The sequence below is a fragment of the Pseudoxanthomonas suwonensis 11-1 genome (genome assembly GCF_000185965.1).
GTDB lineage: Bacteria > Pseudomonadota > Gammaproteobacteria > Xanthomonadales > Xanthomonadaceae > Pseudoxanthomonas > Pseudoxanthomonas suwonensis_A.
Genome location: NC_014924.1, coordinates 2461337 through 2516245 on the forward strand (window position 1 = coordinate 2461337; position 54909 = coordinate 2516245).

Here is a 54909-nt window from a genome sequence, read left to right on the forward strand (position 1 = left end):
TCGTCCTCGCGGTACTTCTTCTGGTAGGAAGCGAAGAACCACAGCTTTTCCTTCACGATCGGGCCGCCCAGGGTGAAGGCGGTGTCGTAGGTGGAGAAGCCGGCGGACTCGCCATGCTTGTCCTTGTTCACCAGGTTGTCGTTCTGCAGGTAGTAGTTGAGCGAGCCGTGCCACTCGTCGCTACCGGACTTGGTGATGACCTTGGAGATCAGGCCCGAACCGCCCGCGTACTCGGCAGGCACGCCGCCGGTGATGACCTGCTGCTCCTGGATGATCTCGGAGTTGAAGTTGGCACCGAAGGTACCGGTGTTGCTGTCGGTGACGTCGACGCCGTCGATCAGGTAGACGTTGTCGCTGGAGGTACCCGCGGCGCCGCCGATGTCGCTGTAGTTGACGCCGGACTTGGAGGACGGGTTGCCGCCCGGGCTCGGCTTCACGCCGGGGACCAGCTGCAGGTAGCTCTGGTAGTTACGGCCGGTGGGCAGCGATTCCACCATCTGCAGGGTCAGGGTCGAACCAACCGTGGCGGAGGTGGTGTCGATGGCGGCCAGCGAAGCGCCGGTGACGACCACGGCATCCAGGGTGGTGGCGCTGCTGGAGCTGCTCCCACCGCCGAGGCTGTAGCCCAGGCTCAGGTTGCGGCCCGAAACGACCGCCACGTTGGATGCGCTGTAGTCGTTGTAGCCGGCCGCGGAGATCTCGACCGTGTAGTTGGTGGCAGGGTCCAGGCCCTGCAGGCGGACCGTACCGTCCTCGCCGGTCACGCCGGTCTTGCTGACCAGGCTGTCCGGCGAGCTGACCTTTACCGTGGCGCCCGCGACGGGCCTGCCATCGGCGCCGTTGATGCTGATACGCAGGCCGCCGGGATCGGCCGCCCAGGCCGCGCCGGCGATGCACATGCCCAGCGCCACGGTAAGGACGCTGCGCTTGATGCCTTTCATGCCAAGGGAATTCTTCTTGTCCGTCACAGCACCAACCTCTCTCGTTTCGTGGAAGGGGTGGATCTGGATTGCTTGCCCCGGCGCGCAGACAAACGTGGACAGAACATGAATGAAACGCCGGGTTAACCCGAATATAACGAGGCTTTCTTTTCAGCAGAATCGGTTGCTGATCAGATTCAATTGAAACAATTAATGCATTGAGAGAGGTGCAAGTGCCCGGTTTTATTGAATTCCGGTCGGATGCGTACGGTAGAGCTATAACGTGAATAGCAGTACTGCGATGCGACATGGAGAAAATTGAATATTTCCTCGCTAAATGACCCCCGGTTTCCTGCAGGTTTTGCACACAAAAGGTGCGCGGATATGAACAGGCTCGCCTATTCATTAGTTTCAGATGAGGTATTTCAGCTCTGGATTGCTTGCTGAGCGCTACTTGCGCGCGGGTTTGTCAGGCCGCGACGGTATAGGCAGCCGCTGGAACCCGGTCACAGGTACTGCTGCCGGGGATGCCCGGAGACCTGCCAAGCCTCGTCGCGGTGCCCGAGCGAATCGGGTAGGCGCAGCGTCGGTGATGCCCAGGTCCACGCCCCCGCTCCACGTGTGACGACAGCGCGAAGTGCCAGCCCCACCTCTCCGCCTTCTACCTTGGTCGCAGTGCGGCGCTCTTGTCCGCGTACTCCATGCGGCGCAGTCTGGAACCGGCCATCGCAGCCCTAACCCCGGTTGCCCTGTCCGTGCGTTTTCAGCTCCGTCACCCGACAACAAGGAGGTGGACCATGGTTCGTACGTTGCCGTCCGACGCCAGCCAGCGCGTGGATTTCCAGCGGGTACTGGCGACCAGTTTCGCCATCGGCCTGCATTTCCTCGCCCTGCTGGTGCTGCTGCTGCCATTGACCGCTTCGCTGCCGGAGGAGCACCGCGAAAAGCCCGTCGAACGCTGGCAGGTGCGGCAGCTGCCGCCGCAGCCCCCGCTGCCGCCACAGGTGGTGCAACCGCAGCCCCGGGTCCAGCCCGCAGCTCCGCGCCCGGCGACGCCGGCGCCCGTACTGCCAGTGCAGCAACCGTCGATGATCGACCAGGGCAGCCTGCCCGCGGAGCCCGTCGTCGACGCGGGCCCGGCGGTGCCGGATATCGCGCCGGCCTACAGCGGTCCGGTCGCCGGCGCCGACCTGCGGCTGGCCGTGGCCCCGCCGCCGCCCTACCCGCGCGACGCGCTGGCTGCTGGCGCCGAGGGCACGGTGATGCTGCGGGTGCTGGTGGACGTGGACGGACGCCCGCTTGAAGTGAGCGTGGAGCGCAGCAGCGGCAACCGCTCGCTGGACCGCCAGGCCCTGCGCCAGGTGCAGCAGCGCTGGCGCTTCCAGCCGGCCATGCGTGACGGCCAGCCGGTCCAGGCCTGGGGCCTGGTGCCGATCGACTTCAACCTGCAGTAGCCGCAGCGGACGGCCGGCGCCCGCCGGCCGTCCCGCCCTCGCCCGCCCTCGCCCTCGCTCGCCCTCGCTCGCCCCCGCTCTCGTCCATCGCGCGGCGCGCCGCGCCGCTCAGGCGCGGTGGTAGGGATGGTTGGCCAGCATCGCCGCGGCGCGGTACAGCTGCTCGGCCACCACCAGCCGCACCAGCATGTGCGGCAGGGTCAGCGGGCCCAGCGACCAGGATTCATTGGCGATCGCCTTGACCTCCGGCGCGTGGCCCTCGGGCCCGCCGATCAGGAAGGCCAGGTCGCGGCCCTGCTGGCGCCAGTGCTCCATGCGCGTGGCCAGCTGCTCGGACGACCATGGCTTGCCGGGCACGTCCAGGGCGATCACATGCGCGTTCTTCGGCAAGGCCGCCAGCACCCGGCGGCCCTCGTCCTCGGCCGCGCGCTGCGGATCCCGGCCCTTGCCACGCAGGCCTGGCTCCACTTCCACCAGTTCCAGCGGCATCCAGTGCGAGAGCCGCTTGCGGTATTCGGCGAAACCCTCGGCCACCCACGAGGGTGCGCGTTCGCCGGTCGCGATCAGTCGTGCCTTCATCCGCACATGATACGCACCGCATGCGCCGGCCCTGCCTGGCGCCAGTGACCCGCGATTCCCGGATGCCGGAAACGAAGAAGGCCGCGCACCTGGCGCGGCCTCCTGCGATCGGTCATCGACACGCCAATGGAAGGCGCGACGGACGCGGCTTACTCGGCCTCGTCGCCTTCGTCGGCATCGACGCCCGGCTTCTGGTCGCCGACGCTCCACAGCCGCTCCAGCGCGTAGAACTCGCGCACGCGCGGCAGCATCACGTGGACGATGACGTCGCCAAGGTCGACCAGTACCCACTCGGCCTCGCGCTCGCCTTCCACGCCCAGCGGCATGGCGCCGAGGTTCTTGGCGAACTTCACCACTTCGTCGGCGATCGACTTCACGTGGCGGGTGGAGGTACCCGAGGCGATCACCAGGTGGTCGGCGACGCTGGTCTTGCCGCGCACGTCGATCTCCACGACGTCCTTGGCCTTGATTTCCTCGACCGCGGCGCGCACGGCGGCGAGCAGCTGGTCGACGGAGGGGGGCGGCTCGGGAAGCCGGGGCTTGATGACGTGTGCCTGGTTGCTCAAGGAAGACTCTGGGGTAGCCGGGGGAAAGGCCGGCACGGGCCGGCTGCGTGGCGGATTATACCGGCGCCAGGTGGCCGGCCCGTCATGGCGTCCCGCTGGCGCCCGCGCCGTCGGCCTGGGCGGCGCCATACAGGCCATGGTGGAGGATGTAGCCGGCCACCGCCGGCGGCACCATCGACTGCCATTGCGGATCGCCGGCCGCGATCGCCGCGCGCACCGCGGTGGCGGAGGCCGGATTGAGCGGTTGCCGCAGCGCGAGGATGCGGCCATTGGCGGTGCTCGCGAGCGCCGCCGGCGAATCGGTCCAGCGCCCCTGCCCCTCGGCGGCCAGTTCCGGCGGGAGGTCGCGGTCGACCGCTTCGTCGCCGCGGCTGGCCACCACCAGGTGCGCCAGCGTCGGCAGTTCGCGCCACTGGTGCCAGGTCGGCAGCGAACGGAAGCTGTCGGCGCCCAGCAGCAGGGCCAGCGGCGCATCCGCGCCGTGCAGCGCGCGCAGTTCGCGCAGGGTGTCGACGGTCCACGACGGGCCGCTGCGCTGCAGTTCGCGGCGGTCGACCCGGAGGCGGCGGTCGCCGGCCACCGCCACGTCGAGCATGCGCGCGCGGTGGTGGGCATTGGCGCCCGGTGCGGCCCGGTGCGGCGGATCGGCCGCGGGAGCCAGGGTCACGGGCACGCCGAAGGCATCGGCCGCGGCGCGGGCGATGGCCAGGTGGCCCTCATGGACCGGATCGAAGGTGCCGCCGTACCAGAGCCTGAGCATCGCGGCGGGAGGATTCAGCCGGTGGAGGCCAGCAGCCGGGTTGCCGGCGCGTCGGCGATCGCCAGCAACAGCCGTTCCAGCAGCACCCACGGATCGCCCGCGGCCCGGCCCTTGGCGGCGCGGTCCACGCGCGAGGCGTAGGCGGCCAGGCGGTTCCAGCGCAGCGGCGTGGCATGGCGCTGCAGCGCGCGCTTGAACGGCGCCTGGCGCGCTACCCACAGGCCCTGCGACGTCATTTCCGCGGCGAGATTGGCGCCACGGGCCTGGGCCCGCGCCAGCGCCGCCGCGCGCAGCAGTTCGCGGATGACCACCGGCATCAGTCCGGCGACCTGCTCGCCCTCGGCACGCAGGCCAGCGAGCATGCGCCGCACCTGGGCGGAGTGCCCGGACAGCGCGGTCTCGACCAGCCGGAACACGTCGTAGCGGGCGGCATCGGCCACCAGCGACTCCATCGTCGCCAGGTCCAGGGTGGCGCCCGGTGCCAGCAGCGCGAGCTTGTCGATCTCCTGGGCGGCGGCCAGCAGGTTGCCCTCCACCCGTTCGGCCAGGCCCTGCACCGCCTCGGGGCTGGCGCGCAGGCCGCGGTCGCGCAGGCGGCGCTCGATCCAGCCGGGAAGTTCGTGCGGCTTGAGCGCCCAGGCGATGGACACCACGCCCTGCTTGCCCACCGCCTCGTACCACTTGGTCTGGTGCGCCTTGCTCCATTCGTTGGCGACGATGAGCAGGGTCACGTCCGGCGCCGGGTTGGCGCAGAAGGACATGATCACTTCAGAACCGGTCTTGCCCGGCTTGCCGCTGGGCAGGCGCAGTTCCAGCAGGCGGCGCGAGGCGAACAGGCCCGGGGCGTCGAAGCTGGCCGACAGTGCATCCCAGTCCGGCTCGCGGCCTTCGGCCTCGAACACCTCGCGCTCGGCGCCCTCGGCACGGGCGCGGGCGCGGATCGCATCCGCCGCTTCGAGCACGTGCAGGGTTTCAGGGCCGGCGACCAGGTACACCGGGCGCAGCGGCTGGCTGGCGGCCTGGGCGACCAGCTGGTCGGGCTTCAGTTCCATCGCGCCGCGCCTGCCAGGATCGGGCTCACGGGCTGGTGCTCTCCGCGCCGTTTGCGGCGGGCGCGTCGACCGGCTGGCCTGCCGGGAGGTCAGCCGGCTGCGTGCCCTGCGACGGGACCGCGCGCGAGGGATCGGCGCGGACCACGCTGTCGAGGCGGCGCAGGATCGACACCGCCATCTCGCGGCGCAGCTCGTCGGCCAGGATCTCGCGCTCGCTGCTGGTACCGGTGGCGTTTTCCGGCGGCGAGACGTAGTCGCGCGACAGTTCCACCGACTGCTGTGGCACCAGCACCGTGCCATCGCCCAGCACCGCGGTGAACACGGTGGCGTAGCGCAGCGAGAACTCCTGGGCGCGACCACGTTCGTCGATCGCGATCGGCAGGTCGCCCCAGCGCTCGGACAGCACCTCCAGGCGCATCACGTCGCTGGTTGCGGCGTCCTCGCCGGCCACCGTGGCGCCGGCGTTGCGCAGGTTGCGCTCCAGCAGGTTCACCAGCGGGCTGTACGGGGTGCTCGAGATCACCCGCACCGGCGGCGCATCGCTTGGCAGGGCGAGCCGGTCGCGCAGGTGGAAACCGCATCCGGCCAGGGCCAGGGTGGCGAGGAAGAGCAGCGCCCGGGCGGGCGAAGATGCGGTCAGGATCATGTGCGGAAGTCTGGACGAGGCAGCCGCAAGCGGCAACAGGCGCGCAGCCTGACCCATCCCCCGTGAACGCCGGTTGAGAGCGCTTTCCCGCGTCCGCCTGGCGCAACCGGGAGGCCGCGAGGGTTAAAGCCACCACCACCGACAAGGCGGCAGGCAGGCTGCTTTCGCCATGTATCCGGAGGAATAGCCCCCCCAAGTTGGGGGGCTGTCCGCGCGCAGCGCGGGCGGGGGGATGGAGGCAAGCAAAGGCGCGCCCTAGGTTCCGCGAGGAACCTCGGGCTGCGGGCGGCGACGCCGCCCGCGCGCCGTCAACATCGGCGCCGCTACGCGGCGACGATGTTGACGATCTTGCCCGGCACCACGATCACCTTGCGGATGGTCAGGCCTTCCAGGTACTTGGCCGCGTTCGGCTCGGCCCTGGCCAGCGCTTCGACCTGGTCGCGCGGCAGGTCGGCGGCGACCTCGATGGTGCCGCGCAGCTTGCCGTTGACCTGCACCGCCAGGGTCACCGCGTCGCGCACCAGCGCCGACGGATCGGCCTTCGGGAACGGCACGTCCTCCAGCAGGGTCTCCGGGTGGCCCAGCACCTGCCACAGCGCATGGCTGGCGTGCGGGGTGATCGGGTTGAGCAGCAGCACCGCCGCTTCCAGCGCCTCCTGGCGCACGGCCCGGCCCTGGTCGCTGGCATCGTCGAACTTCGAGACCGCGTTGAGCAGCTCCATCACCGCGGCGATGGCGGTATTGAAGGCGCGACGCACCTCGTAGTCGTGGCAGACCTTCTCGATGCTCTCGTGGGTCTTGCGGCGCAGCGCCTTCTGCCCGGCATCCAGCGCGGCCACGTCCAGCGCCGGCGCGGCGCCCTCGGCGGCGTGCTTCTGCACCTGCGCCCACAGCCGGCGCAGGAAGCGCGCCATGCCGTCCACGCCGGCCTCGTTCCACTCGAGCGACTGCTCCGGCGGCGCGGCGAACATCGAGAACAGGCGCACGGTGTCGGCACCGTACTTGTCGACCATCGCCTGCGGGTCCACGCCGTTGTTCTTCGACTTGGACATCTTCTCGGTGCCACCGACCAGCACCGGCTGGCCGTCGGCACGCAGCACCGCGCCGGTGACGCGGCCCTTGTCGTCGCGCTGCACGTCGACGTCGGCCGGGTTGATCCAGTCCTTGGAGCCGTCGTCGTTCTGGCGGTAGTAGGTGTCGGCGATGACCATGCCCTGGGTGAGCAGGTTCAGCGCCGGCTCGTCGCTGTCCACCAGCCGCGCGTCGCGCAGGAGCTTGTGGTAGAAGCGGAAATACATCAGGTGCAGGATCGCGTGCTCGATGCCGCCGATGTACTGGTCCACCGGCAGCCAGTAGTTGCCGCGCTTGTCGACCATCTCCCGCGCCTTGGGCGAGGTGTAGCGCGCGTAGTACCAGCTCGACTCCATGAAGGTGTCGAAGGTGTCGGTCTCGCGCTCGGCCGGTGCACCACACTCCGGGCAGGTGCACTTGCGCCACTCGGGATCGGTCTTGATCGGCGAACCGGTGCCGCTGAACTCCACGTTCTCCGGCAGCAGCACCGGCAGCTGGTCCTCGGGCACCGGGACCGCGCCGCACTTGTCGCAGTAGATCACCGGGATCGGGCAGCCCCAGTAGCGCTGGCGGCTCACGCCCCAGTCGCGCAGGCGGTAGTTCACCCGGCGCTGGCCCTGGCCCTTGCGCTCGAAGCGCTCGGCGAAGGCTTCGAAGGCGCCGCGGTAGTCCAGCCCGTCGAACTCGCCGGAGTTGACCAGTTCCAGGTCCTCGCGGGACTTGTCGCCGTACCAGTCGCGCCAGGTGCCGGCGTCCCAGCTCTTCTCGTCCTCGCTGCGCGGGGACGTCAGGCGGATCACCTGCACCTTGGGCAGGGCGTACTTGCCGGCGAACTCGAAGTCGCGCTGGTCATGGCCGGGCACCGCCATCACCGCGCCGGTGCCGTAGCCCATCAGCACGAAGTTGGCGACCCAGATCGGGACCTGCTCGCCGGTGATCGGATGCACGGCCTTCAGGCCGGTATCCATGCCGCGCTTCTCCTGGGTTTCCAGCTCGGCCTCGGAAACGCCGCCGCGCTTGAGCTCTTCCAGGAACGCGGCCAGCTCCGGCTTCGAAGCGGCGGCCTTGAGCGCCAGCGGATGCTCGCCGGCGATGGAGACGAAAGTCACGCCCATCAGCGTGTCCGGGCGCGTGGTGAACACGCGGATCGGCTCCAGCGCCGTGCCGGCGCCGTCGACCACCTCGAACTGGATCTCCAGGCCCTCGGAACGGCCGATCCAGTTGCGCTGCATGGTCTTGACCGAATCCGGCCAGCCCGGCAGCTCGTCCAGGCCGTCCAGCAGCTCCTGGGCGTAGTCGGTGATGCGCAGGAACCACTGCGGGATCTCGCGCTTCTCGACCAGGGCGCCGGAGCGCCAGCCGCGGCCGTCGATCACCTGCTCGTTGGCCAGCACGGTCTGGTCGACCGGGTCCCAGTTCACCACCGCGTTCTTGCGGTAGGCCAGGCCCTTGCGCATCAGGCGCACGAACATGCGCTGCTCGTGCACGTAGTACTCGGGCGTGCAGGTGGCGAACTCGCGCGACCAGTCGATCGCATAGCCCAGCAGCTTCAGCTGCGAGCGCATGTGCTCGATGTTCTTGTAAGTCCACTTGGCCGGCGCGACCTTGTTCTTGATCGCCGCGTTCTCGGCCGGCAGGCCGAACGCATCCCAGCCCATCGGCTGCAGCACGTTGTGGCCGGTCATGCGCTTGTAGCGGCTGATCACGTCGCCGATGGTGTAGTTGCGCACGTGGCCCATGTGCAGCGCACCGGACGGATACGGCAGCATCGACAGGCAGTAGTACTTTGGCTTGTCGGAGGACTCGTCCACCTCGAAGGCGCGGGTCGACTCCCAGTAGGCCTGGGCGGAGGTTTCGACCGGCTTGGGATCGTAGGCGGAGACGTTTTCGGGGACGGCGGACATTTGCGGTTCGCGGCGGCTGCGGCAAAGTCCACAAGGGTATCGCAGTGCAGCATCCGGCTCCACCGGCGGGGCCCTGTGGTTGCGGGCCACCAGCCGCCCCGCCGACCCTTCCGGCCAAGATCCAGCCCACCCGCGCGAAGGAACCGCCATGAGCCCCAGGCCCCTGCCATGCGTATTCATGAAGTTGCCTCGCGCAGGCACTCCGGAGCGGCGGCGATGAGCGTGCACTGGCTGGGCTTCATCGCCGCGACCCTGACCACCGCGGCCTTCGTGCCGCAGGCGCTCAAGACCCTGCGCAGCCGCGACACCCGCGGCATCTCGCTGGGGATGTACGTGATCTTTACCGTCGGCCTGTGCTTCTGGCTGGCCTACGGCATCGTGCTGCAGTCCTGGCCGATGATCCTGTCCAACATCGTGACCCTGGTGCTGGCCGCGCTGATCCTGGCGCTGAAGATCCGCCACGGCTGAGGCGGCCGCGCCCGGCGGCTCAGTTGCGCCTGGGTGCCAGCGCCACGTAGCCGCACCAGGCCAGCCAGGCCGTGATGGCCAGTCGCTGGGACAGGGCCGGACCGATCCAGCCACCGCCAAGGAAGCTGCCCACCAGCACCAGGACCGCGGCCACGCCCGACACCAGGGGCAGCGCTCTCATCCCCACCACCCTGGACAGGCCTAGTGCCAGTCCGAGACCGGCCAGCGGGAAGGCCAGCGCCCAGGACAGCCAGGCCAGCGCATGCCAGCGGCTGGCGCCGGCATCCTGGTTCTCCAGGTCCAGCGGCAGCAGCCCCTGCGCGGCGAAGGCCAGCGCGGCGAGCAGCGCCAGCTGGGCACCGATGCGCGCCGACCAGCCGGCGACCGGCGGCAGCTGCGAACGCAGGCCCAGCGCGACCCAGGCGGCTGCGACCCCGGGCACGACGAAGCCGAACACACCGAACAGGGTCCCGCCCGGACCCCACTGCCGGGCACCGAGCCAGGCCAGTGGATGCAGCAGGTGGGAGTAGCCCTGCACCGCCATCCCGGCCAGCAGGCTGGCGATCACCAGGCTGGCGACGGCAATGGCCATGCCCAGCACGGCAGACGGTCTGCGGCTCATGGCTCCCTCCAGTGGAAGACGTCCTCGACTCCCACCCCGAAGGCGCGGGCAATGCGGAAGGCCAGTTCCAGCGACGGCGCATAGCGCCCGGCCTCCAGCGCGATGATGGTCTGCCGGGTCACGCCGCAGGCGTCGGCCAGGGCCTGCTGGGTCATCTCCCCGCGTTCGAAGCGCAGGCGCCGGATCTCGTTGGCGACGGGCGTGGTACCGGTCGTCATCGGCGGTCGCGCCAGTGCAGTACCGCGTGTGCGCACGCGCCAACGGCGATCGAGGACAACATCACGAACAGCACCCCGATCTTGATCCACTCCGGGGAGCGCGAGACCACGTACCCGCGCAGCGAATCCATGTCGCACGCCAGCGCCATCACCAGCAGGCAGAACCCAAGCCACCTGGCGGCCGCATTGCCGGAGCGACTCATGAGATGACGGTCATGCTCGTCGAGCGCCTCGGCGTCCGGCCGGACGGCCCATGCAACCACCAGGGCCAGCACGACTGCGAACCAGCGCACGGCTTCGGCAAGGCCGCCCACTTCGCCGGCCCGCCCCGCCGGCGCCCCGAACAGGGTCCAGCCGACGCAAGCGGAAACCAGGCCGAAGGCCACGGCCGCGATCCAGGCCGCACGCTCGTCCTTGCCCATCGAATCGGCAAAGGCCCGGATATCCATTCCTGTCCTCCCTGGTGATTGGCCGCGTCGGCGGCAGGTAACGTCTGCCTTACACGATGTAAGCCAAACTTTACTTTTGCCCGCGGCAATGTCAACTGGACCTTACATCCGCTTGTAAGCTGCCTCCCCCGGCTCCATCTGCCGCCTACATACCCGCAACCGGAACCCTCCATGTCCAACCTTCCCCACGTCGTCGACGTCACCACCGAGAACTTCGAGACCGAGGTCCTGCAGAAATCGCTGCAGACGCCGGTGCTGGTCGACTTCTGGGCGACCTGGTGCGGCCCGTGCAAGTCGCTGGGTCCGATCCTGGAGAAGCTGGCCGGCGAGTACGGCGGCGCCTTCGTGCTGGCCAAGGTCGATGTGGACCAGCAGCAGCAGGTCGCCGCGGCGTTCCAGATCCGCTCGGTGCCGACCGTGTTCCTGCTGGTCGGCGGCCAGCCGGTGGATGCCTTCCAGGGCGCGCTGCCGGAAGGCCAGCTGCGCCAGTTCCTGCAGCAGCACGGGATCGAGCCGCAGGTCGCCGCCGAGATGGTGGAGGCCGAGGCCGCGCCACTGGATCCGCACGAGGAAGTGCTGCGCCTGCGCCAGGCCGTGCAGGCCGAGCCGGAGAAGGACGAGCTGAAGCTGGACCTGGCCCTGGCCCTGCTGCGCACCGGCGCCGCCGCCGAATCCGAGCAGCTGCTCGATGCCCTGCCGGCCAACCTCGCCACCGACGATCGTGCCGTGCGCGCCCGTGCCCGCCTGGGCTTCGCCACCCTGCTCAAGGACGCACCGCCGCCGGCGGCCCTGGAACAGGCCCTGGCCGCCAACCCGGACGACCACCGCGCGCGCCACCTGCTGGCCGTGCACCAGCTGGTCGCCGGCGACTCGGCTTCGGGCCTGGAAAACCTGCTGGAGCTGCTGCGCCGCGACCGCGCCTACGAGGATGGCCTGGCGAAGAAGGCGCTGATCGACGCCTTCCGCGTGGTCGAGGACGAGGACCTGGTCGGCCAGTACCGCCGCAGGATGGCGTCGCTGCTGTTCTGATCCAGGCATTCCTGGACCACCTCCACGGCGCGGCAGGCCTCGCCGCCGCGCCGCTGTCCCGGCCTACATCCCGCGGAAGCGGTGCAGGAACGCACCGCTGACCGGCAGCACTTCCGGATGGCCCTTGAGCCGCAGGCTGTGGCGGCCGAGTTCGTTGCGCACCAGCCGGTCGATCGCCGAGACCCGCACCACCGCCCCGCGGTGCACCTGCCAGAAGGTGTCCGGATCCAGCCCCATCAGCAGTTCCTTCAGCGGCGTGCGGATCACCGCGTCGCCGTCGGCCGTGGCCACCCGCACGTACTTGTCCTGTGCCTGGAAGAACAGCACCTCGTCGATGCCGATCATGCGCACGCTCTCGCCCACGCTGGCGGTGATCCAGCGGATCAGCTGCTCGCCGCGTGGGCGCAGGCGCGCCTCCAGCCCTTCCAGCAAGGACTGCAGGTCTGCCGCGGGACTGCCATTGCGTTCGGCCAGCCGCTGCCTGAGGCGTTCGACCGCCTGCCCAAGCCGCTCCGGCTGCACTGGCTTGAGCAGGTAGTCGGCGGCGCCAGCCTCGAACGCGCGCACGGCGTAGTCGTCGTAGGCGGTGGTGAACACCACCATGCCGCCATGGGCGGCCACCGCGCGGGCCACGTCCATGCCGCTGGCGCCAGGCATGCGGATGTCGAGGAAGGCCACCGCCGGGCGATGCTCCTCCACCGCGTCCAGCGCGGCCTCGCCGTCCTCGCACACCGCCACAAGCTCCAGCTCCGGCCAGGCCGCGCGCAGTTGCTCCACCAGCGCGCGCCGCTGCGGCGCCTCGTCCTCGGCCACCAGCGCGGTCAACCTGCCCGTGCTCATCGCGATGCCTCCTTCCGTGCCGCCTCCTGCAACGCGGCGCAGGCCACGTCGATCCGCGCCACCACGCCGCCGCCAGCTGCAGCCTGCAGGCGCAGCGAGGCCCGGCCGCCGAAACGCTGGGCCAGCTGTTCGCGCACGTTGGCCAGGCCCATGCCGCCACCCACGCCCGGCTGCAGGCCGGCGCCGTCGTCGACCACCCGCACCACCAGCTGTTCGCCTTCGCGACCGGCGGTGATCTCGACCCGGCCCGGACCGGGCCTGGGCTCGATGCCGTGCTTGATCGCGTTCTCGACCAGGGTGATCAGCAGGGCGGGCGGGAACGGCAGCTCGCGCAGGGCCGGATCGACCTGCACCGCCCACGACAGGCGCCCGCCCATGCGTACCTCCATCAGCGCCAGGTAGCTGGCGCAGATGTCCAGCTGCTGGCCGAGGGTGGAAACCATGCCCTGTCCGTCGCGCATGCGCGGGATGGTCGCGCGCAGGAAGGCGACCAGCGCATCGAGCGTGGCCTCGGCCTGCGCCGGATCCTGGCGCACCAGGGCGCGCACCGAAGCCAGGGTGTTGAACAGGAAGTGCGGCTCGACCTGGGCCTGGAGCACGCCCAGGCGCATGTCGGCCTCGCGCGCACGGGTGGCCATCTCGGCCAGCTCGCCGGCGTGCCGGTGGGCCTCCCAGCGACGCCGCTCGCTGAAGTACGCGCGCAGCGCCAGGCCGCCACCGAACAGGCCGTAGATCACCGCCAGCACCGCCAGGTTCACCGCGAGCAGCAGGGCCTTGGCCACCGCGCCCAGCTCCAGCTTCGGCGGCGGCGCGCCGAGCAGGGCCAGGCGCGGTTTCATCAGCTCGTTGACGTATCCGGAGGCGACGTGGTCCACGCCATAGCTCAGGACCATGCCCAGCAGCACCGCGATCACCACGCCCCAGCGCTCGCGCGGCTCCGGCCAGCCTCGGTGGCGCACCCAGGTGGCCAGCGCGGGGCCGAGCATGGCCATCATCGAGAAGGCGGTGAACTGCGCGCCCCATACCTGGGCACCGATGCGCGCGCTCTGCATCGCCAGCGCCACGGCGCCGCCGATCAGGATCGTCGCCACCAGGATCACGCCGCAGAACAGCAGGCTGCGACCGGCCAGCCAGCGCCAGCTGAAGACCGGGTACTGGTGGTAACGGCTCCAGATCGCGTTGCCACCCACCAGCACCTGCGGCGGCAGTACCTGCTGCAGCGAATATCCCGTCCGCGGACCCATCAGCGCTTCCCCCCACCGCGCCCCGGCTGCAGCAGCAGGAGCATCGCCAGCAACGGTGCCAGCAGTTCGAAACCCATGTCCATGGCGACGGCTCCCGTCACTGCGCCTGGCGCTGGCCGCGCAGCACGCGGCCGGCCTGGTGCAGTTCCACCGCCTCGACCTCGCCGTTGGCGCCGCGCAGGAACAGGAACTCGGCTCCGAACGCCGCCGCCTCGAACCGGTCCTTCGCCACCGCCTCCAGCGCGACCGGGCCCTGGCCCGTCGCCTGCGCGACCATCTTGCCACCCTCCTCGCGCACGGACAGGTCGAAGCCCGGCATCAGCGGATAGGTCCCGGCATAGGCGGCCAGCTCGGCCGGCGACGGCTGCGGGAATGCCGCACGCGGCTCGATCCTCACCGCATGCAGCACGGCACCTGCCTGCATCCAGGTGAATCCATACGTGCCGTCGGCGCGCTTCGCGGGGCGCAGCACGGCGTCGAAATCCCGCGGGTAGAAGTCGCCGGCATCGTCGTAGGCCATCTCGTACTCCGGCTGGCCCGCCGGCTGCAGGAACAGCGTTCCATCACGGCTGCGCAGGCTCATCTTCATCGCGCCCTGCACCTGGTACTCGCCGGCCAGTGCCTGCAGCAGCGCCGGTTCCGGCGTGGCCGCGCGGCGCGGCTTGCCCAGCGGCAGCGAGGGTTCGGCCAGGTGGTTGCCGAGGCTTGCCAGGCCACCTATCGAGATCCAGTTGGTGTCCGACAGGATCACCACGCCGCGCTCCTGCTCCGGGTCCAGCATCACCAGCGACGAGAAGCCGCCGGTGGCACCTTCATGGACAAGCAGCTTGCGGTCGCCGGCCGGCGCGATCATCCAGTTCATGCCCATCGGCGGCGTCTGCGAGACCGGCACATGGGTCATGGCCATCGCCCGCGCAACCGGCGTATCGCCCGGGGCCAGTCCGCCCTGCACGTAGCGGACCATGTCATCGAGGGTGGCACGCACGCCACCCACGCCGGCAAGGTCGGTGGCGAAGCGCCACGCGGGCACCTCCTTGCCGCTGGAGCCATGTGCCTTCGCCTCGCGCACGCCGTCGGGGCGGCGGTTGATGAAGGCCCGGTCCATTCCCAGCGGCGCGAACAGGCGCTGCTGCAGCAGGGTTTCCAGGTCGGTACCGGCGCGGCGCGCGACCGCATACGAGAGCAGCATCGAAGCATAGTTGGAGTAGGCGAAGCGGCCGCCCGGGGCGCGGTCGAGCTGCACGTCGGCCAGCGAGGCCAGCAGGCTTTCCGCATCAAGCCCGGCGTAGGGATCGTCCATGCGGGTCAGGTCCATGCCCCGCGACGGCAGCGCCGGCAGCCCCGACGTGTGGGTCACCACGTGGCGCAGCAGGATCGGCTGGCCCTGGAATTCCGGCACCTTCGTGCCTTCAGGCAGCCACGAGGCCAGGGTGTCGTCCAGCGACCCCTTGCCCTGCTGGACCAGGTCGGCCAGCAGGGAGGCGGTCATGGTCTTGCTGACCGAGCCGATCTCGAAGGCCACGTCGGGACCGATGCGGCCGGCCTCGGCGGGATCGGCGCACTGGAAGGTGCGCGAGACGTGGGTCTTCTCGACCACCGCCACGGCCATGCAGGCGCCGGTGCGGTCGCCATCCAGGCGCTGGCGGACGAGCTGGGCGAGGCTGGCATCGTCCATCGCATGCGCCGGGGCGGCGGCGAGGACCAGGGCAACCAGGGCGGCAGGCTTCATGTCGGGCTCTCCATTGCGTCTCGGGATGGCGCCATCATTGGCACCGGCAACGCCAGCGTGCGGACATGCGACGAACGCGGCCCCGCGGGCGACGAACGCCCCCGGATGCGTCGCCGATGCTCAGCCGGCCAGCAGCCCGGCCATCGCCTTGCGGTAGCGGGCGGCGATGGCCTCACCGTCGAGGTGGCGGCCGCCACGCACCCGCACCTGTCCCGCCACCCGGGTTTCGGACACCAGCGGCCGGTTGCCGGCGAACAGCCAGCGGTCGGCCAGGTCATCGGCGGTCGCGCCGGCCAGCTGCGGCGCCGTGGCATCCAGCAGCACCACGTCGCCGGCGGTGTCGGCGAAGCCGGTGGCATCGGCCGCGCTGGCGGCGACACCGGCCAGCAGGGTGGCGCCGACGTGGGGGTTGTCCGCGTCGGCGGCGATGTTGCGGCGGCGGGCAATCAGGCGCTGCCCGTACTCAAGCCAGCGCAGCTCCTCCACCGGCGACACCGAGACGTGCGAGTCCGAGCCGATGCCCCAGCGCCCGCCGGCATCCAGGTAGTCGCGCAGCGGGAACAGGCCGTCGCCGAGGTTGGCCTCGGTGGTCGTGCAGATCGCCACCGTCGCGCCGCTGGCGGCGATGCCCTGCACTTCCTCCGCGTCCAGGTGGGTGGCGTGGACCAGGGTCCAGCGGCGGTCGACCGGGAACCGTCGCAGCAGCCACTGCACCGGGCGCTCGCCACGCACCGCCAGGCTGGCCTCGACCTCGGGCACCTGCTCGGCGATATGCACATGGATACGCGCGTCGCCCGGCAGCGCGTCGAGCACCGCGCGCATCGCGTCCTCGGGCACCGCGCGCAGGCTGTGGAAGGCGCAGCCGATGCGCAACATGTCGTCCTGCAGCGGGCGCAGGCCGTCGAGCAGGCGCAGGAAGCCGTCCACGTCGTGGGCGAAGCGCCGTTGCCGCGGCGACAGCGGCTCGCCGGCGAACCCGCCGCTCATGTACAGCACCGGCAGCAGGGCCAAGCGGATGCCGGTATCCCGCGCGGCGGCGATGAGCGCGCGCGACATCGCCGCCGGATCGGCATAAGGCGTACCGTCGGGCTGGTGGTGCACGTAGTGGAACTCGCACACCGTGGTGTAGCCGGCTTCCAGCATCTCCGCGTACAGCTGCGATGCGACCGCATAGGTGCTGTCCGGGTCCATGCGCGCGGCGAAGCGGTACATCAGCTCGCGCCAGGTCCAGAAACTGTCCTGCGGATGGGTACGGTGTTCGGCCAGTCCGGCCATCGCCCTCTGGAAGGCATGCGAGTGCAGGTTGGCGATGCCGGCCAGGGCGTATTGGTGGTCGTTGTGCATGGACCGCATTGTGCCCGGCCTGCACGCCGCCGGGTGCGTGCGAGAATCCGTGGCATGACCGACACGATCCCGACCATCCCATGACCCGCGCGCCCCTTTGGGATGGCCTGCTGCTCGACGCGCGCCTGGCCACGCTGGATGGCGCCGGCTACGGACTGGTCGAGGACGCCGCGCTGGGCTGGAAGGACGGCCGCATCGTCCATGCCGGTCCGCGCGACGCGCTGCCGCCATCCGACGGCCCGCTGGCCACGCAGGTGCTGCAGGGCGGAGGGCGCCTGGTCACGCCAGGACTGGTCGACTGCCATACCCACCTGGTGTTCGGTGGCGACCGCGCCGGTGAACTCGAGCAGCGCCTGCTCGGCGCCAGCTACGAGGAGATCGCCCGTGCCGGCGGCGGCATCGTGTCCACGGTGCGCGCCACCCGGCAGGCGGATGCGGCCTCGCTGCTGGCACAGTCGCTGCCGCGCGCACGGGCCCTGGTCGCCGACGGCGTGACCACGCTCGAGATCAAGTCGGGCTACGGCCTGGATTTCGATGGCGAGCGGCGCATGCTGCAGGTCGCGCGCCAGGTCGGCGCCAGCCTTGCCATCGAGGTGCGCACCACCTTCCTTGGCGCCCATGCCCTGCCGCCGGAGTACGCGGGCCGCGCCGACGACTACATCGATGCGGTCTGCCAGTGGCTGCCGCGGCTGCATGCCGAAGGCCTGGTCGATGCGGTGGACGCGTTCTGCGAGCGCATCGGCTTCGACGCGGCGCAGACCCGGCGCGTGTTCGAGGCCGCGGGCGCGCTCGGGCTGCCGGTGAAACTGCACGCCGACCAGCTCAGCGACGGCGCCGGCGCGGCCCTGGTCGCGGAATTCGGCGGACTGTCGGCCGACCATGTCGAACACACCTCGCCGGCGGGCGTGGCGGCGATGGCACGCGCCGGCACCGTGGCCGTGCTGCTGCCCGGCGCCTTCCATGTGTTGCGCGAGACGAAGCTGCCGCCGCTGGAGGCCTTCCGCGCCCACGGCGTGCCGATGGCAGTGGCCACCGACTGCAATCCCGGCACCTCGCCGCTGCAGTCGCTGCGCCTGGCCATGGCCCTGGCCTGCACCCACTTCCGGCTCACCCCGGAGGAGGCGCTGCGCGGCGCCACCGTGCACGCGGCGCGGGCACTGGGGCTGGAGGACCGCGGCCGCCTGGCCGAGGGCCTGCGCGCGGACTTCGTGCTGTGGAATGCGAAAAGCCCGGCCGAGCTCTGCTACTGGCTGGGCGGCAACCTGGCGGCCTCGGCCTGGAGCGGCGGGCGCCAGCTGTACTGAGGGCCGCAGCTGGAAACACGTACCCCTGAAACGCGGAACGCGGCGCCTGGCGCCGCGTTCCGGATGGTGCTGCCGATGGAACCGGGATCAGCCGGCCTTGGCCACCGACTTCTTGGCCACCGCCTTCTTCACGACGGTCTTCTTGGCCGCCGGAGCAGCCGAACCGGCGGCGGCACGGGTGCCCCCGTGGCGGCGCGCATTGCCGTAGCTGGCGTTGTAGCGCTTGCCCTTGGCGGTCTTGCGGTCACCCTTGCCCATCTTCAACTCCTTGATTCAAATGACGTATACGGCGCGCGGCGCGCGACAGGCCGGAAAGCCTAGCATGCCGCGCTCAGTGGGCGCAGCTGGCGTCATGAACGTGGCCATGGTTGAGCCGCAGGTTCAGCAGGTGGGCGACACCGACCATGGTGCCGCCGAAGGTCATCGCCACCGCGTGCGGAACCACCGATTCGTGCAGCGGCGCGTACAGCAGGGCAGCCCACAGCGCGACCAGGCCCGGGACTAGCAGGCCCAGGGCACGCAGCGCGCGGTGGCGGCGGTAGCTCAGGCCCAGGCTGAACAGCCCCAGCAGGGTCACGAACGACACCAGCGCCCACTCCACCCCGTCGTCGAACCACAGCGACACGCCCAGCGCGGGGATCACCGCCAGCAGAAGGGGCGCCGCAGCGCAGTGGATCGCGCACAGCAGCGAACCCGTGGCGCCGAAACGGTCCAGGAGGTTGTGGTGCCGGTGGTGGTGGTCGTGCGGCATCGGTGGCCCGGGGGTGGCGACAGAAGTGATAGATACATTATAACATTCGCTATCCCACGTCACCCCCTGGATCCCACGTGCTTCAAGAGATGTATCCCGCGCGCGCCCCGCTGGCGGCCGCCCTGGCCCTGGCCTGCCTTGCGCTGAGCGCCCCCGCCCTTGCCCACGACGATCCCACCGACCTGCCCGCCCTGCAGGTCACCGCCTCGCCGCTGCCTGGCGATGCCGAGAGCCTCACCCGCCCGGTCGAGGTCCTCCAGGGCGAGACCCTCGACGACGCCCGCGGCGCCACCCTTGGCGAGACGGTCGCCCGGCTTCCCGGCGTGCAGACCAGCTATTTCGGCCCGGGTGTGGGCCGGCCGATCCTGCGTGGCCTCGATGGCCCGCGGGTGCAGGTGCTCGCCAGCGGCCTCGGCAGCCAGGACGCCTCCACCGTCAGCGCCGACCACGCCGCCAGCGTCGAGCCGTTCCTGGCCGACCAGATCGAGGTACTCAAGGGCCCGGCCACCCTGCTGTTTGGTTCCGGAGCGATCGGTGGCGCGGTCAACGTGGTCGACGGGCGCATCGCCCGCGAGGTGCCGGAGGCGCCGCTGTCCGGCCGCGCCGAACTGCGCGGCAACACGGTCAACCACGAACGCAGCGGCATGTTCCGGCTGGACGGCGTCAGCGGCGGCAACCTGGTGCTGCACGCCGATGGCCTGGTGCGCGACACCGACGACTACCGCATCCCCGGCCAGGCCCATGCCACGCATGCCGAAGGCGAAGACGAGGCCGGCCACGACACGCCGGCCGGCCACCTCGCCAACAGCGCAATGCAGACCCGTGCCGCAGGCCTCGGCCTCACCTGGTTCGGCGAAGCCGGCTACCTGGGTGTCGCCGCGAGCACGTACCGCAGCGAATACGGCATTCCCCCGGGCGCGCACGTCCACGCCCACCCGCACGATGATGACCACGACCACGATCACGATCACGGCGGGGACGGGGAGGAAGAACACGGACACGAGGCGCACGAGGCCGACGTACGCGTCGACCTGCGCCAGGACCGGCTGGAGCTCAAGGGCGGCATCTACAACCCGGCGTCCTTCCTGGAGCGGATAGATTTCCATGGCGCCTGGAGCGATTACGAGCACGTGGAGCTGGAAGGCCACGAGGTCGGCACCCGCTTCACCAGCCGCGGCCACGACGCGCGCCTGCAGGCGGTGCAGCAGGAGCTGGCCGGCTGGCGCGGTGCGTTCGGCCTGCAGTCGACCCGGGTCGATTTCGGCGCGGTGGGTGCCGAGGCTTTCGTGCCCGGCACGGTTACCCGCAGCACCGGCGTGTTCGTGCTGCAGGAGAAGAGCGCAGGCCCGCTGAAGATGGAGTTCGGTGCGCGCCACGACCGGGTCGAGCTGGATCCGCAGGGGGCGAACCCGCAGCGCAGCTTCGGTGCCACCAGCCTCTCCGCCTCGGCCATCTGGAAGCTCACCCCGGCGCTGGACCTGCGCTTCGGTGCGGACCGCTCCGAGCGCGCGCCCACCCAGGAGGAGCTGTACGCCAGCGGCCTGCACGTGGCCACCGCCTCGCTGGAGATCGGCGATGCGCGGCTGGAGACCGAGAGCGCCCTGCGCGGAGAGATCGGCCTGCATGCGCACCACAGCCGCTTCGACCTGGAACTGTCGGTCTACCGCAGCCGTTTCGACGACTTCATCCACCTGGCGGACACCGGCGTGAGCGAGGACGGCGTCCCGGTGCGGCTGTGGACCCAGGCCGGCGCGGTGTTCACTGGCGCCGAGGCCGAGGCCATCGTGCACCTGGCCGACAACGCCAGCGGCCGCTGGGACCTGCGCCTGTTCGCCGACCACGTCCGTGGCAGCCTGGATGGCAGCGGCAGCCGTACCGCCGCCTTCGGCGTGCCGCACGCCGACCATCTGCACGCCTACACCGTGGAACTCGACAACGGCGGCCCGCTGCCGCGCATCGCCCCTGGCCGTTTCGGCGCAAGCCTGGGCTGGGACCACGAAGGCTGGCGTGCCTCGCTGGGCGCGGTGCGCTACCGCGCCCAGGACCGGGTCGCGCGCAACGAGGAACCCAGCCCCGGCTACACCCTGGTCGACGCGCACCTGTCCTACGGCTGGGACCAGGCCGAGGGCGGCCGCTGGGAGGTGTTCCTGGACGGCAGCAACCTCACCGATGCCGAGGCGCGGCCGCACACCTCGCTGCTGCGCGAGTACGCGCCGCTGCCAGGGCGGGCGGTGGCCTTCGGCATCCGCGCCTGGTTCTGACCGTCGGAATGCAGCGTGCCGTCGCGAACCACGGCGGCACGCTTCCATGAATACGTGCATATGCACCTATAGTGGCGGCCTGCCCAACGCCGGCCCCCCGCCATGCCTGCAACCGCTTCGCCCTGCACCTGCTTCCGGCTGCGTCGCGCGGCGCGCCAGGTCTCGCAGGTCTACGACCACGCCCTTGCCGGCGCGGGACTCAACGTCAACCAGTATTCGCTGCTGCGCCACCTGCGCACGCCCGGCACCCTGGGCGCGCTGGCCGCCCACCTGGGCATGGACCGCACCACCCTCAGCCGCAACCTGCGCCCGCTGCTGCGCGACGGTCTGGTTGCCGATGCGCGTGGTGACGATCCGCGCCAGCGCGTACTGATGCTCACCGCCGCCGGGCGCGAGCGCGTCGCCAGCGCGCGTCCGCTGTGGCGGCGTGCGCAGCAGCGGATCGATGCCCTGCTTGGCGCCGACGCCGGCAACCAGCTGCTGGCTGGGCTGGATGCGCTGGAGAGCGCGCTGGCACGGGAGCGCCAGGCATGAACGCGGCACGCAACTCCAGCACCACCGGCCTGGTCATCGCCGCCGCGCTGATCCTGATGCTGACCATGGGCGCGCGCCAGACCACCGGCCTGTTCGTCGCACCGATCCATCTGGATACCGGCGTCGGCATCGCCACCATCAGCCTGGCGCTGGCGATCGGCCAGTTCACCTGGGGCGCGGTGCAGCCGGTGTTCGGTGCGCTGGCCGATCGCTACGGCCCCGAGCCGGTGCTGGTCGGCGGTGGCCTGCTGCTGGCCGCGGGCCTGGCCCTGGTGCCGTTCCTGCCTTCCGGGCCCGGGCTGATGCTGAGCCTCGGCCTGATGACCGCCGCCGGCGCCGGTGCCGGCAGCTTCTCGATCCTGATCGGCGCCACCGCCGGGCGGCTGCCACCGGAGCGGCGCTCGTCCGCCGCCGGCCTGATCAACGCCGGCGGCTCGCTGGGGCAGTTCGTGTTCGCGCCGGTGCTGCAGCTGGTGATCGGCGCGGCCGGCTGGACCGTGGCGATGCTTGGCATGGCCGCGACCTCGCTGCTGACCCTGCCGCTGGCGCGCCTCTTCCGCCGCCGCGAGGGCGAGGCGCCGCCGGCGCACGAGGGCTTCGAGGACCGCGGCCTGCGCCACCAGCTGGGCGTGGCCGCGCGCGACCGCAGCTACTGGCTGCTGCACCTGGGCTTCTTCACCTGTGGCGTGCACGTGGCCTTCCTGGTCACCCACCTGCCCGGCGAGGTGGCGCTGTGCGGATTGCCGGCCAGCGTCTCGGCGGTGTCCATCGCCCTGATCGGCCTGTTCAACATCGCCGGTAGCCTGGCCGCCGGCAAGCTCGGCGAGCGCTTCCGCATGAAGTGGATCCTGGCGGCCATGTACGCCAGCCGCGCCGTGCTGATCGCGCTGTTCCTGCTGGCGCCGCCAAGCGCCTGGACCTTCTACCTGTTTGCCGCGGGACTGGGATTCACCTGGCTGGCGACGGTGCCGCCGACCGCGGGCCTGGTCGGCAAGCTGTTCGGGCCGCGCTACCTGGGCACGCTGTTCGGCCTGACCCTGCTGTCGCACCAGGTCGGCGGCTTCTTCGGCGCGTGGCTGGGTGGCGTCGCGCTGGAAGCCACCGGCAGCTACCAGTGGATGTGGTACGCGGACATGGCGCTGGCGCTGGTGGCCGCGGTGGCCAATGCGCCGATCAGGGAGCGGAAGCTCGTGCCCGCGGCGGCCTGATCGCACCGCGATCCGGTCGCCGGCTCAGCCGGCGCAGCGCGCGCAGAGCCCGTGCACTTCCAGGGTCTGCGCCTGCGGCTGGAAGCCCAGCGCCTTGGCGCGTGCGTCGAGCTGCTTCACCACCTCGCGATCCTCCAGCTCCACCGCGCTGTGGCAGCGGTCGCAGATCAGGAACGGCACCGAGTGCTGGGCGCTGTTGGGATGGTGGCAGGCGACGAAGGCGTTGACCGACGACAGCTTGTGCACGAAGCCGTTGGCCATCAGGAAATCCAGCGCGCGGTACACGGTCGGCGGCGCATCGGCGCCGGCGCCCTTGGTCTCGCGCACCTTCTCCAGCAGGTCGTAGGCCTTCACCGGCTTGCCGGCATCGGCGATCAGGCGCAGCACGTTGGCCCGGATCGGGGTCAGGCGCAGGCCGCGCTCGCCGCAGGCCCGCTCCACCGCCCGTACGAACGCTTCGGCGCTGTGGACGTGGTGATGGGGGTCGGTACAGGCGTGCGGCATGGCGTCTCCGGGGTCAGCCCTTCGGTACCTTGGTGATGGCGGCATCGATGCGCTTCAAGGCTTCGTCGCGGCCAGCCAGGTAGACCGTCCAGGAAATGTCCGGGCTCACCTGGGTGCCGGTGATGGCCACGCGCAGCGGCTGGGCGACCTTGCCCATGCCCAGTTCCAGCGCGGCGGCGGTGTCGTGCAGGGCCTGGCCGACGCCCTCGACCGTCCACTCCGGCAGCGCAGCGAGGAGCTCCCGGGCCTTGGCCAGCGGCGCGTCGGCACCGGCCTTCAGGTGCTTGGCCACCGCGGCCTCGTCGTAGGTCTCCAGCGGCGTGTACCAGACCACCGCCTTCTCGGCCATCTCGCGCAGGGTCTGCACGCGCTCGCGCAGGGCCACGACCACGTCTTCCGGCTTCGGTCCGTTGGCCTGGTCCAGGCCCAGCTTTTCCAGGTGGTAGGCCAGCTGCGGCGCGACCTGGGCCGGATCGGTGGTCTTGAGGAAGTGCTGGTTGACCCAGCCCAGCTTGGCCATGTCCAGGCGCGCGGCCTTGGAATTGCAGTTGCGCACGTCGAACAGGTCGATCAGCTCCTGGCGGCTGAAGATCTCCTGGTCGCCATGCGACCAGCCCAGGCGCGCCAGGTAGCTCAGCAGGGCGTCAGGCAGGTAGCCCATGTCCTTGTACTGCATGACGTCGGCCGCGCCGGTGCGCTTGGACAGCTTGGCGCCGGCTTCGTCCAGGATCATCGGCATGTGGCCGAACTTCGGCACCGGGGCGCCGATGGCCTCGTACAGGTTGATCTGGCGCGGGGTGTTGTTGATGTGGTCGTCGCCGCGGATGACCTCGGTGATGCCCATGTCCCAGTCGTCGACCACCACCGCGAAGTTGTAGGTCGGGTAGCCGTCCGGGCGGAAGATCACCATGTCGTCGAGCTCGCTGTTGGCGATCTCGATGCGGCCCTTGATCAGGTCGTCGAAGGCGACCACGCCATCGGTCGGGTTCTTGAAGCGGATGACGCGGTTCGGGTCGTCCCGATACGGCAGGTTGAGCTCGCGCGCGGCGCCGTTGTAGCGCGGCTTCTCCTGCTTCGCCATCGCGGCCTCGCGCATGGCGTCGAGCTCCTCGCGGGTCTCGTAGGCGTAGTAGGCCTTGCCCTGGGCGACCAGCTGCTCGGCCACTTCCTTGTAACGCTCGACCCGGTGGGTCTGGTAGATCGGGCCTTCGTCGTAGTCCAGGCCCAGCCAGTCCATCGCCTCGAGGATGGCGTCGATGGCCGCCTGGGTGCTGCGCTCGCGGTCGGTGTCCTCGATCCGCAGCACGAACCTGCCGCCGCGATGGCGGGCCTCCAGCCAGCAGTACAGCGCGGTGCGGGCGCCACCGATGTGCAGGTAGCCGGTGGGACTGGGGGCGAAGCGGGTGCGGCAGGTCATGGGAATGGGGGCAGACAGGGAATGGGACATTTTACCCCGCCGGCGCCGCAGCCATCTCCGGCCCCTCACGACGCCGGCGCACCACCCTTCCGCGGTGCGCCAGACCGGACCGCGCCCCTTATGGACCGTCCGCGAATACGACCCGGTTACGCCCGGCGCGCTTGGCCTCGTACAGCGCCTCGTCGGCTCGCTTGAACAGCGCCTCGAAACCCTCGTCCGGACCGCGCAGGGCCACGCCCAAGCTCACCGTGACCGGCACTGGCACGCCGTGCTCGAACGGATGCCTCTCGACCGCCCGGCGCAGGTCCTCGGCGATCCCGGCGACCTGGTCGGTACGCACGCCCGGCAGCAGGACCACGAACTCCTCGCCGCCCCAGCGCACCAGCCAGTCGCCGGGGCGCAGCTGGCGCCGCAGTACCGCGGCCAGTTCGTGCAGCACGCGGTCGCCGGTGTCGTGGCCGCAGCTGTCGTTGACCCGCTTGAAGTGGTCGATGTCCAGCACCAGCAGGGCCTGGGCATGGCCAGGCGCGACGCTGGAGCCGGCCGGCAGCCGCGCCCAGCGCTGCTCGAAGCCGTGGCGGTTCAGGGTCAGGGTCAGCGGATCGGTGGTGGCGCGGGTGCGGTAACGCTCGGCCTCGCTCTGCAACGAGATCCGCTCGGCGCGGTAGATGCGCAGCTGCAGCAGCGCGTACAGCACGATCCCTGCCAGCCACACTCCTAGGATCCCCAGGTACCAGCTCTCGCGCGACAGGCCCGGGCGCACGAAGGTGATTTCCTGCACCTCCAGGTCGTGCACGCCCTCGGTCATGGGGTAGGAGAAATCCAGTCCCACCGTGACCACGTTGCTCAGTTCGGCGCGCGCCAGATCGCGCGGCAGCTTGTAGTACAGCCGCCACCACTCGGCGACGGTGAACTCGTCCACGCTCAGCGACAGCGGCGCGCGCAGGTCCTGGGTGGCCAGGAACACCGAGTTGTACTTGGTGCTGTTGGTGTCGCCCACGATCGAGTAGCGCGGGTCGAAATGGCGCGCGAACAGCCGCAGCTTCGGCACGTCGCCCTTGTAGACGACCTTGACCTCCACGTGCGTGTAGTTCGACAGGTCCACGCCACGGTCCGGGCCGGCGCCGACGAAATAGTTGATCGCGCAGTAGTAGAGCGGCTCGTCGGTGCCCGGCGGGTAATGGCAGCGCATGCGGCGCTTGCTCGCGTCCAGCCACTCTCCGGCCTCGGGGTGGCCGGGCACCGGGGTCGAGGACAGGACGATCCCGTCGGCGGGGATCCGGGTCACGTCGAAGCGCACCGGCGGGATCAGGTCGTAACCGGCGATGGCACCGAGGGTCAGGGCCACGCCCGCCAGCAGGGCCAGGGCGGCACGCTTGCGCTGCCCGGAATGGGCCGTCGGGGTCTGGGGTACTTCGGTGCCGCCCGAGGTCATGTGCGCCTTGCCAGTGCTGTCGGTGGGCGATCCTTGCGTCACCCGTATGGCGCGCACGTTAGCAAAGGCCACCGCGGGCTGCACCGTGCACTCCCGGCCAATCGACCGCGGCCACGCCCCGGTCGGGGACCGCACGGGGGCGGAAGGGGCGGCCCAGGGCCTACAATCCGGTGATGAGCACCCTGTTCGTCTCCGACCTGCACCTGGATCCGGTCCGCCCGGAAATCACCGCCCTGTTCCTGCGTTTCCTGCGCGAACGCGCGGCCACGGCCGATGCCCTCTACATCCTTGGCGACCTGTTCGAGGCCTGGGTGGGCGACGACGATCCCTCCGAGGCCGGGGCCGAGGTCGCCTCCGGGCTGCGGGCGCTGGCCAACGCCGGCGTGCCTGTCTACTTCATGCACGGCAACCGCGACTTCCTGGTCGGCCAGGACTACGCCCGCCGCGCCGGCATGCGCATCCTGCCCGACCCTTCGGTGGTGTCCCTGCATGGAAAGCCGGTGCTGCTGATGCACGGCGACCTGCTGTGCAGCGACGACACCGCCTACCAGGCCTTCCGCGCCCAGACCCGCGATCCGGCCTGGCAGCAGCGCTTCCTGGCGCAGCCGCTGCAGGCACGGCTCGCGTTCGCCGCGCAGGCCCGCCAGGCCAGCATGGCCCGCCAGCAGGAAATGCTGCAGGGCGACCGCGGCAGCTTCGAGACCGTGACCGACGTTACCCCGGCCACGGTGGAAGCCACCCTCGCCCGCTTCGGCGTGGACACCCTGGTCCACGGCCATACCCACCGTCCGGCGGTGCACGAACTCCAGGTGGACGGGCGCGGGTGCCGCCGCGTCGTCCTGGGCGACTGGTACGAGCAGGGCTCGGTGCTGGTAGTGGACGCCACGGGCATGGCGCTCGAGCGGCTCTGACCGGCCGCCGGCGCAGCACCCTGCTCAGCGGTTGGCGTGCTCGGCCTCGGCGTGGCGCAGCGATTCCAGCTCGTCCTCGTCGAAGCCGGCCAGCAGCCGCGCCTCGATGTTGAACGGGCCGTGCAGGTAGCCGCCGGCGTACTCGCGCAGCAGCTCGCGGAAGCGGGCGCGCGGCTCCACCCCGGCGCGCTCGCAGTACCAGCGGTACCAGCGCGAACCGGCGGCCACGTGGGCCACTTCCTCGCGCAGGATCACCTCGAGGATCGACACCGTGTCGGCATCGCCGAGATCACGCAGGCGCACGATCATCCCCGGGGTCACGTCCAGTCCGCGCGCCTCCAGCACGCGCGGCACCAGGGCCATGCGCGCCAGGCCGTCGTGCGCGGTCTTCTCGCACATCTCCCACAGGCCGTTGTGCGCGTCGAAGTCGCCGTAGTCGCGGCCCATCCGACGCAGGCGCTCGCGCAGCAGGGTGAAGTGGCGGGCCTCGTCGTCGGCCACCTGCACCCAGTCGCGGTAGAACTGCTCCGGCAAGCCGCGGAAGCGGTAGGCCGCGTCCCAGCCCAGGTCGATGGCGTTGAGCTCGATATGGGCGATGGCGTGCAGGAACGCGGCGCGCCCCTCCTCGCTGCCCAGCCCGCGCCGCGGCAGGCGTCGCGGGTGCACCAGCTGCGGCCGCTCCGGGCGGCCCGGCATGCGGATCGGCTCCGGCGGCGGCGCGTCGGCGGGCAGGACGATGTCGCCGCGGGCGAAGGCCGCGGCATATTCGTGGGTCAACGCGACCTTGCGGGCCGGATCGGCCTCGTCCAGGCAGGCGCGCGCGGCCTGGTACAGGTCCATCACCACGCGCCTTCCTTCAGCAGGCGCGACGGCGGTGCTTGGCCTCGTCCGAGCGCAGCTGCTGCAGGCGCTCGAAGTAACCCGGCTCGATCCCGGTCACGTAATCGCCGTTGAAGCACGAAGAATCGAAGCGGGCGAGCTGCGGGTTGCCCTCGCGCACCGCCGCCTCGAGGTCCTCGAGGTCCTGGTAGATCAGCCAGTCGCAGCCCAGCAGCTTCTCGATCTCCTCGATGCTGCGGTTGTGCGCGATCAACTCGTCCGGCGACGGCATGTCGATGCCGTAGATGTTCGGGTAGCGCACCGGCGGCGCGGCGCTGGCCAGGTAGACCTTGCGCGCGCCGGCGTCGCGCGCCATCTGCACGATCTGCTGGCTGGTGGTGCCGCGCACGATCGAGTCGTCCACCAGCAGCACCACGCGGTTGCGGAACTCCAGGTGGATCGGGTTGAGCTTGCGGCGCACCGACTTAACCCGCTCGCCCTGGCCCGGCATGATGAAGGTGCGGCCGACGTAGCGGTTCTTGATGAAGCCCTCGCGGTACTTCACGCCCAGCACGTTGGAGATCTCCAGCGCCGCGTCGCGCGAGGTGTCCGGGATCGGGATGATGGTGTCGATGTCGTGGTCCGGGCGCAGGCGCAGGATCTTCTCGCCCAGCTTGATGCCCATGCGCATGCGCGCCTTGTGCACCGAGACGTTGTCGATCATCGAGTCCGGGCGCGCGAAGTACACGTACTCGAAGATGCACGGCGCCTGGGCGCCGGCCTGGGCGCAGACCTCGGAGAACACCTCGCCGCGCGGAGTGATAACCAGGGCCTCGCCCGGCTGCACGTCGCGCACGCGGGCGAAGCCGAGGATGTCCAGCACCGCCGACTCGGAGGCGACGATGTACTCGGCGCCCTCGTTGTGCTCGCGCTTGCCCAGCACCAGCGGGCGGATGCCGTGCGGGTCACGGAACGCGACCAGGCCCAGGCCCAGCACCACGCTGACCACCGCGTAGCCGCCCTTGACCCGGCGGTGCACGCCGGCCACCGCGCGGATCGCCGCCTGCGGGGTCAGCTCGCCCTGCACGTCCAGCTCGTGCGCGAACACGTTCAGCAGCACTTCGCTGTCGGAGTCGGTATTGATGTTGCGGCGGTCCTGGGCGAACACCTGCTGGCGCAGGGCCTCGGTGTTGATCAGGTTGCCGTTGTGCGCCAGGGCGATGCCGTAGGGCGAGTTGACGTAGAACGGCTGCGCCTCGTCCATGCCCTCCGAACCGGCGGTCGGGTAGCGGCAGTGGGCGATGCCCACCCTGCCCTGCAACACGCTCATGGCCTTGGCGCTGAACACGTCGCGCACCAGGCCGTTGTCCTTGTGCACGCGCAGGCGGGTGCCGTCCGCGGTGGCGATGCCCGCCGCGTCCTGGCCGCGGTGCTGGAGCACGGTCAGGCCGTCATACAGCTGGCCTGCGACGTTGTCGTTGCCGACGATTCCGACGATGCCGCACATGATGCGAATCTCCGACGGTCTACTGACCGGGGTTGGGACTGGAAGACGAAGGGGGTTCCCCGCCGGACGGCGGCGGCGCCGCCTCGTCTGGAACGGGCAAGGCCCCGGTAAGGGTTTCGACGATGGCGCCGGCGCGCTGGAGGGCGCCATTATCGCCGCCGGGCTTGCCGTTGCCAAAGTCCAGCTCGCTGGCGGCCCATCCGGGCAGCCAGCGCGCCAGCCACTGCGCGCCAGGCACCAGCAGCGGCAGCGCGCGCGACTCCGACCAGGCCGCCTCGCGCGGCAGCGAGCTGAAGGCCATCAGCAGCACCAGCACGCAGGCCACCAGCGCGCCGCGCAGCAGGCCCACGGCCAGGCCGAGGGTGCGGTCCAGCCCGGACAGGCCGACCGACTGCAGCAGCTTGCGCATCAGCCAGCCGACCAGGCTCACGGCCACCAGCACGCCGAAGAACGCGATCGCGTAACCGGCCAGCAGGCCGGTTGCGCTAGGCTGGCCGTTGTCGCTGAGCAGGAAAGCGATGTGGCCGCCGAAGCGGAACGCGCACCAGGTCGCGCCGATCCACGCCACCAGCGAGGCGACCACGCCGATGAAGCCGCGCATCAGGCCAAGCAGGGCCGAGGCGGCAATCACCAGTAGCAGGACCAGGTCGATCGCGTTCATGGACCGGGCACGCGCGCGACGGCGACGGTGTCGATCAAGGGTGCGGGACCACCATGCCGCCGCCGTGGGCGGCAAGGCGACCTTGCAGCTGCTCGGCCTCGGCCCGCGAGGCCACCGGCCCCACCCGCACGCGGTGCAGCGTGCCCTTGTCGGTGCGCACCGGCTGCACGATGGCGCTGAAGCCGGAGGCGCGCAGGCGGTCGCGCAGCGCGGTGGCGTCGGCCTCCTTCGAGAACGCACCCATCTGCACCGCGAAGCCGACGCCCTGGGCGGCCGGGGTCGGCGACGGGGCCGGGACCTGGGCCGGCGCAGTGCCCGCCGCGCTGGGCGCAGCGGGCTTCGGGGCCGGGGCGGTTGCCACGGTCTTCGCGGGGGCCGGCGGGGGCGTGGTGGCAGCGGGGCGCTCGGTTCCGGAGGTGGCAACCGTCGGCGCCGGCGCGGGAGCCGGCGCCGGCGCCGGGGTCGCCGCGGTGGTCGCGGCGGCGACGGCGGGTTCCGGCGCGGGCGTGGCCGCCGTGGCCGCCGCGTCCTCGGCGGTGGCATCCAGCGCGATCACCTGGGCGTTGACGTCGTTGCGGATGCGCACCGCGCGCAGGCGGCCGGCCTCGGCCAGCGAGCGGTCGGCGAACGGGCCGACGCGCACGCGCCAGGCCTGGCGGCCGTTGACCGTGGTCTGCTCGCTGAAGCCTTCCAGGCCGGCCTGGCGCAGGCGGCTGATCACCGCGTCGGCATCCTTCTCGCTGGCATAGGCGCCGAAGCTCACCGCCCAGCGGCCCGCGGCCACCGCCGGATCGGCCGGATCGGGCGCCGCAGCGGCTTCCTCTTCCGGCTCCGCGGCGTCGGTTCCGGCCGCCAACACGGGGGCACCCGGTTCGGCGGCAGGACCCAGCAGCGGCAGCTCGCGGGTCTCGTAGCCGCTGGCCGGGGCATCGGGGACGCGGGTGGAGACGTCAGCCACGCCGCTGTCGGGGGCAGGGCCCTGGACCAGCATCGGCAGGAAGATGACCGCGAGCGCGACCAGCACGGCCGCTCCGATCAGGCGTTGTTTCAGCGTGCTATCCACGGGGAGCGGTGGCCTGGCGGGGAGTCGCCGCAATTATAGGGTGCGGCCCGCCAAGCCAGCCGTCATTGCCCTGAACGCAACACCGCAAGCGCCGCCGCGGCGGTGTGGAAGGAACCGGCGACCACCACCCGGTCGCCCGGCGCGGACTGCGCCAGCGCGCGGGCCAGCGCCGCCTCCACGCTGGCGTCGCGGCTGCCTGCGGCCGCAGCGGTGCCGGCCAGGCGCGCGGCCAGGGCATCGACGTCCTCGCCGCGGGCGATCCCGGCCAGGCCGGCCAGGTGCCAGCGGTCGACCACGCCGTCCAGCGCCTGCACCAGGGCCACCACGTCCTTGTCCGCCAGCACCGACAGCACCATCGCCGTGGCACCGGCCGCCGGGCGCACCCTGGCCCAGGCCGCCAGCTCGCGCGCGGCCTGCGGGTTGTGGGCGACATCAACCACCACCTCGATGCCATCACGCTCGAACCGCTCCAGCCGGCCGGGCACGCGCGCGGCGGCCACGCCGGCGGCGCAGGCCGCGTCCGAGGGCGAGCGCGGCAGCGCGCGCAGGGCGGCGATCGCAGCGGCGGCGTTGGCGCGCTGCACCGGCGCGGCCAGCACCGGGTCCGGCAGCAGCAGTTCGGCGCCGACCTCGCGCCACTGCCACTGGCCCTCGCCCGCCGGCTCGTGGAAGAAGTCGCTGCCGGAGCGGATCGCGTTGGCGCCGATCGCGTAGGCGTGGCGCAGCACGCTGGAGGGCGGATCGATCTCCCCCAGCACCAGCGGCTTCCAGGCCCGGGCGATGCCCGCCTTCTCCTGGCCGATGGTCTCGCGGTCGCTGCCCAGCCAGTCGACATGGTCCACGTCGACGGTGGTGATCACCGCCACGTCCGGATCGACCAGGTTCACCGCGTCCAGGCGGCCGCCGAGGCCGACCTCCAGCACCGCCAGGTCCAGCGCCGCGCGCTGGAACAGCCACAGCGCGGCCAGGGTGCCGTACTCGAAATAGGTCAGTGGCGTGTCGCCGCGTGCCGACTCGACCGCGGCGAAGGCCCCGGCCAGCTCGTCGTCCCCTGCCTCGGCGCCGTCGATGCGCACGCGCTCGTTGTAGCGCAGCAGGTGCGGCGATGTGTACGCGCCGACCTTCCAGCCCTCGGCCCGGGCGATGGCCTCGATGAAGGCCACGGTCGAGCCCTTGCCGTTGGTGCCGCCGACGGTGACCACCTGCGCGGCCGGCCGTTCCAGGCCCAGGCGCGCGGCGACCTCGCGCACGCGCTCCAGGCCCATCTCGATGGCGCGCGGGTGACGGGTCTCGATGTAGGCCAGCCAGTCGGCCAGGGTGCGGGGCGAGTCGCTCATGCGGGATCAGGGTAATGGCGCGGGGTGGCCATGTCGCGGCCACGGGCGCGGGCCATGCAGCCACCCGGAAGCGGCTGCAGGCGGGAAGGAGGTATCGGCGGCGGATGCCGGCAGGGCGCCACGGCGACGCCCCGCCCGCCAGCGCGGATTACAGCGCGCGGTGCTTGGCTTCGCCGAAGAACGGGGTGTGGTGGGCGCAGTCGTTCAGGCGCACCACTTCCAGGCTGTCCACGTCCGCGCCCTCGAGCAGGTTGAGCGTGGTCGGGGCCTGGCGGAAGGTCCACAGCTTGCTGATCGGCAGGCCCAGGATCTTGCACAGCAGGACGCGGTTGACCGCGTCGTGGGCCACCAGCAGCAGGGTGTCGTCCGCACCGAGGCCCTCGGTCGCGCGGACCAGGCCGCGCCAGGAACGGTCCAGCACCTGGCGCAGCGACTCCCCACCGGGCATCAGCACCGTGTCCGGCTCCTCGCGCCAGGCACGCAGGCGGGCCGGATCCTTCTCGTTGATCTCCGACGCCAGCAGGCCTTCCCACTCGCCGTGGGCGATTTCCTGCACGTCCGGATCGATCTGCAGCATCCCCGCCCGCTCCTCGCCCAGCGCCAGCTCGGCGGTACGCCGCGCGCGCGACAGCGGCGAAGCCACGGCGCGGGTGATCGGCACCTCGCGCAGGCGCTCGCCCAGCGCGCGGGCCTGTGCCTCGCCGACCGGCGAAAGCGGGATGTCGATCTGGCCCTGGTAACGGCCCTCGGCGTTCCACGGCGTCTCGCCGTGGCGTGCAAGCAGGATGCGCATGGAATCCCCTCTGGAAAAAACCCCCGCCGTGAGACCACGGCGGGGGTGCGCATGATACCCGACGGCCGGGCCATCGGCCCGGACGGTTTCAGCGGGTAATACCCATCTCTTCCAGCAGCTGCGGGGCCGGGTAGACCTCCTGCATGATCCAGCGCATGTAGCGGCTGTCGACCGCGATCATGCGGGTCATCTTCGGGTCGAACACCCAGTTGGAGCTGACCGACTCCCAGTTGCCGTCGAAGGCCAGGCCGACCAGCTTGCCGCGGGCGTCCAGCACCGGCGAACCGGAGTTGCCGCCGGTGATGTCCAGGTCGGAGAGGAAGTTGACCGGCACCGAGCCGATGCGCGGGTCTTCCAGGCCGCCGTAGCGCCTGGCCGCGACCGCGTCCAGCAGGGCCTGCGGGGAATCGAACGGATCCTCGCCGGTGTTCTTGGCGACCAGGCCCTCGAGCGTGGTGAACGGGGTGTAGGCCACGCCGTCCTTCGGCTCGTAGCCGGTGACGTTGCCGAAGGTGATGCGTAGCGACAGGTTGGCATCCGGATAGACCGCCTTGCCCTGGCTCTTCTTGTAGTCGGCCACGGCCTGCAGGTAGACCGGGCGCGCGGCCAGGTTCTCGCCGGTGCGCACCTTGCGCTCCTGTTCGAGCTTGAGCAGGGTCGGCATCACCGCCACCGCGTACTGGATCGCCGGATCGTCGCTGGACTCGAACGCGGCGCGGTCGGCCGACATCCACTTCAGGCGCTCCTCGGTGCTGCCCAGCTTCGTCTGCGACAGCCGGTCCAGGGCGCGCTCGATGGCGGCGGCGTCGTTGCCGCCAAGCCACTCGTCCACCGCGGCCACGCGCTGGCTGGCCGGCAGCTTGATGTACTCGTTGAGCCAGTACGCCTGCAGCTGGCGGTCCATGGCCGGGACGAAGCGGCGCTCGAGCTGCTTCATCGCGCCTTCGATGGTCGGCAGGTCGCGCTCCTGGTAGCCGGACTCACGCTCGGCGTCGGGCTTGGCCTTCTCCAGCGACAGGCGGTACAGCTGGGTCGCCGCGCCGGTGGTCGCGGTGTTGTTGAACATCGCCAGCACCAGGTCGCGCTCGCGGGTGGCCCTGGACTGCTCAAGCAGCTTCAGCAGCTTGGCGTGGGCCTCCAGCGCGAGGCGGCCCTTGCTGCCCTGGCCCTTGAGCCACTTCAGCACCGCCGCTTCCTCGGCCTGCTTCTGGCCGGCGGCGTCGATGCGCTTGAAGCCCTCGAGCTGGCCTTCGTAGTTCTTGCGCACGTTGTTCCAGCTGGCCATGGTGCTGGCGTACTTGACCTGGATGTCGGGGTCTTGGCGGCCGGCGGCCTCGACCATCTCGATCAGCTTCGCGTAGTGCCCGCCGACCACCGGGTAGGTCCACTGCTCGGTGTTGGCGAACTCGGCGGCCAGGGCGTAGCGGTTGGTCGAACCCGGGTAGCCGGCGACCATCACGAAGTCACCCGCGCCCAGCGGCTGGTCGGCGATCTCCAGCCAGCGCTTCGGGGTGTAGGGCACGTTCTCCGGGGAGTACGGCGCCGGCTTGCCGTCCTTGCCGACGTAGGCGCGGTAGAAGGCGAAGTCGCCGGTGTGGCGCGGCCACATCCAGTTGTCGATGTCGCCACCGTACTTGCCCACGCTGCCCGGAGGCGCATAGGCCAGGCGCACGTCGCGGATCTCGAGGTTCTTGAACAGGCGGTATGTGTTGCCGCCGGAGAAGCTGTACAGGCGGCAGCGGTAGCCCGGCTCGGATTCGCACTGGGCGATCAGCTTCTTCTCGAAGGCGTCCAGCGCGCGGGTGCGGGCCAGCGCGTTCGGCGCGGCGGCGATCACGGCCTTGGCCTCGGCGGTCACGTCGGTGATCTCGTCCAGCACGAACACCCGCGCGTTCGGGCCGGCGCTCAGCTCGTCGGCCGGGGTCGGGGCGTTGAAGCCTTCCTTGATCAGGTTCTTCTCGGCCGTCGAATTGAGCTGGATCGCGCCATAGGCGCAGTGGTGGTTGGTGACCACCAGGCCCTGCGGCGAGACGAAGCTCGCGGTGCAGCCACCCAGCGCGACCACGGCGCCCATGGGGTCGCCGGTCAGGTCGGCCAGCTGCTCCGGCGCCAGCTCCAGGCCGGCCTTCTTCAGCGGGCCGGCGATCTCCGGCAGCTGCTGCGGCACCCACATGCCTTCGGCGGCGTGGGCGAGCGGCGCCGCCACCAGGGCGGCAAGGACGGACAGGGACAGGTGGCGCAGGCGCATGGGCAATGGTTCCAACCGAAAGAGACCGGGAATTCTAGCCCTGCCCGGCCGCCCCGGCGCCATGACTGATGGCAGGTCGGGCGCCGGCCTGGCCTGCCCTGCCCCCCCGGCAGCGGCGCGGGTCTCCGCCCGGCCGGTGGTGGCCGGGCCCGGCCACCACCGGCTCCCGGGCGAGCCCGCGGACGCTGGAATCGACGCTTGGTTTCGCCGGCAACCTATAATGTGCAGCTTCCGTTCCCCCGTCCGAGGTCCTGCCGATGTCCCGAACCATGAAGGCGCTGGTGAAGCGCGAAGCCGCCAGGGGCATCTGGATGGAGGAAGTGCCGGTCCCGCAGCCGGGTCCCAACGAGGTCCTGATCAAGGTCGAGAAGACCGCCATCTGCGGCACCGACCTGCACATCTACCTGTGGGATGAATGGAGCCAGCGCACCATCAGGCCGGGCCTGGTCATCGGCCACGAGTTCGTCGGCCGCGTGGTCGAGATGGGCACGGGCGTGTCCGGCTACAGCGTCGGCCAGCGCGTGTCGGCCGAGGGCCACATCGTCTGCGGCCACTGCCGCAACTGCCGCGGCGGCCGCCCGCACCTGTGCCCGCACACCGTGGGCATCGGCGTGAACCGCAATGGCGCGTTCGCCGAGTATATCGTGATGCCGGCCTCCAACCTGTGGCCGATCCCGGACCCGGTGCCGTCGGAGTTGGCCGCGTTCTTCGATCCCTACGGCAACGCCGCGCACTGCGCGCTGGAGTTCGACGTGGTCGGCGAGGACGTGCTGATCACCGGCGCCGGCCCGATCGGCATCATCGCCGCCGGCATCTGCAAGCACATCGGCGCGCGCAACGTCGTCGTCACCGACGTCAACGACTACCGCTTGAAGCTGGCCGCCGACATGGGCGCCACCCGCGTGGTCAACGTCGCCAACACCCCGCTCAAGGACGTGATGGCCGACCTGCACATGGAAGGCTTCGACGTGGGCCTGGAGATGAGCGGCAACCCGCGCGCGTTCAACGACATGCTCGACTGCATGTACCACGGCGGCAAGATCGCCATGCTTGGCATCATGCCCAGGGGCGCCGGCTGCGACTGGGACAAGATCATCTTCAAGGGCCTGACCGTGCAGGGCATCTACGGCCGCAAGATGTACGAGACCTGGTACAAGATGACCCAGCTGGTGCTGTCCGGCTTCCCGCTGGGCAAGGTGCTGACCCACCAGCTGCCGATCGACCAGTTCCAGCAGGGCTTCGACCTGATGGAGGAAGGCCGCGCCGGCAAGGTCGTGCTCAGCTGGACCTGAGCACCCGCCAGACCCGGATACGGGAAAAGGCGCCTTGCGGCGCCTTTTTCCGTTCCAGCGCGGGCCGGTTTACTGGCCGATGCTGAGGCTCAGCACGACGCGGTCGTCGGCCAGGTCGCCGAACAGGTCGCGGCCGTTGCCGTCGGTGCCGACGTAGGCCAGCGAGGCGCTGAACAGGCCCCAGCTGCGGCTCAGGCCGACGGACCAGTCGGTGTAGTCCTCGCTGTAGTCGTCGTCGAACAGGCTGCGGCCGACGCCCAGGTCGAGGCTGAACTCGTTCGGCAGGCCGAAGCTGGCGCCGCCGGCCACGTACCAGGCCTTGGCGTCGGCGCCGCCGAAGTCGTTGGTGTAGGCGACGGTCAGCGAATAGTTCTCGGCGAAGGTGGTGGTGGTGATCAGCTCGTTGAAGTTGAGCTCGCTGGCACCCGGGTAGGTGTAGCGGTTGATCATCACGTCGAAGTTCACCGAGTCGCTGAAGTCGGTGTTGTAGCCGATGAAGCCGTCAACCTCGGCGTTCGGGTCGCCCGGGCCGAAATCGACGCCCGAACCCCATACGCCGGCATAGAAACCGGACGGCGAGGTGTAGGTGAAGCCGGCCTGCAGGGTCGGCTCCTCGTCGGACTGCGAGACACCGCGCCAGACGTAGTCGGAAACCGCGGTGACTTCCCAGGAGAACGGGGATTCCTCCTCCTGCGCGAAGGCGGCGAACGGTGCAGCGGACAGCAGGACGGCGAGCGAAGCAGCGAGCTTGAAGGACTTCATCCCTGGATCTCCTCTGGTGGGGTGGTGCAGCACGGGGCGGCCCGGAGCCACCTCGGTTCACAATTACTTAACCCAACCGATATTGCGACGCAACATTTTCGTCGTCAACCACTTTTCCCGCCCCCGGGAGATCCGTCGCTTCAGCCTCCCGCGAAGGCGCCGTAGCGCACCGGCACCAGGCCCAGGCGGCTGCCCGGCGGATGCGCCTGCTGCGCGTCCACCGGCAGTTCCAGCTCGACCTCCTCGCCCTGCCCGCCTTCCAGCCGCGCTCGCAGGCGCACGCGTGGGCCGCTGCGCTGGGCGTCGACCACCACCGCGTCCCAGCCGCCCTCGCCGACCCGCAGGTCCTCCGGGCGCACGTAGACGTCCAGCTCGGCCGCCTCGCCCGCCGGCAGCGGCCCGCCCGGCGGCAGGGCCAGGCCGCCGACCTCGATGCGGTCGCCACGGCGACGCCCGCGCAGCCGGTTCACCGCGCCGACGAAGGAATACACGAACGGGCTGGCCGGGCGGTCGTAGGCCTCGGCCGGGGTCGCCAGCTGCTCGATCCGGCCGCCGTTGAGGATGGCCACGCGATCGGCCAGTTCCAGCGCCTCTTCCTGGTCGTGGGTCACGAACACGGTGGTCAGGCCGGTCTGCACGTGCAGCTGGCGCAGCCAGGCGCGCAGGTCGCGCCGCACCTGGGCGTCGAGCGCGCCGAACGGTTCGTCCAGAAGCAGCACGCGCGGCTCGATCGCCAGCGCCCGTGCCAGGGCCACGCGCTGGCGCTGGCCGCCGGACAGCTGGGTCGGGTAACGCCCGCCCAGGCCCTGCAGCTGCACCAGCGACAGCAGCTCCTCGACCCGCGCGGCGATCCTGGCCGCCGGCCAGCGGTCGCGGCCGCGCCGCACCTTCAGGCCGAAGGCGATGTTGTCGGCCACGGTCATGTGCCGGAACAGCGCATAGTGCTGGAACACGAAGCCGACCCGCCGCTCCTGCACGCTCAGGCGCGAGGCATCCTCGCCGCCGAACAGGATGCGCCCGCCGTCGGCATGCTCCAGGCCGGCGATCACCCGCAGCAGGGTGGTCTTGCCCGAGCCGGACGGACCCAGCAGCGCCAGCAGCTCGCCGTCGTGGATCTCCAGGTCGATGTCGTCCAGCGCGGCGAAGGAACCGAAGCGCTTGTGCAGGTTCTGGATATCGATCTTCATCGCGTTTCCTCAGTGGCGGTGGCCGGCGGCCAGCGATTCGCCGTGCCGCCATTCCAGCCAGGTCTTGAGCACCAGGGTCACCAGTGCGCTGAGCGCCAGCAGCGAGGCCACCGCGAAGGCGGCGCTGTAGGCGTATTCGTTGTAGAGGATCTCCACGTGCAGCGGCAGCGTGTTGGTGCGCCCGCGGATGTGGCCGGACACCACCGACACCGCGCCGAACTCGCCCATCGCGCGCGCGCCGCACAGCAGCACGCCGTAAAGCAGGCCCCAGCGGATGTTGGGCAGGGTCACCCGCCAGAAGGTCTGCCAGCCGCCGGCGCCCAGGCTCAGCGCGGCCAGTTCCTCGTCGCTGCCCTGCTGTTCCATCAGCGGCATCAGCTCGCGGGCGATGAACGGGAAGGTGACGAACACCGTGGCCAGCACGATGCCCGGCAGGGCGAACACGATCTTCGGCAGCTGCAGGTGGAACTGCCAGCCCAGCAGCGACAGGTCCACGCCCTCTTCGATCAGCGGCCAGGCCCAACCGTGCGAGCCGAAGATGAGGATGAAGACCAGGCCGGCGACCACCGGCGAGACCGCGAACGGCAGGTCGATCAGGCTCACCAGCAGGCGCTTGCCGCGGAACTCGTGCTTGGCCACCAGCCAGGCCGCGGCCACGCCGAACACCAGGTTGAGCGGCACCGCGATCGCGGTCACCAGCAGGGTCAGCTTCACCGCCGCCAGCGCGTCCGGCTCGCGGATCGCGGCCAGGAATGCACCGGCGCCGCCGCGCAGCGCCTCGGCGAACACCAGCAGCAGCGGCAGCAGCAGGAAGGCGAGCAGGAAGCCGACCGCGGCGGCGATCAGCAGCCATTGCACCCAGCGCGGCTCGCTGGTCGGCGAAGGCCGGCGGACGCGTGCGGTGGATGCAGGTTCGGCCATCGTCAGCTCCCGGGGATCCAGGGCGAGGACGCCCTGCACGTTACCACTGCCCTGTGGTGCCATCTCACCGTCCTCCCCTGCGCGCGGCCAGGCGCGACTGCAGCGTGTTGATCAGCAGCAGCAGCGCGAACGACAGCAGCAGCATCGCCACCGCGATCGCGTTGGCGCCGGCGTAGTCGAATTCCTCGAGCTTGATCGTGATCAGCAGCGGCGCGATCTCCGAGACCATCGGGATGTTGCCGGCGATGAAGATCACCGAGCCGTACTCGCCCACCCCGCGCGCGAAGGCCAGGGCGAAGCCGGCCAGCACCGCCGGCCACACCGCCGGCAGCACCACCTTCCATACCGTGCTCCAGCGGCCGGCGCCAAGCGTGGCCGCGGCTTCCTCCAGCTCGCCCTCGGTCTCGGCCAGTACCGGCTGCACCACCCGCACCACGAACGGCAGGCCGATGAACACCAGGGCCACGGTGATGCCCAGCGGGGTGTAGGCGACCTTGATCCCGGCCGCCTCCAGCCACTGCCCGATCCAGCCGTTGCCACCGTACAGCGCGGTCAGGGCGATGCCGGCGACCGCGGTGGGCAGCGCGAACGGCAGGTCGATCATGGCGTCGAACAGGCGCCGGCCCGGGAACTCGTAGCGCACCAGGGCCCAGGCCACCAGGGTGCCCATCACCGCGTTGAACGCGGCCGCGGCCAGCGCGGTGCCGAAGCTGACCTTCAATGCCGCCAGCACCCGCGGATCGGTCCAGATCGCCCACAGCCCGCTCCAGCCCAGGCCGGCCGAATGGATGAACACTCCGGCCAGCGGGATCAGCACGATCAGGCTCAGCCAGGCCACGGTGTAGCCCAGGCTCAGGCCGAAACCGGGCATCACCCGGCGGCGGCGACCGGACACGGGTACGCCGCCCGCGGGCGGCGTCAGGGGGTTGGGGACGCTGGACATCGTTCGCTTCGTCGGTGGCCGTCTTCAGCAGTGGAAGGGGCCCGGGGCTGCACGCGCCCCGGGCCGCCCGGTTACTTGCCCTTCGCCGCGGCGAGGATCTGGTCGAACTCGCCGCCGTCGCTGAAGTGCCGCTTCTGCGCCTGCGCCCAGGAGCCGAAGGCGCCATCGATGGTCACCAGCTGCACCTTCGGGAAGCGCGCCACGTCGGCTGGATCGGCGTGCTGCGGATGGCGCGGGCGGTAGTAGTTCTTCGCCGCGATGCGCTGGCCTTCCGGCGAGTACAGGAACTCCAGGTAGGCCTGGGCGATCTCGCGGGTGCCCTTCCTGTCGACGTTGCGGTCGACGATCGCCACCGGCGGCTCGGCCAGGATCGACAGCGACGGGACCACGATGTCGAACTTGTCCGGGCCCAGTTCCTCGATCGACAGGAACGCCTCGTTCTCCCAGGCCAGCAGCACGTCGCCGATGCCACGCTGGACGAAGGTGGTGGTCGAGCCGCGGGCGCCGGTATCCAGCACCGGCACGTTGCGGAACAGCGCGGTCACGAAGTTGCGGACCTTGGCCTCGTCGCCCTTGAAGATCTTCTCGGCGAAGGCCCAGGCGGCCAGGTAGTTCCAGCGCGCGCCGCCGGAGGTCTTCGGGTTGGGGGTCACCACCGAGACGTTGGAGCGCAGCAGGTCCGGCCAGTCCTTGATGTTCTTCGGGTTGCCCTTGCGCACCAGGAACACGATGGTCGAGGTGTACGGCGAGCTGTTCTCCGGCAGGCGCTGCTGCCAGTCCGGACGGATCAGCTTGCGCTCGGCGATGGAGTCGATGTCGTAGGCCAGGGCCAGGGTGACCACGTCGGCCTCGAGGCCGTCGATCACCGCGCGGGCCTGCTTGCCCGAGCCGCCATGGGAGTTCTCGATCTCGACCTTCTGGCCCTTGGCCTGCTGCCAGTGCCTGGCGAAGGCGGCATTGAACTCGCGGTACAGCTCGCGGGTGGGGTCGTAGGACACGTTGAGCAGCTTCGCGTCCTTGGCGAAGGCCCCCACCGCGAGGGTCAGGCCGAAGGTGGCGGCCAGGACCAGGAGGGAACGGCGGATGGTTTTCATCGGGAAACGCTCCGTTGGGATGGGGAAGCTGTCAGAACGCGACCTGCAGGCGGGTGAAGACGGCCTTCTCGTCCTCGCGGTCGGCGCCGCCCGGGGCCCCGCCCTCGAATCCGGTGTGCAGGTAGTTCAGCACCAGCTTGAGGTTGCTGTTGAGGTACCAGTTCACGCCGGCGACCCAGGCCGTGGCCTCGCGCGCCGAGGTGGCCGGGTCGGCGAACACCGGGAACGCCGCCTCGTCGACTTCAAGACGTCCGTAGCGGGCCACGAGTTCCCAGGCCCCCCAGGTGCCCTTGCCCGGGGCGAAGGCGCGCGAGGGCTTCACCCCGCGGTAGCTGGCTTCCTCGCCGGTGAGCACCCAGCTCGCGGTGGCCTGCCAGGCGGTGGTTTCCAGGTCCGCCGTGGTTCCGCCGACGGCGAGCTCCTGGCTGGAGGAAGCGTACTCGGCCAGCAGGCCGAACGGGCCGCGGTAGTAGTAGGCCTGCGGCGACCAGCGCTTGCGCTGGCCGGCCGCGGCCACCGCGCCGCGGTAGGCGAAGAACTGCTGCTGGCCCGGGGTGCGGTAACGCGGCAGGAAGTTGTTGCCCGCGCCTTCGACGTCGCCGATGCTCGCGCCAAGGCCGAAGCCCAGCCCGGCCCAGGCGCTGTCCGAACCCTTGAGCGGCTCGAAGAACACGCGGCCGGCGTACTCGAAGTTGTCGTCCGGGTTGCTGGTGACCGCGTCGCGGCCATCGGCCGCGCCGTTGAACACGCCGATCGCGTAGGAGACCTTGCCGTCGCCCGACTCGCCCTGCAGCTGCACGCCGAGGTCGCGGTTGGGCAGCAGCTCGGAGACCAGGGCGCGCTCGATGTCCGCCAGCGAGGCCGAGGACTGCAGCCGCTCCAGGCCCACCGGCGAGGTGAACTTGCCGACCCGCACCGTGGCCGCCGGGGAGAACTTCAGGTCGGCGTAGGCGTCGACGATGCTGGCGCTGTCGCCGGCGAACTCCGGGGTGAAGCGGTAGCCCACCCACTTGCCCAGGGCGCCCTCGATGGTCGGGCGCGCGGTGCGCAGCAGGAAGGTGTCGTTGGCACCCGGAGCGCCGCTGTTGAAGAAGCGGCCGTCGCCCTGCAGCAGGCCGCGGATCTTCAGTTCGTAGGCGCCGTCACCGGAGCGGAAGGACGCGCCCTTGTCGTTGACCGCCACCACCGGCGCGGCCTTCTCCCTGGCGACCCGCGCCTCGTCCTGCAGCTCCAGGTTGCGCTCCAGCGCGCGCAGTCGCTGGTCCAGGGCCTGCAGGTCCAGGTTCTCCTGGCCGTCGACGCTGCTGCCGCCGTAGCGGGCTTCCAGCGCCTGCAGGCGGGCGGCGAGTTCTTCCACCGTCGGCCTGGACTGGGCGAAGGCGGGGCCGGCGAGGGCCAGGGCGATGGCGCCGGCAAGCCAGGCGCGCGCGGGGAGGCGGCTGCGCGGGTTTTGTCCGTTATGCATGGTCGTTCCCTCGTGGGGGCCGGGATCGGCCGTGGCGTGACGAATACTCCGTATTCAGTTTGCCTGCGGGAAATGAATTAGGGGGCGACTCTTATAGCTGATGTGCATGACGCCGGGCCCCGCCGACGGGGCGCCGGTAGAATGGGCGTTTCCCTTTGCCTGCAAGGCCTTGCCCCATGTCCGAAGCCGCCCTCGCCCGCTATGCCACCCAGCTGGAAGACCTCCGCGCCAAGGGCCTGTTCAAGTCCGAGCGGGTGATCACCAGCCCGCAGTCGGCCGAGATCGAGCTGGCCGACGGCCGCAAGGTGCTGAACTTCTGCGCCAACAACTACCTGGGCCTGGCCGACCATCCGGAGATCATCGCCGCCGCGCGCGAGGCCCTGGACAGCCACGGCTTCGGCATGGCCTCGGTGCGCTTCATCTGCGGCACCCAGGACCTGCACAAGCAGCTGGAGGCGAAGATCGCGGAATTCTTCGGCACCGAGGACACGATCCTCTACGCCGCCTGCTTCGACGCCAACGGCGGCCTGTTCGAGCCGCTGCTGGACGAGAACGACGCGATCATCTCCGACGCGCTCAACCACGCTTCGATCATCGACGGCGTGCGCCTGTGCAAGGCCCGGCGCTACCGCTACGCCAACTGCGACATGGCCGACCTGGAGAAGCAGCTGCAGCAGGCACGGGCCGACGGCGCGCGCACCATCATGATCACCACCGATGGCGTGTTCTCGATGGACGGGTTCATCGCCCCGCTCGACGAGGTCACCGCCCTGGCCAGGAAGTACGACGCCCTGGTCCATATCGACGAGTGCCACGCCACCGGCTTCCTCGGCGCCACCGGCCGCGGCTCGGCCGAGGTCAAGGGCGTGCTGGACAGGATCGACATCTTCACCGGCACCCTGGGCAAGGCCATGGGCGGCGCGCTGGGCGGCTTCACCACCGCGCGCAGGGAAGTGATCGAGCTGCTGCGCCAGCGCTCGCGCCCCTACCTGTTCTCCAACTCGCTGCCGCCGCACGTGGCCGCCGCCGGTACCAAGGCCTTCGACATGCTGTCCTCGGCCGGCGAGCTGCGCAGCCGCCTGCAGGAGAACACCGCCTATTTCCGCGAGCGCATGACCGCCGCCGGTTTCGACATCAAGCCGGGCGTGCACCCGATCTGCCCGGTGATGCTGTACGACGCGCCGCTGGCGCAGCGCTTCGCGCAGCGCCTGCTCGAGGAAGGCATCTACGCGATCGGCTTCTTCTTCCCGGTGGTGCCGCAGGGACAGGCACGCATCCGCACGCAGATGAGCGCGGCCCACACCCGCGAGCACCTGGACCGCGCGATCGATGCCTTCACCCGCATCGGCCTCGAGCTGGGCGTCATCAAGGGCTGAGCCACTGCGCGATACCGGCCGGGCAGCGCCTGGCCGGAAGCCCGTGTCCGCAGGCTTGCGGCAGCGCGGATCAGTTCGTAAGCGTCTCTGGCACCTGCGCCGGGACCCGGGTGGGTGCAGGCGCCGGCTTGCCGGTGGCGATGCGGATGCCGCGCGCCTTCATCCACGCGTCGAACTCGTCGGCGCTCATCCGCCGGCCTTCCTGGTCCATGTCGAAGCGGTAGTCCAGTGGATTGTCGCTACGCACGATCACCATCTCCTCCGGTTTCTCCGGCGGCGGCTCGGGCAGCGCGAGGGCGGCCTCGCGCGGCTTGTGCGCGACACAGGCGCACAGGCCGAGAAGCATCAGCGGCAGGATCTTTCGCAGGACGGTCATTGCAGCTCCGGGGGGGGGACGGAAGGACGTGCCGCGAACCCATGCGGCAACCGGGGCAGCCGCGCTGCCCGCGCAAGCATCACGATATGGATGTGCGCGTGGCGTCGTCGGCAGGCAGTGCGAGTGCATCGCGTTCGGCCGGCTGCAGCATGCGCCACTGGCCCTTGCCGAGATCACCCAGCTGCAGCGCGCCGATGGCCACGCGCACCAGGCGCAGCACCGACAGGTCGAAGGCGGCCAGCAGCCGCCGGATCTGGCGGTTGCGGCCTTCGTCCAGCACGATCTCCAGCCAGGCATTGCGGGTACCGGTGCGCAGCACGCTCGCGGACACGGCACGCAGGTGTTCGCCATCGGCATCGACGCCGGTACGCAGCGCCTGCAGCAGGGTTTGGTCGGGGATGGCGTCGACCTGGACGTGGTAGGTCTTGTCGGGGCCGCTGTCCGGATCCAGCACGCGCGCGGCCCAGGCCGGGTCGTTGCTGAAGAGCAGCAGGCCTTCGCTCGCGCGGTCCAGGCGCCCGACCGGCGCCAGCCACGGCAGCCCGCTGCCGTCGAGGCAGCGGTAGACGGTGTCGCGGCCCTGCTCGTCGCGGGCGGTGGTCACCAGGCCGCGCGGCTTGTTGAGGGCCAGATAGATCCGCTCCGGTCCGGCGGGCGCGCGGCCATCGACCAGCACGCCACGCAGGCCGTGGCGCATCGGGTATTCGGGATCACGGACGATCCGGCCGTCCACCTGCACCCGGCCGGCCTCGATCCAGCGCGCGGCCTCGGTACGCGAACACAGCCCGGCCTTGGACAGGACCCGGGCCAGGCCATGGCGTACCCCAGCCGTGGAACTGCCGGGCGCGGCCCGGTCCTTTCGTGGGGACCGGTGCGACGCGCCCATCCCGTTCCCTTTAGTCCTTCGAAGGCGCTGCCGCCGCCTCGGTGGCCGGAGCCGCCGCAGCGGCCGGCGCCGGGGCGCCGCGGGCCACGCGCACGCCGCGGGCCTTCATCCACGCGTCGAACTCGTCGGCGGTCATGCGCTTGCCGCCCTGGCTCATGTCGAAGCGCCACGGCGTGTTGTCGTGCTCGGTCGCCGGCTTGTAGGCCGTCGCATCGGCGGGAGCCGGGGTGCAACCCGCCTGGCCGGCGAGGCCCGCGGCCGGGGCACCCAGCTGCGAGTTGCCCGAGGCCAGCTCGGCCGCCGGAGCGGTTCCCGAGGCCGCCTGCGGCGCACAGTCGTTGGCCATCGCGGCCAGCGGAAGAAGGGTGAAACCGAGCAGCCCGACCGCAATCAGATTACGCATTTGGAACTCACTCCCCCTGAAGACGAGCCGAGTGTAGGCACGGCGTGTAGGCCGATTCAAGGACCATCTGCGGAAACTGTCCTAAACCGCCAATAAGTCGACAGAAATTCCGGGACGCCCGTCTTCACGTCCCTTGCCGGGAGCGAAACGGATCCGGGCCTCGGGCCGGCGAACGCACAAAAAAACGGGGCCTGGCTTGCGCCAGGCCCCGCTTCTTCACGCTTGCGGTCCTGAACTTAGTTCTGGACGTTCAGCTCGGTGCGACGGTTCTTCGCACGGCCTTCCGGATTGTCCGAACCATCCGGGTTGGCGTTCGGGGCAATCGGACGGCTCTCGCCGTAGCCGATCGGGCCGACCAGACGCGAGGCGTCGATGCCGTTGCTGGTCAGGTAGTCGTACACGGCCTTGGCGCGACGCTCCGACAGCTTCTGGTTGTAGGCGTCGGTACCGCGCGAGTCGGTGTGGCCGGCGACTTCGACGCGCAGATCCGGGTAACGCTTCAGGATCTCGGCGGCCTCGGACAGGATCGCAACCGCGTCAGGACGCAGGGTGGCCTTGTCGTAGTCGAAGTTCACGCCCTTCAGGTCGATCGAGACCGGAACCGGGCAGCCGTCCGGACCGATGGCCTGGCCAGCCTGCGAACCCGGGCACTTGTCGTCGCAGTTGTTGACGCCGTCGCCGTCGTCGTCCAGGTCGGCGCAGCTCGGGGCAACCGGAGTCGGGGCCGGAGCCGGCGGCGCAGCCACGGCGGCCGGGCCCAGGGGGATCACGACGCCGATCGAGGCCAGCAGGTCGCCGAAGTAGTCCTCGTCACGACCGGCGCGGGCCGGGTTGATGCTCTGGTCGTCGAAGTCGGCGCGGTAGGCCAGCTCGGCACGCACGGCAACGCGGCTGTCGAAGGTGGTCTGCAGGCCGGCACCGACCTTGGCGGCAACATTGCCGTCAGCACGCTCGAACGGCGAGTTCGGGGCCGGGACGACGTACTCCTCCTCGGAGAACTGCGCGCCGATGCCGAACAGCAGGTACGGGTTCCAGCTACGGCCGGCCTGGATGAAGTGGCGGCGGAAGTCCAGGGACGCGCCGTACTGGCTCCAGTTGAGGTTCTGGTTGTCCTCGAACGACGGGTTCTGGTAGTTCAGCTCGGCGTCGACCGACCAGTTCGGCGAGAAGAAGCGGCCGAAGCCGAGGGTGCCGAACGGGACGTCCTCGGTACCACGGTTGCTGTCCTGGAAATTGAAGCCCGCAGACCCGGTCAGGTACCAGCGGTCGTCAAACTCCTGCGCGGAAGCCGACTGGGCCAGGGCAAGGCCGCCCAGCAGCGCAGCGGTCAGAAGTTTCTTGTTCATCTCATGCTCCTTGATGATACGGGGGTGATCCGGGGGAAGAAGTGTTGCTCTTTGCCTCAGGATTCAGACAGACATGCGCTGGGTGCGACATATCCTGACGGCCGTTGTCACGACGTCGGGCCGCAGGTTAGGCGGGTTTGTGTGAAGGCAATGTTAACATGCACGTAACAAGTAAACAGTATGGCGGCATTCCCTGGCCGCGGTTACAGGCCCTGCCCCACCCGGGTACGCTCGGCCGATCCGCCAGCTGCCAGTCAGCTGCTGCGTATCATCAGGAATCCTTTCCCGGACCGGAGACCTGCATGAGAGCCGTCGGACTGACCCGTTACCTGCCGATCGACGATCCGCAGTCCTTGCAGGACATCGAGCTGCCGCGTCCCGAGCCGGGTCCGAACGACCTGCTGGTGCGCGTGGAGGCGGTCTCGGTCAATCCGGTCGACACCAAGGTGCGCGCGCCGAAGGACGTGGTCGAGCCGCAGCCGCGCGTGCTCGGCTACGACGCCGCCGGCGTGGTCGAGGCTGTGGGCCGCGAGGTCACCCTGTTCCAGCCCGGCGACGAGGTCTATTACGCCGGCGACATCACCCGCCCCGGCAGCAACGCCCGGTACCAGCTGGTCGACGAGCGCATCGCCGGCGCCAGCCCGGTCACCCTGGACTTCGCCGAGGCCGCCGCCCTGCCGCTGACCACGCTCACCGCGTGGGAGCTGCTGTTCGAGCGCATGCCCTACGACTTCGACGGCGACAACGCCGGGCGCCGCCTGCTGGTGGTCGGCGGGGCCGGCGGCGTGGGCTCGATCGCCATCCAGCTGGCACGGCATGCCGGCTTCACCGTGATCGCCACCGCCTCGCGCGATGAGACCGCGGACTGGTGCCGGAGCATGGGCGCGCACGAGGTGGTCGACCACCGCCAGCCGCTGGGCCCGCAGCTCAAGGCGCTGGGGATCGATGAAGTGGACGCGGCGGTCAACCTCGCCGACACCGACCACTACTGGGACGAGCTGGGCCAGCTGCTGGCACCGCAGGGCCATGTCGGCCTGATCGTGGAGCCGAAGGGCCCGCTGCGCATCGGCGATCCCTACAAGGCCAAGTGCATCGGCATCCACTGGGAATTCATGTTCGCGCGGCCGCGCTTCCGCACCGCCGACATGATCTGCCAGCACCGCATCCTCAACCGTGTCGGCAGCCTGGTCGAGGCGGGCGAGCTGAAGACCACGCTTACCGGCGTGCTGGGCCCGATCAACGCCGCCAACCTGCGCGAGGCGCACCGGCGGCTGGAGTCCGGCGCGACCATCGGCAAGCTGGCCCTGGCCGGCTGGGAGTAGCCTGCAGCCGGCGCGCTTGCCCGGCGGCAGGCTTTCATCGAGGATGGCGGCCATCCGTACGCCAGCGTATCCGACATGACGCCTGCCGCCAGCACGAAGCCCTACCCGCACCTCTTCGCCCCGCTCGACCTGGGATTCACCACCCTGCGCAACCGGGTGCTGATGGGTTCGATGCATACCGGCCTGGAGGATCGCCGTCGCGACTTCCCGAAGCTGGCCGCCTACCTGGCCGAGCGCGCCGCCGGCGGCGCCGGCCTGATCGTCACCGGCGGCTTCGCCCCCAATGTCGAGGGCTGGCTCAAGCCGTTCGGCGGCAAGCTGTCCTGGCCATGGGAAACCGGCCCACACCGCCAGCTCACCCGCGCCGTGCACGAGCACGGCGCAAAGCTGTGCCTGCAGCTTCTGCACGCCGGCCGCTATGGCTACCACCCGCTGCAGGTCGCCCCTTCGAAGCTGAAGGCGCCGATCAACCCGTTCACCCCGCGCGAGCTGGGCGCGCGCGGGATCGAGCGCCAGATCCGCGCCTTCGCCAGCGCCGCCGCGCGTGCCCGCGACGCCGGCTACGACGGTGTCGAGGTGATGGGTTCGGAGGGCTACCTGATCAACCAGTTCACCGCGCCGCGCACCAACCGCCGCGACGACGCCTGGGGCGGCGATGCACGCAGGCGCATGCGCTTCGCGGTCGAGATCGTGCGCCGGGTGCGCGAGGCCTGCGGCCCGGACTTCATCCTGGTCTACCGCCTCTCCCTGCTGGACCTGGTCGAGGACGGCAATACCTGGGACGAGGTGCTGGAGCAGGCGCGCGCGGTCGAGGCCGCCGGCGCCACCATCATCAATTCCGGCATCGGCTGGCACGAGGCGCGGGTGCCGACCATCGCCACCTCGGTGCCGCGCGCGGCCTTCGCCGGGATCACCGGCCGCCTGCGCCCGCACGTCTCGGTGCCGGTGGTGGCGGTCAACCGCATCAACATGCCGGAGGTGGCCGAAGAGATCCTCGCCTCCGGCCAGGCCGACCTGGTCTCGCTGGCACGCCCGCTGCTGGCCGACCCGGAATGGCCGAACAAGGCCCGCGCCGGCCGTGCCGGGGCGATCAACACGTGCATCGCCTGCAACCAGGCCTGCCTGGACCATATCTTCGTCGGCAAGGTCGCCAGCTGCCTGGTCAACCCGCGTGCCGGCCACGAGACCGAACTGCGTTACGAGCCGACCGCCAATCCGCGCCGGATCGCGGTGGTCGGCGCCGGTCCGGCTGGCCTGGCATGCGCCACGGTGGCGGCCCAGCGCGGCCACCACGTCACCCTGTTCGAGGCCTCGGACCGGATCGGCGGGCAGTTCAACCTGGCCTCGCGCATCCCGGGCAAGGAGGAATTCACCGAGACCCTGCGCTACTTCCGCCACCGGCTCGAGGACACCGGGGTGGAAGTGCGCCTGGGCACGGTCGCCGGGCCCGCCGAGCTGGCCGGCTACGACGAGATCGTGCTGGCGACCGGCATCGTGCCGCGCAAGGCGGACTTCCCCGGCGCGGACGATCCGCGCGTGGCCGGCTACATGGACATATTGAGTGGCCGCGTGCAGGCGGGCCCGCGGGTGGCGATCGTCGGCGCCGGCGGCATCGGCTTCGACGTGGCCGAGTTCCTGGTCCACGAGGGCCAGTCGCCCAGCCTCGACCCGGTGCGCTGGCGTGCCGAGTGGGGCGTGGACCTGGACGGCAACGCCCGCGGCGGCCTCGCCACGCCTGCACCGGAAGCACCCGCGCGCCAGGTCTGGCTGCTGCAGCGCAGCCCCGGCCGCCCCGGCGCCCGCCTGGGCAAGACCACCGGCTGGATCCACCGCGCCACCCTCAGGCACAAGAAGGTGCGGATGATCGGCGGGGTCGAGTACCTGGGCCTGGAGGCGGACGGTTTCCGGGTGCGGATCGACAACGCCGAGCAGCTGCTGGAAGTGGACACGGTGGTGGTCTGCGCCGGCCAGGAGCCGCGCCGCGAACTGCAGGCACGCCTGGAGGAGGCCGGCATCACCGCGCCGGTCCACCTGATCGGCGGCGCCTACCTGGCCGCTGAACTGGACGCAAAGCGGGCCATCGACCAGGGCAGCCGGCTCGCGGCCGGCTTCTGAGCCCCCCCCCCTGCGCAGAACGGCGCCGTCCGCCACCTGCCGGGTCGAGCCCCTGACCCCTATTCAGGTTCGGACTGGCGGCCCGGTACCGGGCTTTCAGCACCCGCGGCCCCGGCCACGCCCCGGCGTGAAAGCCCGGGAAAACCCGCTTCGCGACCCCGTCACGGCCCCGGAAGCCCCCCTTTCTGGGGTTCCGCGGAGCCACCAACCGTGACCGCTGTCAAGCAGAAGCGTTCAGTTTCGGTTGGGGAAATCGAACCTAATGTGCGCGCCACTTCGACCTGCCCCCACTGATTGGCAGGTCCGGCCGGCCCACTTGCCGGCACCCGGGCGGCCCGCGGAAAGAATAGGCCGCCTCCCCATGACGCCCCGCGTGTCGTCCGCCAACCGGCCCTGCCGGCTGGCCAGACAGCGAAGACGGAGCAAGGAGATACATATGAAGCTGGCCTGGATCCTCTGGCTGTCGCAGTTCCTGCCGCAGCCAGCCGCAGACTCGCTGTGCCTGAGCACCACCGTTTACCTGGAAGCCCGCAACCAGAGCCTGCAAGGCCAGCAGGCGGTTGCCGAAGTGGCTCTGCGCCGCAAGGACAGCGGGCTGTGGGGCGATTCGATGTGCGACGTGGTCACCGCGCGCAAGCAGTTCGCCCCGACCATTGTCTCGCCCAATACCCGCCTCCAGAACATGGATGCGTGGCACCGTTCGGTGAACGTGGCCCTGGACGCCGAGCGCAACTGGGCGCTGCCGGTGGGCCAGCGCAAGGAGATCGTGCCCGGGGCGAGCCATTTCGCCGCGCACGCCATCGCCAACCCGAGCTGGTCCAACGCCTACCAGGTCGCTACGATCGGCGACCACACCTTCTACAGGGTCCAGCGGCTCAAGCCGCGGGCCTGATCCCGCCCGGCGCCCGCGGCGCCCTGCCAGCCCGAACCGCATGAAGCTCCATACCAAGCCCGGCGCCTGCTCCACCGCGATCCACATCGACCTGTGCTGGACCGGCCAGCCGTTCGAGGTCCAGGTCCTCGACGCGGACGGGCTGAAGTCGGAGGAGTTCCGGGCTCTGAACCCGGCCGGTGCGGTGCCGGTGCTGGTCGATGGCGACTTCGTGCTGACCCAGAACGCTGCGATCGTCGGCTACCTGGCCGACCGCTTCCCCGACGCGCGCCTGGCCGGCGACGGCAGCGCGCGCCAGCGCGCCGAGGCCACCCGCTGGCTGTCCTTCGTCAATTCCGACCTGCACCCGGCGTTCAAGCCGATGTTCGCACCCGCCGCCTTCATCGCCGACCCGATGCAGCACGAGCCGCTGCGCAGCACCGCCCGTGCCCGCGTTCGCGGCCTGTTCGAGAGTGCCGACCGGGTCCTGGTGAGCCGTGACTGGCTGGCCGGCTTCCGCAGCTTCGCCGACCCCTACTTCTATATGACCCTGCGCTGGGCCGGCCGTACCGGCGTCGACCTGTCCGGCCTGGACGCCCTGGCCGCCTTCCAGGCGCGCATGGATGCCGATCCGGGCGTGCAGCGCGCCCTCCGGGCCGAAGGCCTGGCCTGATCCGCCACTGGGTCCCGCTGGCGGCATCCCGGCGCCGACGGCGCCGGTGGACTTCAGCGGGCCAGCGCCTGCTCCCAGAACGTGGCGAAGTCCTCGCCCCTTGCCTTGGCCAGCGCCTGGCGCAGCTCCGGCAGCACTTCCCGCAGCCCGGCCGCGTCGGTGCAGCGCTCGATCTTCAGCTGCAGGAAATAGCCGCGCAGGCCCAGGTGGGCGCGCACGGCCTCGCTCATGGCCTCGTAGAGCCGCACGTAGTCGTTGGCCTCGCCTTCCGAACGCGCCGCGACCGGCTCCGGCTCGGCCACGGGGGCTGGCGCAGCCGGCGCCGGCGTCGCGGCGGCACCTGCCGCACCCGGGACGGCCGCACGGGCCAGGCTGGCGGCATCGAAGCCACCGCCACCGGTCACGGATACGGGTTCAATCAGGCCTTCGGCCAGCAACCGCTCAAGGGCGTCCTCGGGAGCCTTGACCCCCGCGGCCACCTGGCGCAGTTCGGCCAGCGTGCGCTGGCCGTCCACCATGAGCAGGACCGTCCGCAGCTGCGGAGGCAGCTTGCGGGTGCGGTGGCCGATCTCTTCACGACCGGCCTCTGTCTTTCGGTAAATCCCCTCGCGCATCGTTTCCCCCCCAGGAATACGCGAGCCCACAATAGCACTTCAGGGGCGCTGGTCCAGAGGGACGAACGAGAGATTTTCCGGGCCGGTGTAATTGGCGCTGGGACGGATGATCTTGCCGTCCTGGCGCTGCTCGATCACGTGGGCGCTCCAGCCGGCGGTGCGGGCCAGCACGAACAGCGGGGTGAACATGGCCGTGGGCACGCCCATCATGTGGTAGCTGACGGCGCTGAACCAGTCGAGGTTGGGGAACATCTTCTTGATGTCCCACATCACCGTCTCCAGCCGCTCGGCGATGTCGAACATCTTCATGCTGCCCTGCTCGGCCGACAGCTCGCGCGCCACTTCCTTGATCACCTGGTTGCGGGGGTCGCCGACGGTGTACACCGGGTGGCCGAAGCCGATCACCACTTCCTTGCGCTCGACCCGGGCCTTGATGTCGGCCTCGGCCTCGTCCGGGCTGTCGTAGCGCTTCTGCACCTCGAACGCGACCTCGTTGGCGCCGCCGTGCTTGGGACCGCGCAGCGCGCCGATCGCGCCGGCGATGCAGCTGTACATGTCCGAGCCGGTGCCGGCGATCACGCGCGCGGTGAAGGTCGAGGCGTTGAACTCGTGCTCGGCGTACAGGATCAGCGAGGTGTGCATCGCCTTGACCCAGGACTCGCGCGGCTTCTCCCCGTGCAGCAGGTGCAGGAAGTGGCCGCCGATGGAGTCGTCGTCGGTCTCGACCTCGATGCGCTTGCCGTTGTGGCTGTAGTGGTACCAGTACAGCAGCATCGAACCGAGCGAGGCCATCAGCTTGTCGGCGATGTCGCGCGCGCCCGGGTGGTTGTGGTCGTCCTTCTCCGGCGAGATGCAGCCGAGCACCGACACGCCGGTGCGCATCACGTCCATCGGGTGGGCCGACGGCGGCAGCTGCTCCAGCGCGGCCTTGACCGCGGCAGGCACGCCGCGCAGCGCCTTGAGCCTGGCCTTGTAGCCGGCCAGCTCGGCGCGGTTGGGCAGCTTGCCGTGGACCAGCAGGTAGGCGATCTCCTCGAACTCGCTGCCATGGGCCAGGTCGAGGATGTCGTAGCCGCGGTAATGCAGGTCGTTGCCGCTGCGGCCGACGGTGCACAGCGCGGTGTTGCCGGCGGCGGTGCCGGACAGGGCCACGGACTTCTTCGGCTTGAATGGGGTGGCGGGGGCGGTGGTCTCGCTCATCTTCTTGCTCCAGGTTCTGTGCCCGGCCGGCGCATGGCCGGGCCGGATGCGGTCACTTCTTGGCGGCGAACAGCGCGTCGAGCTTCTGCTCGAAGGCGTGGTAGCCGATGCGGTCGTACAGCTCCTCGCGGGTCTGCATGCTGTCGACCACGGCCTTCTGGTGGCCATCGCGGCGGATGGCCTCGTACACGTTCTCGGCGGCCTTGTTGGCGGCACGGAACGCCGACAGCGGGAACAGCTGGATGGCGACGCCGGCGCTGGCCAGCTCGTCGCGCGAGAACAGCGGGGTCTTGCCGAACTCGGTGATGTTGGCCAGCACGGGCACCTTCACCGCGTCGACGAACCTGCGGTAGGTGTCCAGGTCGTAGGCGGCCTCGGCGAAGATGCCGTCGGCACCGGCCTCGACGCAGGCGAT

53 protein-coding genes (2 of these 53 only partly in view) are annotated in these 54909 nt (G+C 70.6%); 14 read left to right on the plus strand and 39 right to left on the minus strand.

The features are described from left to right. Nucleotides 1–941 carry the 5' end (the start) of a TonB-dependent receptor gene (locus PSESU_RS11190; protein WP_041764124.1) on the minus strand. Its footprint begins 2077 nt before the window's first position, so only the first 941 of its 3018 coding nucleotides appear in the window; the start codon lies at nt 939–941; its stop codon lies beyond the left edge, outside the window. Between the two features lie 776 nt (nt 942–1717). On the opposite strand from PSESU_RS11190, the gene PSESU_RS11195 reads away from it, so the two are divergent. Continuing rightward, nucleotides 1718–2374: an energy transducer TonB gene (locus tag PSESU_RS11195; RefSeq protein WP_013535892.1), complete on the plus strand. Its 657-nt coding sequence runs from the start codon at nt 1718–1720 to the stop codon at nt 2372–2374. 108 nt (nt 2375–2482) lie between these two features. On the opposite strand, the gene rlmH is transcribed toward PSESU_RS11195, so the two are convergent. From rlmH to leuS, 6 genes are all read right to left on the minus strand, one after another. Next, nucleotides 2483–2953, minus strand: a complete 471-nt coding sequence (gene rlmH / locus PSESU_RS11200) for a 23S rRNA (pseudouridine(1915)-N(3))-methyltransferase RlmH (RefSeq protein ID WP_013535893.1) — start codon at nt 2951–2953, stop codon at nt 2483–2485. 149 nt (nt 2954–3102) lie between these two features. Continuing rightward, the gene (rsfS, locus tag PSESU_RS11205; RefSeq protein WP_013535894.1) at nt 3103–3519 is read right to left on the minus strand and encodes a ribosome silencing factor; all 417 of its coding nucleotides are present in this window, start codon (nt 3517–3519) and stop codon (nt 3103–3105) included. Between the two features lie 82 nt (nt 3520–3601). After that, the gene (nadD, locus tag PSESU_RS11210) at nt 3602–4279 is read right to left on the minus strand and encodes a nicotinate-nucleotide adenylyltransferase (protein WP_013535895.1); all 678 of its coding nucleotides are present in this window, start codon (nt 4277–4279) and stop codon (nt 3602–3604) included. A gap of 14 nt (nt 4280–4293) precedes the next feature. Further along, the gene (holA, locus tag PSESU_RS11215; RefSeq protein WP_013535896.1) at nt 4294–5331 is read right to left on the minus strand and encodes a DNA polymerase III subunit delta; all 1038 of its coding nucleotides are present in this window, start codon (nt 5329–5331) and stop codon (nt 4294–4296) included. A 25-nt stretch (nt 5332–5356) separates the two neighbouring features. Next, nucleotides 5357–5977, minus strand: coding sequence for an LPS assembly lipoprotein LptE (gene lptE / locus PSESU_RS11220; protein WP_013535897.1), 621 nt, complete (start codon nt 5975–5977; stop codon nt 5357–5359). 323 nt (nt 5978–6300) lie between these two features. Continuing rightward, the gene (leuS, locus tag PSESU_RS11225; RefSeq protein ID WP_013535898.1) at nt 6301–8952 is read right to left on the minus strand and encodes a leucine--tRNA ligase; all 2652 of its coding nucleotides are present in this window, start codon (nt 8950–8952) and stop codon (nt 6301–6303) included. 216 nt (nt 8953–9168) lie between these two features. Here leuS and PSESU_RS11230 point away from each other — a divergent pair, with 216 nt between their 5' ends. Further along, the gene (locus tag PSESU_RS11230; protein WP_013535899.1) at nt 9169–9420 is read left to right on the plus strand and encodes a SemiSWEET transporter; all 252 of its coding nucleotides are present in this window, start codon (nt 9169–9171) and stop codon (nt 9418–9420) included. A 19-nt stretch (nt 9421–9439) separates the two neighbouring features. Here the strand turns inward: PSESU_RS11230 and PSESU_RS11235 are convergent, their stop codons facing one another. Genes PSESU_RS11235 through PSESU_RS11245 form a run of 3 tightly spaced genes read right to left on the minus strand, consistent with a single transcriptional unit; the run spans nt 9440 to nt 10709 of the window. Then, nucleotides 9440–10042, minus strand: coding sequence for a DUF998 domain-containing protein (locus tag PSESU_RS11235; RefSeq protein ID WP_013535900.1), 603 nt, complete (start codon nt 10040–10042; stop codon nt 9440–9442). Beyond that, entirely contained in the window at nt 10039–10260 is a 222-nt protein-coding gene (locus tag PSESU_RS11240; protein WP_013535901.1) for a helix-turn-helix transcriptional regulator, read from the minus strand. The genes PSESU_RS11235 and PSESU_RS11240 overlap by 4 nt, the downstream gene beginning before the upstream one ends. Further along, on the minus strand, nt 10257–10709 hold the full coding sequence (locus tag PSESU_RS11245) for a hypothetical protein (protein WP_013535902.1): 453 nt from the start codon (nt 10707–10709) through the stop codon (nt 10257–10259). Before PSESU_RS11245 ends, PSESU_RS11240 begins: the two co-directional genes overlap by 4 nt. Before the next feature lie 171 nt (nt 10710–10880). Here PSESU_RS11245 and trxA point away from each other — a divergent pair, with 171 nt between their 5' ends. Beyond that, complete coding sequence (trxA, locus tag PSESU_RS11250; protein WP_013535903.1) at nt 10881–11738, plus strand: thioredoxin; 858 nt, start codon at nt 10881–10883, stop codon at nt 11736–11738. A 63-nt stretch (nt 11739–11801) separates the two neighbouring features. On the opposite strand, the gene PSESU_RS11255 is transcribed toward trxA, so the two are convergent. The 4 genes from PSESU_RS11255 to PSESU_RS11270 form a co-directional block, all read right to left on the minus strand. Next, entirely contained in the window at nt 11802–12578 is a 777-nt protein-coding gene (locus PSESU_RS11255) for a LytR/AlgR family response regulator transcription factor (RefSeq protein WP_013535904.1), read from the minus strand. After that, nucleotides 12575–13822, minus strand: coding sequence for a sensor histidine kinase (locus PSESU_RS11260; protein ID WP_013535905.1), 1248 nt, complete (start codon nt 13820–13822; stop codon nt 12575–12577). Before PSESU_RS11260 ends, PSESU_RS11255 begins: the two co-directional genes overlap by 4 nt. A gap of 97 nt (nt 13823–13919) precedes the next feature. Next, nucleotides 13920–15551, minus strand: coding sequence for a serine hydrolase (locus PSESU_RS11265; protein ID WP_013535906.1), 1632 nt, complete (start codon nt 15549–15551; stop codon nt 13920–13922). 120 nt (nt 15552–15671) lie between these two features. Continuing rightward, nucleotides 15672–16904, minus strand: a complete 1233-nt coding sequence (locus PSESU_RS11270) for a formimidoylglutamate deiminase (protein WP_013535907.1) — start codon at nt 16902–16904, stop codon at nt 15672–15674. 71 nt (nt 16905–16975) lie between these two features. Here PSESU_RS11270 and hutI point away from each other — a divergent pair, with 71 nt between their 5' ends. Next, a complete protein-coding gene (gene hutI, locus PSESU_RS11275) occupies nt 16976–18199 on the plus strand; it encodes an imidazolonepropionase (RefSeq protein ID WP_013535908.1) in 1224 nt (407 codons plus the stop codon). An 87-nt stretch (nt 18200–18286) separates the two neighbouring features. On the opposite strand, the gene PSESU_RS15970 is transcribed toward hutI, so the two are convergent. Next, nucleotides 18287–18457, minus strand: a complete 171-nt coding sequence (locus PSESU_RS15970) for a 30S ribosomal protein THX (protein WP_013535909.1) — start codon at nt 18455–18457, stop codon at nt 18287–18289. Between the two features lie 73 nt (nt 18458–18530). After that, nucleotides 18531–18950, minus strand: a complete 420-nt coding sequence (locus PSESU_RS11280) for a MerC domain-containing protein (protein WP_013535910.1) — start codon at nt 18948–18950, stop codon at nt 18531–18533. Between the two features lie 89 nt (nt 18951–19039). Between PSESU_RS11280 and PSESU_RS11285 the strand changes: the two genes are divergently transcribed. The 3 genes from PSESU_RS11285 to PSESU_RS11295 all read left to right on the plus strand — a co-directional run bounded on the left by PSESU_RS11285 (nt 19040) and on the right by PSESU_RS11295 (nt 22953). After that, nucleotides 19040–21211 carry a TonB-dependent receptor gene (locus PSESU_RS11285; protein WP_013535911.1) on the plus strand — a complete coding sequence of 724 codons (2172 nt, stop codon included), beginning with the start codon at nt 19040–19042 and terminating at the stop codon, nt 21209–21211. 102 nt (nt 21212–21313) lie between these two features. Then, on the plus strand, nt 21314–21745 hold the full coding sequence (locus tag PSESU_RS11290) for a MarR family winged helix-turn-helix transcriptional regulator (protein WP_013535912.1): 432 nt from the start codon (nt 21314–21316) through the stop codon (nt 21743–21745). Further along, nucleotides 21742–22953, plus strand: coding sequence for an MFS transporter (locus tag PSESU_RS11295; protein ID WP_013535913.1), 1212 nt, complete (start codon nt 21742–21744; stop codon nt 22951–22953). Before PSESU_RS11290 ends, PSESU_RS11295 begins: the two co-directional genes overlap by 4 nt. Before the next feature lie 24 nt (nt 22954–22977). Here the strand turns inward: PSESU_RS11295 and PSESU_RS11300 are convergent, their stop codons facing one another. From PSESU_RS11300 to PSESU_RS11310, 3 genes are all read right to left on the minus strand, one after another. Further along, entirely contained in the window at nt 22978–23457 is a 480-nt protein-coding gene (locus PSESU_RS11300; protein WP_013535914.1) for a transcriptional repressor, read from the minus strand. Between the two features lie 13 nt (nt 23458–23470). Then, on the minus strand, nt 23471–24874 hold the full coding sequence (gene gltX, locus PSESU_RS11305) for a glutamate--tRNA ligase (protein WP_013535915.1): 1404 nt from the start codon (nt 24872–24874) through the stop codon (nt 23471–23473). Nucleotides 24875–24992: 118 nt separating this feature from the next. After that, a complete protein-coding gene (locus PSESU_RS11310; protein ID WP_013535916.1) occupies nt 24993–26309 on the minus strand; it encodes a GGDEF domain-containing protein in 1317 nt (438 codons plus the stop codon). Between the two features lie 173 nt (nt 26310–26482). On the opposite strand from PSESU_RS11310, the gene lpxH reads away from it, so the two are divergent. Then, nucleotides 26483–27220 carry a UDP-2,3-diacylglucosamine diphosphatase gene (gene lpxH, locus PSESU_RS11315; RefSeq protein ID WP_013535917.1) on the plus strand — a complete coding sequence of 246 codons (738 nt, stop codon included), beginning with the start codon at nt 26483–26485 and terminating at the stop codon, nt 27218–27220. Between the two features lie 24 nt (nt 27221–27244). On the opposite strand, the gene PSESU_RS11320 is transcribed toward lpxH, so the two are convergent. The 7 genes from PSESU_RS11320 to PSESU_RS11350 form a co-directional block, all read right to left on the minus strand. Next, the gene (locus tag PSESU_RS11320; protein ID WP_013535918.1) at nt 27245–28060 is read right to left on the minus strand and encodes a ferritin-like domain-containing protein; all 816 of its coding nucleotides are present in this window, start codon (nt 28058–28060) and stop codon (nt 27245–27247) included. Nucleotides 28061–28076: 16 nt separating this feature from the next. Next, on the minus strand, nt 28077–29546 hold the full coding sequence (gene purF / locus PSESU_RS11325) for an amidophosphoribosyltransferase (RefSeq protein ID WP_013535919.1): 1470 nt from the start codon (nt 29544–29546) through the stop codon (nt 28077–28079). A gap of 19 nt (nt 29547–29565) precedes the next feature. Further along, nucleotides 29566–30207, minus strand: coding sequence for a CvpA family protein (locus PSESU_RS11330; protein ID WP_013535920.1), 642 nt, complete (start codon nt 30205–30207; stop codon nt 29566–29568). A gap of 34 nt (nt 30208–30241) precedes the next feature. Then, nucleotides 30242–31270 carry an SPOR domain-containing protein gene (locus tag PSESU_RS11335; protein WP_041764127.1) on the minus strand — a complete coding sequence of 343 codons (1029 nt, stop codon included), beginning with the start codon at nt 31268–31270 and terminating at the stop codon, nt 30242–30244. A 62-nt stretch (nt 31271–31332) separates the two neighbouring features. Continuing rightward, a complete protein-coding gene (gene folC, locus PSESU_RS11340) occupies nt 31333–32607 on the minus strand; it encodes a bifunctional tetrahydrofolate synthase/dihydrofolate synthase (RefSeq protein ID WP_013535922.1) in 1275 nt (424 codons plus the stop codon). Between the two features lie 148 nt (nt 32608–32755). After that, complete coding sequence (locus PSESU_RS11345; RefSeq protein WP_013535923.1) at nt 32756–33400, minus strand: histidine phosphatase family protein; 645 nt, start codon at nt 33398–33400, stop codon at nt 32756–32758. Between the two features lie 88 nt (nt 33401–33488). Continuing rightward, nucleotides 33489–35648: a S46 family peptidase gene (locus PSESU_RS11350; protein WP_013535924.1), complete on the minus strand. Its 2160-nt coding sequence runs from the start codon at nt 35646–35648 to the stop codon at nt 33489–33491. A gap of 257 nt (nt 35649–35905) precedes the next feature. Here PSESU_RS11350 and tdh point away from each other — a divergent pair, with 257 nt between their 5' ends. After that, nucleotides 35906–36940, plus strand: coding sequence for an L-threonine 3-dehydrogenase (gene tdh / locus PSESU_RS11355; protein WP_013535925.1), 1035 nt, complete (start codon nt 35906–35908; stop codon nt 36938–36940). A 69-nt stretch (nt 36941–37009) separates the two neighbouring features. Here the strand turns inward: tdh and PSESU_RS11360 are convergent, their stop codons facing one another. The 6 genes from PSESU_RS11360 to PSESU_RS11385 all read right to left on the minus strand — a co-directional run bounded on the left by PSESU_RS11360 (nt 37010) and on the right by PSESU_RS11385 (nt 43312). Beyond that, the gene (locus PSESU_RS11360; RefSeq protein ID WP_013535926.1) at nt 37010–37702 is read right to left on the minus strand and encodes a TorF family putative porin; all 693 of its coding nucleotides are present in this window, start codon (nt 37700–37702) and stop codon (nt 37010–37012) included. Nucleotides 37703–37842: 140 nt separating this feature from the next. Continuing rightward, a complete protein-coding gene (locus PSESU_RS11365) occupies nt 37843–38889 on the minus strand; it encodes a sulfate/molybdate ABC transporter ATP-binding protein (protein ID WP_013535927.1) in 1047 nt (348 codons plus the stop codon). Nucleotides 38890–38898: 9 nt separating this feature from the next. Beyond that, nucleotides 38899–39810 carry a sulfate ABC transporter permease subunit CysW gene (cysW, locus tag PSESU_RS11370; protein WP_041764130.1) on the minus strand — a complete coding sequence of 304 codons (912 nt, stop codon included), beginning with the start codon at nt 39808–39810 and terminating at the stop codon, nt 38899–38901. A 64-nt stretch (nt 39811–39874) separates the two neighbouring features. Continuing rightward, nucleotides 39875–40753, minus strand: a complete 879-nt coding sequence (cysT, locus tag PSESU_RS11375) for a sulfate ABC transporter permease subunit CysT (RefSeq protein ID WP_013535929.1) — start codon at nt 40751–40753, stop codon at nt 39875–39877. 71 nt (nt 40754–40824) lie between these two features. After that, nucleotides 40825–41847 (minus strand): sulfate ABC transporter substrate-binding protein, encoded by a 1023-nt coding sequence (locus tag PSESU_RS11380; protein ID WP_013535930.1) that lies wholly within the window; start codon nt 41845–41847, stop codon nt 40825–40827. Between the two features lie 31 nt (nt 41848–41878). Continuing rightward, complete coding sequence (locus tag PSESU_RS11385) at nt 41879–43312, minus strand: OprO/OprP family phosphate-selective porin (RefSeq protein WP_013535931.1); 1434 nt, start codon at nt 43310–43312, stop codon at nt 41879–41881. Nucleotides 43313–43488: 176 nt separating this feature from the next. On the opposite strand from PSESU_RS11385, the gene kbl reads away from it, so the two are divergent. After that, nucleotides 43489–44688, plus strand: coding sequence for a glycine C-acetyltransferase (kbl, locus tag PSESU_RS11390; protein ID WP_013535932.1), 1200 nt, complete (start codon nt 43489–43491; stop codon nt 44686–44688). Between the two features lie 70 nt (nt 44689–44758). Here kbl and PSESU_RS11395 read toward each other — a convergent pair whose 3' ends face one another. From PSESU_RS11395 to PSESU_RS11410, 4 genes are all read right to left on the minus strand, one after another. After that, complete coding sequence (locus tag PSESU_RS11395; RefSeq protein WP_013535933.1) at nt 44759–45064, minus strand: hypothetical protein; 306 nt, start codon at nt 45062–45064, stop codon at nt 44759–44761. 79 nt (nt 45065–45143) lie between these two features. Beyond that, the gene (locus tag PSESU_RS11400; RefSeq protein WP_013535934.1) at nt 45144–45950 is read right to left on the minus strand and encodes a pseudouridine synthase; all 807 of its coding nucleotides are present in this window, start codon (nt 45948–45950) and stop codon (nt 45144–45146) included. Between the two features lie 10 nt (nt 45951–45960). Continuing rightward, nucleotides 45961–46353, minus strand: coding sequence for a hypothetical protein (locus PSESU_RS11405; RefSeq protein ID WP_013535935.1), 393 nt, complete (start codon nt 46351–46353; stop codon nt 45961–45963). Between the two features lie 236 nt (nt 46354–46589). Continuing rightward, complete coding sequence (locus PSESU_RS11410) at nt 46590–47699, minus strand: OmpA family protein (protein ID WP_013535936.1); 1110 nt, start codon at nt 47697–47699, stop codon at nt 46590–46592. 302 nt (nt 47700–48001) lie between these two features. Between PSESU_RS11410 and PSESU_RS11415 the strand changes: the two genes are divergently transcribed. From PSESU_RS11415 to PSESU_RS11430, 4 genes are all read left to right on the plus strand, one after another. Then, nucleotides 48002–49021, plus strand: a complete 1020-nt coding sequence (locus PSESU_RS11415; RefSeq protein WP_013535937.1) for a zinc-binding alcohol dehydrogenase family protein — start codon at nt 48002–48004, stop codon at nt 49019–49021. A 75-nt stretch (nt 49022–49096) separates the two neighbouring features. After that, the gene (locus PSESU_RS11420; protein ID WP_013535938.1) at nt 49097–51136 is read left to right on the plus strand and encodes an NADPH-dependent 2,4-dienoyl-CoA reductase; all 2040 of its coding nucleotides are present in this window, start codon (nt 49097–49099) and stop codon (nt 51134–51136) included. 436 nt (nt 51137–51572) lie between these two features. Next, nucleotides 51573–52028 carry a cell wall hydrolase gene (locus tag PSESU_RS11425; RefSeq protein ID WP_013535939.1) on the plus strand — a complete coding sequence of 152 codons (456 nt, stop codon included), beginning with the start codon at nt 51573–51575 and terminating at the stop codon, nt 52026–52028. A gap of 40 nt (nt 52029–52068) precedes the next feature. Beyond that, nucleotides 52069–52680 (plus strand): glutathione S-transferase family protein, encoded by a 612-nt coding sequence (locus PSESU_RS11430; protein WP_013535940.1) that lies wholly within the window; start codon nt 52069–52071, stop codon nt 52678–52680. Nucleotides 52681–52733: 53 nt separating this feature from the next. Here PSESU_RS11430 and PSESU_RS11435 read toward each other — a convergent pair whose 3' ends face one another. The 3 genes in view from PSESU_RS11435 to prpB are tightly spaced (at most 52 nt apart) and all read right to left on the minus strand, a layout consistent with a single transcriptional unit that may run on beyond the window. Beyond that, entirely contained in the window at nt 52734–53294 is a 561-nt protein-coding gene (locus tag PSESU_RS11435) for a hypothetical protein (protein WP_013535941.1), read from the minus strand. A 39-nt stretch (nt 53295–53333) separates the two neighbouring features. Continuing rightward, complete coding sequence (gene prpC, locus PSESU_RS11440) at nt 53334–54494, minus strand: bifunctional 2-methylcitrate synthase/citrate synthase (RefSeq protein WP_013535942.1); 1161 nt, start codon at nt 54492–54494, stop codon at nt 53334–53336. Nucleotides 54495–54546: 52 nt separating this feature from the next. Further along, nucleotides 54547–54909, minus strand: the 3' end of a protein-coding gene (prpB, locus tag PSESU_RS11445) for a methylisocitrate lyase (RefSeq protein ID WP_013535943.1). 522 nt of this gene lie beyond the right edge of the window; the window shows 363 of its 885 coding nt (coding positions 523–885); its start codon lies off the right edge, out of view — the gene reads right to left on this strand; the stop codon is at nt 54547–54549.

Bases quoted from the DNA above. Each gene is read 5' to 3' on its own strand.
- PSESU_RS11230 (WP_013535899.1), top strand. From the start codon at position 9,169: ATGAGCGTGCACTGGCTGGGCTTCATCGCCGCGACCCTGACCACCGCG.
- kbl (WP_013535932.1), top strand. From the start codon at position 43,489: ATGTCCGAAGCCGCCCTCGCCCGCTATGCCACCCAGCTGGAAGACCTC.
- cysW (WP_041764130.1), bottom strand. From the start codon at position 39,810: ATGGCCGAACCTGCATCCACCGCACGCGTCCGCCGGCCTTCGCCGACC.
- PSESU_RS11285 (WP_013535911.1), top strand. From the start codon at position 19,040: ATGTATCCCGCGCGCGCCCCGCTGGCGGCCGCCCTGGCCCTGGCCTGC.
- PSESU_RS11405 (WP_013535935.1), bottom strand. From the start codon at position 46,353: ATGCGTAATCTGATTGCGGTCGGGCTGCTCGGTTTCACCCTTCTTCCG.
- purF (WP_013535919.1), bottom strand. From the start codon at position 29,546: ATGTGCGGCATCGTCGGAATCGTCGGCAACGACAACGTCGCAGGCCAG.
- PSESU_RS11360 (WP_013535926.1), bottom strand. From the start codon at position 37,702: ATGAAGTCCTTCAAGCTCGCTGCTTCGCTCGCCGTCCTGCTGTCCGCT.
- PSESU_RS11195 (WP_013535892.1), top strand. From the start codon at position 1,718: ATGGTTCGTACGTTGCCGTCCGACGCCAGCCAGCGCGTGGATTTCCAG.
- PSESU_RS11385 (WP_013535931.1), bottom strand. From the start codon at position 43,312: ATGCATAACGGACAAAACCCGCGCAGCCGCCTCCCCGCGCGCGCCTGG.
- PSESU_RS11290 (WP_013535912.1), top strand. From the start codon at position 21,314: ATGCCTGCAACCGCTTCGCCCTGCACCTGCTTCCGGCTGCGTCGCGCG.
- rlmH (WP_013535893.1), bottom strand. From the start codon at position 2,953: ATGAAGGCACGACTGATCGCGACCGGCGAACGCGCACCCTCGTGGGTG.
- PSESU_RS11420 (WP_013535938.1), top strand. From the start codon at position 49,097: ATGACGCCTGCCGCCAGCACGAAGCCCTACCCGCACCTCTTCGCCCCG.
- PSESU_RS11245 (WP_013535902.1), bottom strand. From the start codon at position 10,709: ATGGATATCCGGGCCTTTGCCGATTCGATGGGCAAGGACGAGCGTGCG.
- PSESU_RS15970 (WP_013535909.1), bottom strand. From the start codon at position 18,457: ATGGGCAAGGGTGACCGCAAGACCGCCAAGGGCAAGCGCTACAACGCC.
- PSESU_RS11410 (WP_013535936.1), bottom strand. From the start codon at position 47,699: ATGAACAAGAAACTTCTGACCGCTGCGCTGCTGGGCGGCCTTGCCCTG.
- gltX (WP_013535915.1), bottom strand. From the start codon at position 24,874: ATGACCTGCCGCACCCGCTTCGCCCCCAGTCCCACCGGCTACCTGCAC.
- PSESU_RS11300 (WP_013535914.1), bottom strand. From the start codon at position 23,457: ATGCCGCACGCCTGTACCGACCCCCATCACCACGTCCACAGCGCCGAA.
- PSESU_RS11365 (WP_013535927.1), bottom strand. From the start codon at position 38,889: ATGAAGATCGATATCCAGAACCTGCACAAGCGCTTCGGTTCCTTCGCC.
- tdh (WP_013535925.1), top strand. From the start codon at position 35,906: ATGTCCCGAACCATGAAGGCGCTGGTGAAGCGCGAAGCCGCCAGGGGC.
- leuS (WP_013535898.1), bottom strand. From the start codon at position 8,952: ATGTCCGCCGTCCCCGAAAACGTCTCCGCCTACGATCCCAAGCCGGTC.
- lpxH (WP_013535917.1), top strand. From the start codon at position 26,483: ATGAGCACCCTGTTCGTCTCCGACCTGCACCTGGATCCGGTCCGCCCG.
- holA (WP_013535896.1), bottom strand. From the start codon at position 5,331: ATGGAACTGAAGCCCGACCAGCTGGTCGCCCAGGCCGCCAGCCAGCCG.
- PSESU_RS11435 (WP_013535941.1), bottom strand. From the start codon at position 53,294: ATGCGCGAGGGGATTTACCGAAAGACAGAGGCCGGTCGTGAAGAGATC.
- PSESU_RS11350 (WP_013535924.1), bottom strand. From the start codon at position 35,648: ATGCGCCTGCGCCACCTGTCCCTGTCCGTCCTTGCCGCCCTGGTGGCG.
- cysT (WP_013535929.1), bottom strand. From the start codon at position 40,753: ATGTCCAGCGTCCCCAACCCCCTGACGCCGCCCGCGGGCGGCGTACCC.
- PSESU_RS11320 (WP_013535918.1), bottom strand. From the start codon at position 28,060: ATGGACCTGTACCAGGCCGCGCGCGCCTGCCTGGACGAGGCCGATCCG.
- PSESU_RS11345 (WP_013535923.1), bottom strand. From the start codon at position 33,400: ATGCGCATCCTGCTTGCACGCCACGGCGAGACGCCGTGGAACGCCGAG.
- PSESU_RS11330 (WP_013535920.1), bottom strand. From the start codon at position 30,207: ATGAACGCGATCGACCTGGTCCTGCTACTGGTGATTGCCGCCTCGGCC.
- PSESU_RS11260 (WP_013535905.1), bottom strand. From the start codon at position 13,822: ATGGGTCCGCGGACGGGATATTCGCTGCAGCAGGTACTGCCGCCGCAG.
- PSESU_RS11425 (WP_013535939.1), top strand. From the start codon at position 51,573: ATGAAGCTGGCCTGGATCCTCTGGCTGTCGCAGTTCCTGCCGCAGCCA.
- PSESU_RS11265 (WP_013535906.1), bottom strand. From the start codon at position 15,551: ATGAAGCCTGCCGCCCTGGTTGCCCTGGTCCTCGCCGCCGCCCCGGCG.
- hutI (WP_013535908.1), top strand. From the start codon at position 16,976: ATGACCCGCGCGCCCCTTTGGGATGGCCTGCTGCTCGACGCGCGCCTG.
- PSESU_RS11240 (WP_013535901.1), bottom strand. From the start codon at position 10,260: ATGACGACCGGTACCACGCCCGTCGCCAACGAGATCCGGCGCCTGCGC.
- PSESU_RS11255 (WP_013535904.1), bottom strand. From the start codon at position 12,578: ATGAGCACGGGCAGGTTGACCGCGCTGGTGGCCGAGGACGAGGCGCCG.
- PSESU_RS11400 (WP_013535934.1), bottom strand. From the start codon at position 45,950: ATGGGCGCGTCGCACCGGTCCCCACGAAAGGACCGGGCCGCGCCCGGC.
- PSESU_RS11295 (WP_013535913.1), top strand. From the start codon at position 21,742: ATGAACGCGGCACGCAACTCCAGCACCACCGGCCTGGTCATCGCCGCC.
- PSESU_RS11430 (WP_013535940.1), top strand. From the start codon at position 52,069: ATGAAGCTCCATACCAAGCCCGGCGCCTGCTCCACCGCGATCCACATC.
- trxA (WP_013535903.1), top strand. From the start codon at position 10,881: ATGTCCAACCTTCCCCACGTCGTCGACGTCACCACCGAGAACTTCGAG.
- PSESU_RS11310 (WP_013535916.1), bottom strand. From the start codon at position 26,309: ATGACCTCGGGCGGCACCGAAGTACCCCAGACCCCGACGGCCCATTCC.
- PSESU_RS11395 (WP_013535933.1), bottom strand. From the start codon at position 45,064: ATGACCGTCCTGCGAAAGATCCTGCCGCTGATGCTTCTCGGCCTGTGC.
- PSESU_RS11415 (WP_013535937.1), top strand. From the start codon at position 48,002: ATGAGAGCCGTCGGACTGACCCGTTACCTGCCGATCGACGATCCGCAG.
- PSESU_RS11380 (WP_013535930.1), bottom strand. From the start codon at position 41,847: ATGAAAACCATCCGCCGTTCCCTCCTGGTCCTGGCCGCCACCTTCGGC.
- nadD (WP_013535895.1), bottom strand. From the start codon at position 4,279: ATGCTCAGGCTCTGGTACGGCGGCACCTTCGATCCGGTCCATGAGGGC.
- folC (WP_013535922.1), bottom strand. From the start codon at position 32,607: ATGAGCGACTCGCCCCGCACCCTGGCCGACTGGCTGGCCTACATCGAG.
- PSESU_RS11270 (WP_013535907.1), bottom strand. From the start codon at position 16,904: ATGCGGTCCATGCACAACGACCACCAATACGCCCTGGCCGGCATCGCC.
- PSESU_RS11235 (WP_013535900.1), bottom strand. From the start codon at position 10,042: ATGAGCCGCAGACCGTCTGCCGTGCTGGGCATGGCCATTGCCGTCGCC.
- PSESU_RS11280 (WP_013535910.1), bottom strand. From the start codon at position 18,950: ATGCCGCACGACCACCACCACCGGCACCACAACCTCCTGGACCGTTTC.
- lptE (WP_013535897.1), bottom strand. From the start codon at position 5,977: ATGATCCTGACCGCATCTTCGCCCGCCCGGGCGCTGCTCTTCCTCGCC.
- prpC (WP_013535942.1), bottom strand. From the start codon at position 54,494: ATGAGCGAGACCACCGCCCCCGCCACCCCATTCAAGCCGAAGAAGTCC.